Below are 57,671 nucleotides of genomic sequence, written 5' to 3'. Positions count from 1 at the left end.
GCGTCGAGGATGATGAAGATTATGGAAGAATATCGCTGCTGAGAAGGATCGTCGATATTAGCCAGATTCAGTCCAAGGAGATCGGCTTTCTCCGGCTCAGCGTCTATATGAAGGATCTGTTCGAGAGCGTTGACTATGAGAAGGTCGGAGAAGGCACGGGGCTGTTCGTTACCGATGAGACCGGGCGCGTCGTCAGAGCTTCGGGACAATCATCTCCGCCGATCGGCCAGACGTGGACGCAAGCGGAAGACGACGAGCACATCGTCATCCAGCAGGCTTTGCCCATCGAGGATTGGAAGCTGACGGCGCTCATTCCGAAAGACTTGACCGATCGCGATACGAACAAGCTCAGAAAGCTGACGCTGCTCATCTGCCTGGCCTGCTTCGCTGTGTTTTCCGTCGTCGGGTATTTCATCTCCAGATTTTTCTCCCGGCGGGTAGGGAAAATCGTATCCGTGCTCGATTCGTTCCAGGGCGGGGAGTTTCACAAGCGCATCCAGTTCAGGGGCAATGACGAGTTCACGCGCATCTCGGCCGCTCTTAACGAGATGGGGCTAAATATCGGCAATCTGATCCGGGAAGTGTACATAACGAACTTGAAGAAAAAGGAAGCGGAGCTGGAGTCGCTGCAAGCGCAGATCAATCCGCATTTCTTATATAACACGCTGTCTTCGATCAGCAGGCTGGCCAAGTTCGGGCAAGTCGACAAGCTGCACCAGATGGTGCTCGACCTGGCCAAGTTTTATCGGCTGTCGCTGAACGACGGCAAGAACGTCATTACGGTGTTCAAGGAGATCGAGCAGGCGAAGGCGTACATCGACATTCAGAAGACGAAATACGCGGACCGAATGCACGTTCATTACGACATCGATCCGGCTGTTTTTCCGTACGAGACGCTGAAGCTGATTTTACAGCCGTTTATTGAGAATGTGCTGCAGCACGGCTGGTGCGGGGATCGAATTCATATTCGTATTACGGGAACGGTGGAAAACGGAACGATCGTCTTCCAAGTCATCGATGACGGGATCGGGTTCAGGCGAGAGACGCTTAGGCAAATTTTCGAGCCGGCCGGCGACGATACGCCTGCCGGGTACGGTATCCGCAACGTCGATCAGAGAATCAAGCTGCATTACGGGCAGGAATTCGGCGTTACAATCGCCAGCAGGCCGGGCGTCGGCGCAACGGTGCGAATTGTTATTCCGGCTATTGACTAGAATCGCGTTCTCCGGCAAAATGGTGAGATTGAATTTATCTTACTCGGGGAAGGTACAGACTTCATGAAACTGCTTAAAAGCTGGTACGGCATTCTCGTGCTGGCGCTTCCGTCATTATTCGCCTTTGCCACGCAGACGTTGACAGGCACGGTTAACCTGATTCTCGTAGGCGATCTCGGTTACGTGGTCATTGCCGTAGTCGGCGTGTCCAACATTATTATGTACAACGTGTTTGCCATTTTTTCCGGTATCGGACACTCGATCAATTATCTTGTCGCGCAGAATTTCGGAGCGGGAGAGATGCGCAAGGGCATGCAGCGCATGTACCTGGCCTTGGTCGTCAGCCTAGGGGTAGCGATGCTTATCGCCCTTGCCGGCTGGCTGGCCAGCGGGGCGGTGCTGAGGATGACCGGCGGTTCGGCCGAGCTGGTCGCCACCGGGGGAGAATATTTGGAGCTGCGCTTCTACGCGATGGCGTTCGGCATTATCAGCTTCGTTTTTCATGGTTTCTTCCGGGGCGTGGGCGACACGCGCACTTCGATGATCGTGTCCATCGTGGCGAACGTGCTGATGGTCGGCTTGACTTACGGTTTGACGTACGGACATTGGGGCTTGCCGAACATGGGCATTATCGGGGCGGGCTACGCGCTCCTGATCGGCGAAGCGGTGCAACTGGCCGTCTGTCTGATTGTATTCTGGGGACCGATGCATAAGCGGTATCAGACGAGGAAGCTGCAAAATCCGGACTGGAAAGAGCTTAAGCTGATCTCTCAAGAGAGCGGCAAGCTGGGGCTGCAGGAATTTTCCATGAGCGTGTCGATGTACATCTTCACGATGTTCGTCCTGACGCTCGGGGATTTGGCGGCGGCCGCCAACGAGGTGGCGCTCAGCGTCATGTCGTTCGGCTTCATGCCCGCCTTCGCGTTCGGCTCGACGGCGACGATTCTCGTCGGCCAGGGCATCGGTCAGGGCCGGCCGGACAAGGCGAAGAAGGCCGGGACGAATACGGCCGTGCTCGGCGCGATCTTCCTGATTCTGCTCGGCACGGTCGAGCTGATCTGGGCCGTTCCGATCGCGAAGATGTACAGCAGCGATCCGGGCGTGTACGAGCTGGCCGCGCATCTGATTCAAGTGTCGGCTTATCTGCAAATTTTCGACGGCTTCTATAATTTCTACGCAGGCGGCTTGAGAGGTATCGGGGATACGACGTTCCTGATGAGAGCCTCGTTCGTCCTGAGCCTCTTCATGTTCGTACCGCTGACTTATCTGTTCGTCATCGTGTTCGAGTGGGGAAGCATGGGTGCATGGCTGGCGCTCTATTCGTTCCTTGTTGCGCTCGGCTTGGCGGTCATGATCCGATATTATCGAACGGACTTTACTTCCGTGAAGCTTAAGGAAGCGCACGGCTAAAAGTGCCAAGGGGATTGCCCCATTAAGTAAACCAAGACGTACCGAACGATTATCGATGGATGCATAGTAATGGGCATCTATCTCCTTCCGATGCGAGATACCCCACAAAGTGACGTTAAGCTTCGAAGCTTATTCCGATTACTTTGCGGGGGCCCCAAAAGCGCGATCCTGAAATTTTGAACTGATAAACCCGCGACAGGGTCATTTCAGGACCGTATGAGGCAGTCTCCAGGAGATAGATGCCCTTCTTTTCTCATCGATAATCTTGTACGTCCTTGCTTATGGGACAGTCCCTTCGCCAAACCTTCGTCCACATGCTCGAACACGGCGCACGTAAGAATTCCGCAAGATGCCTGCCGTTATCCGTTCACGACTTCGCCGCCGTTGACGTGCAGCACCTGACCGGCTACGTAGGAGGAATCCTCGCTGGCCAGGTAGACATACGCGGGAGCCAGCTCGTCCGGCTGCCCGGCGCGCTTCATCGGCGTATCGGAGCCGAATTGCGACACTTTCTGGGCGTCGAACGTCGACGGGATGAGCGGCGTCCAGATCGGGCCGGGCGCGACGGCGTTCACGCGAATACCTTGGCCGATGACGTTCTGCGAGAGCGCGCGCGTGAAGGAGACGATCGCTCCCTTGGTGGCGGAGTAGTCGAGCAGAGTCGGACTGCCGCGGTAGGCGGTGATCGAAGCGGTATTGATGATCGAAGAGCCGGACGACAGATGCGGCATTGCCGCCTGCGTCAGATAGAACATGGCGAATACGTTCGTCCGGAACGTTCGCTCCAACTGCTCCGGCGTAATCTGCTCGATCTTGTCCTGCGGGTGCTGCTCGGCGGCGTTATTGACGAGAATGTCCAGGCGGCCGAGCTCACGAGCGGTCTGTTCGACCGCTTGCTTGCAGAACGCCGCATTGCCGATATCCCCCTTGATCAGGAGACAGCGACGTCCTTCGGCCTCCACCTGGCGCTTCGTTTCCTCGGCGTCGACATCCTCATTCAAGTACAGAACGGCGACATCGGCGCCTTCCTTGGCGTAGACGATCGACACCGCCCTTCCGATGCCGCTGTCTCCCCCGGTAACCAGAGCGACTTTGCCCGTCAGCTTGCCTGCCGGCTTATAGACGGGAGATTCGGCTTCCGGCAAGGGATTCATATTCTGCTCGATCCCCGGCTGATTGTTTTGATGCTGTGGGGGAAAAGAAGTCGGACGCTGGGGCGTTTCGGTCGTTGGGGTCATGCGATCACTCCTTTTCGCTGGATTTACGTTTAGATTAAACCTTTTTTCCCATCTTTACGCATGAGACGGAATTTTCTATTTTCTTGCTTACATTTCCAGTGAACTGGATATTCAGAAAATGTCAAGTTGTGTCGATAAATGTCGTAATACTGCGCGGGAGTGTGGGAGAATGGGAAAAAAGAAAATCGGATTGTCGTTGACGACGAAGTTTATTGCTTGCCTTGCTTTATCCCTGATCGTTGTGTTCGTGTTCATGGTGCAGCTGAACTTGAACAATCTGAAAGGGATGAGCCTCAGCAGGGGAGAGGCGGAGGCTGAGCTTGCCGGGCAGCAATTCGGCAGCGAATTCGAGAAGAAGCTGGTCGGCTACAAACAGGAACTCGACATGCTGGGCCGAGTGCTGCTGCAGTCGAAGACGAGCGGCACGCTGTCCCGCGAGATGGTGCTTGAATTGCTCCGCCATACGCTTGAAGCTTATCCGGAGCTGCTCGGCACGTACACGCTGTGGGAGCCGGACGCGTTCGACGGCAAAGACGCGCAGTTCGCCGGAACGGCCATGCATGACGAAACGGGACGTTTCGTCCCCTACGTGGTGCGGAGCGGGGACAAAATCATTGTAGAGGCGCTCAGGGGGTACGAGACGGAGGGGGACGGCGATTACTATCTCCTCCCGAAGAAAACGCATAAGCCGGTGCTGCTCGAACCTTACGCTTACGACATTGACGGTCAGTCCGTGCAATTGACTTCGCTGATCGTGCCGGTGCTCGACGGCCAGGGGAATTTTCAGGGGATTGTCGGCGTCGACTTTACGCTGGAGACGCTGCAGAAGGTTGCGTCGGAATATACGCCGATGGACGGTTACGTGACGATGGTGTCGGTGAACGGAAATTATACCGTGCATCCGGTCCAGCGGGAGCTCGTGTCCCAGCCTTACGGCGACAGCGAGGAGAAGAAGGCGTTGTTCGCCAAGCTGGCGTCCGAAGGCTCAGGCGAAGCTTATACGAAAGAAACGTCCGGCGGAGAAGCGCTCCGCATGCTCTACCCGATCCGTCTGGGCGCCGACGTCATGATGTACTCCGAGGCTGTCGTCGCTAAAGACAAGATTCTGGAATCTTACAACAAGGCTCGAACGACCGTTCAGATCGTCAGCGTGGTCGGCATTCTCGTGCTTGGCGTCATTCTCGCCGTGCTGACCCGATTCATGATTATCCGTCACGTGCGGTCTCTCGCCGTCAGCGTCAATCGGATGGCCAGCGGAGATCTGACCCAGCAAGTTCCTGTGCGCAGCAGGGACGAGTTCGGGCAGTTGGCCGGCGACTTCAATCGCATGACCTCGGAGTTGCGCGGCATGTTCCATCTGGTGGCGGATCTGTCGATGTCGGTCGGCGCGACGTCCCAGCAGCTGACGGCGAGCGCGGAGCAGACGAGTCTCGCGTCGGAGACGATCGCCAAGTCGATCGAGCAAGTCGCCGCGGGTGCAGAGACGCAGAATCGGCATACTCGCGAGACAGCCGGATCAATGAACGAGATGGCGGCGGGCATTCGGAGAATTACCGATTCCTCGGAGACGGTCTCCGCCTCCGCCCAGGAAGTTCAGGCCCAGACCGAGCTGGGCAACGAGCGGATCGGCCAGGCGGGCGAACAAATGTCCCGCGTGAGAAACACGGTGTCCGAAGCCGAGCAACTGATGGGGCAGTTAAGCGAGCGCTCCAAGGAAATCGGCGGCATCGTCGGTCTGATCTCCGACATCAGCAATCAGACGAACCTGCTCGCGCTGAACGCCGCGATCGAAGCGGCCCGGGCGGGCGAGCACGGACGGGGCTTCGTCGTTGTCGCCGCGGAAGTTCGCAAGCTGGCGGATCAGACGCTGCGGGCGGCGGAGCAGATCTCTGGCCTGATCGGCTCCGTTCAGGAGGAGACGGTGCGGGCTGCGGATCGGATGAAGCAGGGAGCGTCCGAGATCGAGCTCGGCGAACGCTTCGTGCTGGAGTGCGCGGACACGTTCCGGGCCGTGGCGGAGGAGATGCAGCGGGTGAACGGGCAGATTCAAGAGGTGTCCGCGATCTCGGAGCAGATGAACGCCGGGTCGGAGCAGGTCGGAGCTTCCATCAGGGAACTGACGAGACTCGCCGGGGAAGCTGCGGACAGCTCGCAAAATGTCGCGTCGGCTTCGGAGGAGCAGCTGGCCTCGATGGAGGAGATCGCTTCGTCCTCGGCGGCGCTCAGCAGCATGGTGCAGGAGCTTCTGGAGAAGCTGTCGCGGTTCAAAATTTAATCAATCAGGAGCGAGCGTTCCCTCATAAACAGGGGGGCGCTTTTTTTTGATAGTGTCTTTTCCGCTCTTTTGCCGGTATCCCGTCCGCTCAGCTTTCCTGCACCATATTCTCGAATAGGTACGTAGTGCCTTTCCGTTCCTTTTACCGGTATCCCGTCCGCTCAGCTTTCCTGCACCATATTCTCGAATAGGTACGTAGTGCCTTTCCGTTCCTTTTACCGGTATCCCGTCCGCTCAGCTTTCCTGCACCACATTCTCGAATAGGTACGTAGTGCCTTTCCTCTCCTTTTACCGGTATCCCGTCCAGTCAGGTTGGTCGTATGCCTCCTGTGAGATCGGCCATGACATGTTCTCCATTTGTCTTTATCCCGACAGCTCAGAAATCTGGTTATAGCGTTAGAAGCTATCCCGTTTAATCAGTCGATCATCCTCACGGCGGTGAATCAGCATTCAGCAGCTTGCTGGCTATCCCAATGACTCGGTTTGAGACCATACCTTTGAAAAAGAACGAGATTGTTGAGTAAGGGAATGGTCTGATTTCGTTCGGAGAGGAGCAGGATCATCCAGGTTTAAGGGAGTGTTTCCGTGAGGCTCGAGTCAATCTGCCAGACTAGGAACGGCCGCTAGGCTTCGTAAGTTCAGGAAAGGTGATGGTGGAGGAATGGATGCAATCCACGAACAGCGAGACGTGACTCCCAACTGACTCAAAGGGATAGCGGCAAAAGGGGAGAAAGCGTAAGGCAGCGGAGCGTGAACTGACCGGAAGGGATAGCGGCAAAAAGGGGCGAAAAAGCGGTAGGACAGGTATGGCATGAACTGACCGGAAGGGATAGCGACATAAGAAGTGGGAAGTGGAGCGGGAGGAAGCAGACGGACTGACGGAAGGGGATAGCGTGAAAAGGGGAAAGAAACATCATCTGGCGCACAGGGGGACGGGTTTATCGCGAGCACCCGCACAAATTGCACACAGGTTTTACATTCCAATAATACCCGGGTAATAGAGCCGCCTTATGCTGGAAACAGAACAAGCTTCTACCGTCAAAATTGACACCGGTGACATCACACTCCTCTTTTCTACAGCTTATCGTTAAGGAGATTCGTCGGCATGGAACAGAAATACACGATCCGGGATATCGCGCGAATATCGGGCTTTTCCTTCAAGACGGTGTCGCGGGTCATCAACGAGGACAAAAACGTGAAGTCAAGCACGCGGGACAAAATCCGGCAGGTGATCGCGGACACGAACTTCAAGCCGAACATCTACGCTCGGAATCTGAATCAGAAGACGAACAAAAACATTCTCGTATCAATCCGGAAAACGCACGGTCAAAATACGACGCAATGGTTCGACTACCTGATGTCCTTCATGATTCGGGAAGCCAACGCCAAAAACTATACGATCCTCCAGGAGGTGATCTACGACGACTTCGACCTCGGCAACTCCATGCTGGAGAAGTCGGGAGGGTATATCGATGTTCTCGTTCTTTTTTACTTGCAGGAGAACGACAAGCGCATCGAGCTGGCGGAGAAGAGCCGCATTCCTTTCATCTCGTTCGAGAAGAACCCGCTGGCGCCGTTGTCCATCTCCAACAACAATCGGTCGGGCATGCGGGAGGCGGGAGAGTTCCTGTTCGGGAGAGAGCTGACTTCCATCTGCCTGCTGCTCGGAGCGGAGATCGACGTCAACGTGGAGCGCGCCGATGCGATCAAAGAGGTATACGCCCGCAGCGGCATTCCGCTCGAGCGGCTGGAGGTCGTCTATGGAATGAACAATCTGGAGACGATCAGGCGGTTCGTCGATGGCAGAATCGAGCAGGGCAATCTGCCCCAAGTGTTTTTCGTCTCCGGGGACGAGAAGGCGATCGCGGTGTACAGCTCGCTGCATACCCACGGCCTGTCCATTCCGCAGGACGTATCGGTGATCGGTTTCGATAACATTCCGATCTCGCAATATTACTGCCCTCCGCTGACGACGATGGGCCAGGATTTCGAGAGATTGGCCCGCGAGATGTTCGCGGTCATCGGCAAACTGATCGACGGGGATAAGAACGTCGCGTCCGTCCAAGTGGAGCCGCGGCTGATCGTTCGAGACAGCGTACGCTGACGGCTGGCTCTGATTATGACCTGGATCGGCTTTCCAGACTCGTGTTGACACCGGTGTCTAAAAGGGCGCCGGCCTCAATAGATAAAACCTAAAACAAGAATAGGAATGGTGATGATGACTAAAATTCAACGTTCGAAGCTGCTCGTCGTGCCTTTGCTTCTGCTTGCCCTGCTTGTCTCTGCGTGCGGCAAAGACAACAACGCCCCAAGCAGCGGCGCATCCGCCTCTCCGGAAGGCGGGGCAACTCCGCCGGCCGCATCCGCCGAAGCCGCTTCGCCCTCGCCCTCGCAGAAGCCAGTTACGCTCGAATTCTCGACCAACGCATCGGGCGGAACGCTGGAAGCGTTCAAAGAGATCGTCGCCGGTTTTAATGACAGCCATCTAGGCATTACCGTTGAGCTAGCTGATCTCGGTAAAGATTTCAACACATTGATGACGGCCAGGATGGCGAACAACGATATGCCCGATTTGTTCTCGACAGCCGGCTGGTCCGTGCGCAGATTCGGCGAATATTTGCTGCCGCTCGGAGACCGGGCGTGGGCGGGCCAGGTGGCGGATTCGATCAAGCCGGTCGTTGCCGATTACGGGGGCAAGCTGCTGGCGCTGCCGATGGACATCGACGTCAGCGGGATGATCTACAGCCAAACGATTTTGCAGCAGCTCGGCTTGTCCGTTCCCGAGACGTGGGAGCAGTTCCTGGCCGCTTGCGAAGCGATCAAGAAAGCGGGCTATACGCCGATCGCCGTAGCCGGCAAGGAGCAGTCCGACATCGCCGGCATGCTCAGCCGCGTCTCTCTGTCGCTGCTCGTGCAGAGCGGGAACAGCCATAAGAGCGCCTTCGAGCAGGGCTCGTTCGACTGGAAGGAGTTCGGCGCCGTAACCGATTTCGTCCTGAATCTGAAGGCGCAAGGCTATTTCAATGCCGACTATCTGACGGCGGACAAGGCGACGATCTACTCCGAATTCGCCAAAAACAACGTCGCCTTCGCCTTCCAATCGAACCAGACGATCGCCGAGATCAAGAAGCTGAATCCCGACGCCGACGTGTCAATGATGCGCATTCCGGTCGGGGATGCGAGCGCCAAGCCATTCCTGATCAGCGGGGAGCGGGACTCAGTCGGCGTCTGGAAGGACACGAAACATCCGGAGCAGGCGCTCGCATTCATCGATTACCTGGCCCAGCCCGACAACGTGCGCAAGATTGCGGAAGCCTACTCGCTGCCTGCCGGACTGAACGGCGTCAAAGTCGATCTCGGCACGCTGCAAGGGGTGTTCGACCAATATCAGGACGCGCCCGTCTCCAATCATTTCGATCGGCAGTATCTTCCGAACGGCATGTTCACGACGCTGGGCAACGTCGGTTCCGGCCTGCTGGCCGGCACGATGGATGCCGCCCAGGTCATCGCCGCGATGAGCGAAGATTATACGCGACTGTCGAATGCGAAGTAATGTCAACGCGTTGAATCGAAGCCGGCTGGCCGATCGGCTGCAGATTGCCGCAATGTATGCGCCGGCGTTCGTGCTCTTCGGCCTGTTCGTCTTCTATCCGCTGATCAGCGGGGTGCGGATTTCGTTCACGGATTGGAACGGTTATTCCCAGAGCTATTCCTTCATCGGATGGGATAATTACCGGAAGCTGTTCGCCGATTCGAACATCCGCACCGCCTTTGTCAACACACTGATCTACGGAGTCGGTTCCGCCGTCATCCAGAACGTATGGGGGCTGCTGTACGCGCTGCTGCTGAATCGGAAGTTCGCGGGAAGAACGCTGGCGAGAGCCGCGATCTATTTGCCGGTGATGATCTCCGGCTTGATCATGGGCTACATCTGGTATTTCATGCTGCAATACAGCGGCGGAGCGTTAAACGATCTGATGAGCGCGCTCGGGCTGGCGCGCGTCGACTGGCTGGCCGATCCCAACCGGGCGGTCGGACTGATTCTGTTCATCACGTCGCTGCAATACGTCGGACAAGCGATGGTCATCTACTTGGCAGGCTTGCAGACGATTCCTCAGACGTATTACGAAGCCGCCGAGATGGACGGAGTTCGGGTGTGGAGCCGCTTTCGGCATATTACGCTGCCGCTGCTGGCGCCGGCGATTATCACCAACGCGACGCTTAAGCTGATCGGGGGCTTGCAGCTCTTCGATCTCGTCATGGCGCTGACCCGCGGAGGACCGGGCTTCAGCACTCATTCGGTGTCGACGATGATCAACTACTTGTACTTCGCCAGTCAGAACGCCGGCTATTCCGCGACGCTGGGCATCGCTCTGTTTCTGACCATTATGACGATCACGATCGCGATCAACCGATTTTTGCGCAAGAGGGAGGTGGAGCACTGAGATGAGCCGCATTCGCAAGCTGGCGCTGCCTCCGCTCGGGCTGATTCTCGGCGTCATTCATCTGCTGCCGCTGTACATCGCGGCGTCCGTCGCCTTCAAGCGAACGACCGATCTGTCTTCCCGATGGAGACTGCCGGATTACGTTTACCTGGATCACTTCAAGAACGCTCTGCTTGACAGCAATCTGCCGCGGGCATTCGGCAACACTTTCATCCTCACCGTATCGACCGCTGTATTGCTTGTCGTCATCGGGTCCGTATCGGCTTACCCGCTGGCCAGAATTCATTCCCGGCTGAACCGGCTATGGATGAACGTCATTCTCGGCGTCATGATGGTTCCGACGCTGAGCGTCATCGTCCCCCTGTACTCGGTCATGCGCGATTTCGGCGCGATCAACGCTAACTGGGGCATCGTTCTCGTGCTGACGACGTACAATTTGCCGCTGAGCATTTTCCTGTACGCCAACTTTATCCGCACGATTCCGCGGGAGCTGGACGAGGCGGCCAAGGTGGACGGCTGCGGGCACTTCAGGCTGTTCTACAGCATCGTTCTGCCACAGCTGAAGCCGGTGACCGCCGCCGTGCTGATCCTGAAAGGGCTCAAAGTGTGGAACGATTACGAGTTCCCGCTCTACTTCTTGCAGAAGCCGCACAACCAGACGATTACGCTGGCGATCTCGCGCTTCTTCTCCGACACTTCGTCGGATTTCGGCTCGGCTGCCGCGGCCGCGTTATTGGCCGTCATCCCTGTTACCGTGGCGTTCCTGGCGCTGCAAAAGTACTTTATTTCCGGTTTAACGGACGGAGCCGTCAAGTGACGGCAATACGCAGGAGGAGTGGATTTCAGTTGGATTATCGGACATATTCGGATCGCTTGATCTCCTTGTTCGAGCGGCAGATGAACGATCTGCCGCTGCCGTGGACCGTATCGGACCGGCTGCTCCGCAAGGTGACCGCAGACGGAGAGATGATGCCGTTCTACGGGGCGACAACGGTCATTATGTTGTCGGACAAGGACCGCAACAGTTGCTTGGACGTTCGCGACCATCTTTTCGGGAAGCACGGCGACCGGTTCGTCGCGCTCGCCCCGCATACTTACCATCTGACGATTCACGCCTTGAGCAACGCGTACAACGTAGACGGCGACGACGGGATGATCCGGCACAGCATCGAGCGAACGGAGCCGCAGGTGAAGACCGAATTTCAACGAATCGCCGCGCAGTTCGGGGATCGCTCCATTCGCATGAGAGCGCTCGGCGTCAGCACCGGAGGGAAGGACATTATCGGTCTCAAGTTCGTGCCCGAAGCGAAGGAGGACTGCGAGCTGCTTATCGATCTGTTCGACAGGCTGGAAGCCGTCTATCCGCTTGGCGAGTCGTTCGTGCCGCACGTCTCGCTCGGGTATCATCGGGTCGGGCCGCACAGTCCGGAGGAAGTCATCGCCCTGTACGATACGCTCCGCCGGATCAACCGGGAGCTGGAGATGACGATCGAGCTGGACGTCTGCGAGCTTGTCTACCAGCATCACTATCATATGAACGATTTTCGGGACGTCTTTGCCGTGAAGGATTTTGCGGCTCTTCCGGAGAGGGAGGCGAACGGAGGATGAGGAGATGGGAATCCCTCGTCTCTTCCGAATAACGCTGAAGGGGCTTCCCGTAAGCAAGCGAACTCATGCGAAGTTTCGCTTACGGGTTAGCCCCTTCGACGCCTTTTGCCCGCTACACGCTGCGTCGGTTCGTCTTCTTGCCGTCACATGTGAACAGCACTTTTTTGTCGTCGCAGAACGTCTCCAGATGCACGTTCTTGCCCCACAGCGAGACGAGGTAAGGGAGCGTCCGCTCCACGTATTTGAGGTCGAGTTCGGTACCCTCGTATCGATGCGTCACGTACAGTTCTCCAGTCCGCTGGTAGTCCGCATCCGTCACCTCCAGATAGGGGAAGCCGCCGTTCACGCGGGAGAAGACAAGCTGGTCGCGCACGTTCTCCCAGCCTTTGTCGGTAATTTTCCACTCCTGCCCCTTTTTCTCGAAAATGTACAGATCCAGTTCCTCCGTCAGCTCCTTCGTCAAATAGTTGCGCAGGAAGGAAGCGTCGGAATCGAGCTCGCGCACCTCGAATATTTTCTCGCGGCCGAACCTCTTCTCGATGTCCTCGAATATTTTAAGCCCGAGATAGTACGGATTAAGCGAATGCTTGGAGGGCTGCACGACCGCCGAATTCAGCTTGGCGTATTCGACCGTCTCTTCGCTCGTCAGCGGCAGCTCGCGCATAATTCTCTGGTGCCAGTAGGAGGCCCAGCCTTCATTCATGATCTTCGTCTCGATCTGCGGCCAGAAGTACAGCATCTCCTCGCGGATGATGCTCATGATGTCGCGCTGCCAGTCTTCGAGCACGGGAGAAAATTGCTGGATAAACCAGACGATGTCCTTCTCCGGGCTGACCGGAAAACGTTTCGGATCGTCATTCTCCTCCTGATCCGCCTTGCCCTGCCCGTTCGCTTCGTAGCTCTCGAGATCCCACAGGTCGTCGTACGGGGAGGAGAGGCGGCCCGCGTTTCTCTCCTTCTTCTCCCTGCGCTGCTGCGCCTCCATGTAATGCTTGCGGTCGAGGCCGTACGGCTTGCGGATGACGGGATCGACGTGCTCCTGGATCGCCATGACCGCATCGAGGAAGCGTTCGACCTCCGCCGTGCCGTATTCGATCTCGTATCCGCTGATGCGCTCCGCGGCGGCGGACATGCTCTCCACCATATTGCGGTTGGAGATGGAGAAGCGGGCGTTGTTCTTGAAGAAGTCGCAGTGGGCGAGCACGTGGGCGACGATCAGCTTGTTCTGCACCAAGGAGTTGCCGTCCAGCAGAAAAGCGTAGCACGGATTGGAGTTGATGACGAGTTCGTAAATTTTGCTGAGACCGAGGTCGTACTGCATTTTCATCCGGTTAAACGTCTTGCCGAAGCTCCAGTGGCTGAACCGCGTCGGCATGCCGTAAGCGCCGAATGTATAGATGATGTCCGCCGGACAGATCTCGTACCGCATCGGATAGAAATCGAGCTCGAATCGTTCCGCAATTTTCGTAATGTCCGCAATCGCCGTCTCCAGCTCAAGTTGTTCCTCTTCGCGCATCATGTTAAGCCAAGCCCCCTGTCCTGAACAAAAATTTCACCACCTTATGTATATGTGGGAACCGGCGGGAGTGTGCTTGGAACATTGGGGCTTTGAGCAGGGTAAATTCTATTCTTCGGATGAAGCGCAATTATAAATATTAAAAGGCTGCCTAGTTCAGGGAACTGGGCAGCCTTTTTTCTTTGGAAGGTTTGTCGTCGCTACTCCAATGTCTTGCTCTGTCCGGGCCGCGAATACTGCCGGACGGCCTGCTTGCGGTTGGCGACGCCCAGCTTGCGGTAAATGTGCCTGCAATGCTTTTTGACCGTTTCGACGGAGATGGACAAGGCGTCGGCGATCGTCCGGTTGGACGCTCCTTTCGCAAGAAGCCGGTAGACGCGATGTTCCTGGCGGGTCAGTGAATCCGCTGCGGCGGAAGGAGCCGTCTCGGCTTCGAACAGGTCGTCTCGCGGAACGGCTTTAAGAATAACGTTTGCGAATCGCGCCAATTCCGTCTGCTTCGCCGCGCGGCAGTCTTTGCGGAACTGCTGCAGCAAATCGGTCAAAGCTTCGCAATCGTCGACGACCATCTGAACGTACCCCTGCGAGAGAGCTTCGGACAGGGAACGGCTCAGCTTTTCGAGCGCTTGTCCGGTGTCTCCTTGTTTGCGATGGATGTGCGCCAAGATCAGATGGATCTCGATCAGATCGCGAGGGTGGTTCGCGGTCAGGGCGGCGTGCAGCAGCTTCTCCGCCAATGCCAACGCTTCGGCGAGCCGGCCGAGAAACAGGTAGGCTCGCAGCAGCGCGAACGCTTCGTACATCCGTTCGTACGGGATGGGGGATACCGCTTCGATGGCCGGCGCCGCCGCCCATTTGCGCACATGCCGAACGTCTTGCTCACGGATGCGCAGCTTGACCTCGCAGGCGTCGACGACGGCCAGCCTTTCCCCCAGCTTGCGCTCCATGAGCTGGTTCCGGGCTTCCTGAAGCGCTGTCCATGCCGCTTCCTTCTCCCCTTTGCGCCATTTGAGCTGCGCCCACGCGACATAGGCCGGCACGAACAGCCCCGGATCGTTCAAGTCCAGACCGAGCGTTAAGCCCTGCCGCAATTGCTCTTCCGCCAGATCCAGCCGGCCCTGCTCGTAATAGCACTCTCCCAATCCGATCCGGATGACGGCGAAGCTCGTATCTTGGCGGCCCCAACGAGGCAGGCAGTATTCGAACGTCGCGAGAGCCGACGGCAGCACGCCGTAATGCGCGAATTTGCCTCTAAGGATGGAGGCGGTATAGGGGTGCAGGAAGACGGAGTGGCGGTGCAGCCGCCCGGGACCTTCCAGTTCTCTGGCCGTCCGCTCCATATAGGCGATCCCAAGCTCGGCTTCCCCTTTGGAAAAATGAATCATGGAACGAAGAGCGGACAAATATCCGCAGAGCGGTTCGTCGGTTGAGGGAAGCTTGACGTTCGGGTCGGCGGCTATGATTGCGGCGAGCCGGTCGGCAGCGTGCTCGGCGGCATGAATTCTGCGCGCGTGAATGAGCAACTCGGCGTACATGAAGAGCAGCCCCGGCCAGCGCTCGAACTCCGCTTCGGTGAACCGCTCCAGCAGCGGGAGTAGCTGTCCTTCGCGCAATACTTCGTGCGCATATTGGAGGAGGATGCCCGCGGCCCGTTCCCGATTCCCGCCGGCCCATTCATGCTCCGCCGCATGAACGTAACGCCCCTCCTCCTCGGCTCGACGAGCGTTCTCCCGCAGCACCGCCGCGTACGTATGCGCATCTCTCTCCTGCAGCTCCCGTCTCAGAACCGACGCGAACATCGGATGCAACGTATATTGCCCTGGCCGGTCTCCGCATGCGAAAACAAACCAGCCTTGCCGCGACAGTTCAGCGAGCGACGGCTCGGGCTCGCTGCCTCCCCCAGACATTGCGGGCAGCGTATCGTCCAACGGCCTGTCCGCCATCGCGAACCTCGTTAGCGCAGGCAGCAAGGAAGGAGGGGCTTCGGAGAGCAAACTGCGGAAACAGGCCGCTATTGCTTGATCAACCCGGCTGTGGCAGGCAGGCTCGCTGTCGACATAGCTCTGTTCCCGGATGAGCGGGAGATAGGCGTTAACGCCGACGAACCAGCCCAGCGCGCGAGCGGCCAATTCCCGCATTTCCGTCTCCCGCAAGCGGACGCCGGACTGACTGAGAACATAGAGCTGCAGCTCTTTGCCCGTGAGTGCCAAATCTTCGGCCCGGAGCACTTGGCTTCCGCCTTCTTCGGCTCTCGGAAACCCGGCTTCCGGGACTCGTCTGCCCGATAGGACGACATGCAGGTGCAGCGGTCCGAAGCGAAGGAGCAGCGTCAGAAAACGAACGATATCGGGATCGGTAATCGCCTCGAAGCCGTCGAGAACGATCATGAACTGCCGTTCGGTCCGTTCCAGCACGGCAATCCAATGGGCCGCGAAGGCTTCCAGCCCGGCGGTCAGCCGCTCGGCGTCCATTGCTTCCAGCCATGCCGAATACTTGTCCCGTTCGGCGTCGTCAGCGAGAACAGGACAGGCCTGAACGAAGTACAGGAGAAATCGCTTCAGCTCGTTGTCGGCCGCGTCCAACCGCAGCCAGCCGATCGGATGAGGCTGTTCGGCCGCCCACATCTGCAGCAGAGAGGTTTTGCCGTATCCGGACGGAGCCGCGACGACGGTCAGCTTGCATTTCCAAGCTGCGTTGAGGAGTTGATGAAGCCGCTCTCTGCGAAAGGGGTGCGCGAGAGGACCGGGCGGACTCCATTTCGATCGGAACAGCGGAGCGGCTCCAAGCTCGGGGAACGTTCTGCTATTCATAGTGTCCCTTCCTTTTTATAGGCTCTATATTGCTAAATATATCAAAGCAGGTGAAGATCGGAAAAAGGGGTATAACGCCCTTCAATTAAATACCCCCTAGAGGGAATAGAACGGATGCTTGATGCTGAATTATACTAAAAAATGTAAGGTTTTGTCCATGCTCGATAGAATTCATGGAGGGAAACAGGATTGATGAAAAAGACGTTTCGGTACGCTCTTATTATTATGTTGGTTTTTCAGACGATTTCGCTAGGGTGGCGGACGGGTGACGTGCATGCGGCGTGCAGTCCGGAAGGAGACGGTTCGAAGGAATGTCCGTTCATCGTGACGGACGCCGCCGGGCTGTCCGATATTCGTCTCAATCTGTCGGCTCATTACCGGCTGGGAGCGAATATCGATCTGGCGGGGTACGATTACGACGGGGCCGGACCGGATGTCGGCGGGTGGATGCCGATCGGCGCAGTGAGCGATACCATCGGCAATGCTTTTACAGGAACGCTGGACGGGAACGGCTATGCCATCCGCAACTTGACGATCGATCGGCCGTCGATGCACTATGTCGGACTTTTCGGATGGGTGGGCATGCCAACCGGCCCGCTCGATGAGACCGGGCTGTGGAACGTCCGGCTGATCGATGTTCGGATCAGCGGCCAAGAGACGGTTGGAAGTTTGACGGGCAATCTGCTCAAAGGCACGATCGAAAATTCGTTCGCGACCGGTTCGGTCGCCGCCTCGGGCAGCAATGCCGGAGGATTGGCCGGCGTTACGCAAGGATTGATTCTCAATTCGTACGCGGTCGTTCATGCGAGCGGACAGACTAGAGTCGGCGGCCTGGCGGGCACCAATGTCGGTATCGTTCGAAATTCGTTCGCTGCAGGCAGCGTAAGGGCGGTCGGCGATGAGGCCGGCGGTTTGACGGGATATGCTCTCTCTTCTTCCGACATTCAGGACTCGTATGCTTCGAGTACCGTAAACGGAGCTCCAGGCCTTATAGGCGGTCTTGTCGGTCGAGGCGGCGGCGGCAGCTCGGCTTCGCGATCCTTCTGGAATACGGACACGTCCGGCCTGACGGGGAGCGCGGGCGGAACCGGTCTTACGGCGGCGGAGATGAAGGAGTCCGGCCCTTTCGCCGATTGGGATCCTGCGATATGGGGGTTCCGTCCCGGCGAGCTGTATCCGTACTTGCGCGCGTTCGGGATGGGGATGGCTATCGATCCGCTGCCCGCGGCAACGTACAGCCTGCACCCTGGGCAGGATTCGCTGTCGGTGACGGGCAGCCTGTTTCACGAAACGCTCGGCGAGCCGCTCACCGTCAAATACGACATTCGGAACAGCGCGAACGTGTCCGTTATCAGCGCCGTCTACGGAACGATCTCGGACGGTGGCGGCTCGCTGCCGATCAATCGCAAGTTTTCGCTGTCCGGATTGAGCGACGGAGATTATACGATTGCGGTTACGGCCGAGGATACCCGCAATACGGCGGTCGGGGGAACTCTCGCGTTTAAGGTGGATACGACCGCTTCGCAGCCGCCATTGATCGGCTTTGGAACGAACGGAAGCGAGGCATGGGCGCAATCGGCCTCGACCTCGGTAACGGTAGGCGACAGCGGCGGAGGAATAGACGCTGCGACGCTGCAGTATGTGTGGTCGACCGACCCGGCGGCTCCCTATGCCGGATGGAGCTCATTCTCTAACGGCCAGACGTTGTCGAAGAGCGGAGTCGACGGAGACTGGTATTTGCACGTTCGGGCGAAGGACGGTACGGGCAATCCGTCGAACGCGACGTCGAACCGCTTTCGGGTGAATTCGTCGTCCGCGGTGTTAAGCGGGCTGACGCTTTCGGCGGGGGAACTGGACCCCTCGTTCTCAGGAAACACATTCACTTATGAGGCTCGCGTAGGATACGGCGTATCCAGCGTGACTGTCACTCCCGTTGCCGCGCATGAGCAGGATACGATCGAGATTAGCGTCAACGGAGGCGCTCTGCAGACGGTTGCAAGCGGCATCCCAAGCAGCCAGTTGGCGCTTCGCGAGGGAACGAACGGGATCCGCGTCAACGTCACGGCGCTAAACGGGACTCAGAACATGTACAGCATATCCGTGTACCGGACTTCGTCAAGCACCGGTTCCGGTTCATCGTCTTCGGGGCCGGCAGCCGTTCCGGATAAGGACAAGAAGCCGGTCGTCGCCATGGATTCCGATGGCGGGGTAATCGTGACGGTGAACGCGGACATGATCAAAAAAGTCGCGAGGCCGGAAGGCGATTACGCGGAACGGGTCGACCTCGATCAGGAGACGTTGGACAAGGCGCTCGATTTGCTGCGGCAAGCCTCCAAGCCGAGATTGACGATCGCGGTGGATGATTTCGAACGGGAGGTCCGGGTGCCGTTGCCGGCCGAATGGCTGGCGCGAACGGACAAGGTCGTTCCGAAGGCCGTCATCGACGTGAGGCTGAACGGCTCCAGCGTCAAACTTCTCATCGGAGCGCTGGACCTGGAAGGGCTGGCAACGCGACTCGGCTCGGAAGCGAACAATTTGAACATCAACGTAACGATGGAGCGGGTGGAGGGACTGATCGGTCGGGAACTTGGCCAAGCGGCCTCCGAGAGCGGCGGCCAAGTGATCGGGACCGCCGTCTCCTGCCGGATTGCCGTGGAGACGGCGGTCGGCAGCAGGACAAGCATCAGGGATCTCGGCGGAACGGATGCGGTTCTTGCCATTGCGCCGGGTGAAATCCGTCTGCCGGACAACTGGACGGCCGTGCGCTACGATCCCGTCGCCCGAACGATCTCTTTCGTTCCTGCAGTAGCGGCCACGCGGACGGACGGCAAGCGGGAAATTGCGATCCGCGCGCCGCAAGAAGGCATATACGCCTTGCTGGCGACCGACCGCGCCGCATTCGTCGATCTGGGCGGACATTGGGCGAAGGCGGACGTCGAGCTGCTCGCGTCCAAGCTGATCGTCCGCGGCGTAGCGGAGCGCCGTTTCGCGCCGGATGCGGCCGTGACGCGGGCGGAGTTCGCCGCGCTGCTCGTTCGCGCGCTCGGCTTGCCGGCCAGTTCGAGCGGAGGGGGCGCAGGATTCTCGGACGTGCCGACCCAAGCCTGGTATGCGAGCGCGGTGGAAGCCGCCGTCCATGCCGGATTGGCGAACGGCACGGCACAAGATCGGTTTGCGCCGAACGAGCGGATCACCCGCGAGCAGATGGCGGTCATGGTCGCCAAGGCGTTGATGCTGGCGGGCGGTCAGGGCGGCTCGGCGAATCCGGGAAGCGCAGACCTAAGCGGCTTCCCGGATCGGGACGCCATCTCTCCGTGGGCGCAAGCTTCTGTGGCGCAAGCCGCAGCCGCGGGCCTTGTCTCCGGCATGCCGGACGGCACGTTCGCTCCTTCGGCAACGGCTACCCGGGCTCAGGCGGCTGTGCTTCTGAAGCGGCTGTTGCAGCGCGTCCAGTTTATCGATTAGCGTCTTCCCGGCTTGCGGCTCATCCGCTGGCCGGGAGAATACGCCGTTTTCCAATCGTTTCAAGGGGGAGATCGTGATTGAAATCCCGACTGTCCGCAAGCATGCCGAAAGCTCGAGCCTCCCGGCATCCGCAGGCTTCGCCGCATCATGGAGAGGCCCGCCTTATGCACTTGCAACAAACGATTGGCAATTCTGCCGTATCGCAGCTGATGCAGACTTGGAAGCGCGGACCCGATTCCGGCGTAGCCGAAGGACAGACGCAGGCCAACGATACCGGAATGCCCGACTCCTTAAAGGCCGGGCTGGAAGGTCTGTCGGGCATCGATCTGTCTGACGTGAGAGTGCACTACAATTCCGATAAGCCGGCGCGCATTAACGCGATGGCGTATACGCAGGGCAGCGAAATCTATCTCGCCCCCGGACAAGAACGGCATTTGCCGCACGAAGGCTGGCACGCGGTGCAGCAGAAGCAGGGCAGAGTGCAGGCCACGGTTCAGGCAAAAGGGATGCCGGTCAACGACAGCCAGGTTCTGGAGCGGGAAGCCGATGCGATGGGAGAGAGGGCGTCGCGCCATACGTCGGCGGGCGCAGGGAGCGGCAAGAGAGATGCCGCGGTCGACTCGACCGCTCCCATAGGTTCCACGAACTCCGCCAATCAGCCGATTCAGGGCATGTTTGTGTTGACCAGAACGTACACGCCCAACGACGACAACGTCAGAGCTTTTCTCGGCGAGGATGAGATCAAGCTGGTTAGAGGCAGAAATTACGTCGTAAAGGGCTTCGATTTTAACGGCAACGTTATTCTGCATGAATCCCAATCGGGCCGCTCGTTCAGCATCAATAGAGATCTCGACCATTTGTTTTCCGTCGTACCGGACGAAGGAGAAGAGGTCGAAGCCCCCGTACTGCCGCAGCCCGAGCACGACCAACCCGACCATCAACAACTGGTGCGCCAGCAGGAGCAGCAACAGCCGCTGGCTCCAACCTTTATCGGCTTTTCCGAAGAGATTGCCGGCTCGTGGACGCCGCAGATTTTCGAAACGGGCTGTTGGCTGGCCGTAATGGCCGTCATCAGCGGGAAGACGCAACAGCAAATGCAGGAAGAGTTAGGATGGGGCGACGACGCGTTCTATACGGTAACGTCCAATCAATTGGCGGAGTTTGCCCAGCTTGTCCAATGCCCGATCACTGAAATAACTAACGATCAATTAACCGCTGAATTCGTCGCTCAGACGCTTGGCGAAGGCAATCCGATCGGGCTCGGCGTCCCCGACCACGCGATGATTCTGTTCGCCATCTCTTCGGATCTTTCGCTGGTGCGCATCTGGGATCCGGCTAATTGCCGCATTCAGCAAATTTCGTTCCAGCTTATGAAGAAACATATCGAGGACGCATTTGTAAGAAGTTAGAACGGTCGATTCAGGAATCCATGAGACGGTCTCCAGCGGAGATGCGTCTCTTTTTTTCAATTATTGTTGATTTTAACGCTGCATTTGCTGTGGCTGCTTCGCGGCGAAAGCCGGACTGTCGGAAGCAATCGTGCGGCGGACGCCGCAATCTCGTAAATTTTCCGCATATTTAACATGTATTTAACGCAAATTTGTTGATTCGTTAATCTTTGGACAGGTATAATACAGAAAACAAGGAAGTAAAACAATTAAAACCAAGGAAAAACAACAGGAGGTTTTATACTTGTCCAAAGTCATATTTGTCGTTCTGGATGGATTGCGTTACGACACCGCGGTAGCCCAGCTTGGATACGTCTATCATTTGGTGGAGAAAGGGAAAGCGGCGCTGTACAAAGTCAAGTCCGAGCTGCCCAGCCTGTCCCGGCCTCTGTACGAAGTGCTTCTGACGGGAACTCCGAGCTGGCAGAACGGCATCACCTCCAACCAAGTCGTCCGATTGTCCCATAACAAGAGCTTGTTCCATCTGGCGAGGGAGAGAGGGCTGACGACGGCCGCCGCCGCTTATCACTGGGTCAGCGAGCTGTACAACAACGCTCCGTTCGACTATTTGACGGACCGCGAGCAGCACGACTTGGACAAGCCGATTCAACACGGAAAATTTTACTTCGACGACGTCTACCCGGACTCCCACCTGTTCCTCGACGCGGAATATTTGAGAAGAACGTACGATCCGGATTTATTGTACATTCATTCGATGAACATCGACGACGCAGGACATAAGTTCACGTCGGATTCGGCGCAATACCGCGGCCGCACGCTTGGCGTCGACAATATTTTGGCGCAGCTGTTGCCAATCTGGATGTCGGAAGGCTATCATATCGTCATTACCGCGGATCACGGCATGAACGAGTTCGGCCATCACGGCGGAACGGGCGCGGCGGAACGGGACGTTCCCCTGTTCGCGATCAGCCCGTCGTTCGCTCCGGGCATCTATACCGACGACTATGTGCCTCAGCTGTTCGTTACGCCAATGGTGTGCAAGCTGCTGGGCGTAGAGCCGACTGCGGTCATGACTCCCGGTCCGATTCCGGGTTTCGCGGGCTAAAGCTCGGAACAGAGGAGCCCTCGGGGCTGCGCACAAGGAGGAAGGGCAATGAAAGTCGATTTCCATTTTCATCTGGAGGAGGGGCCTTACTCCTTTAACTGGCTGCAGAGAACGGCCAAAGCGCTGGAAGTCGTGCCGGGAGAACCGGAGCCGCGCGGGGACCGAAATACGCTGCAGTGGATGGAGCACCAGATCGAACGTCTGAAACAACGGCTCGACGAGGGCGGCTTTGCGGAAAGATGGATGGAAGCTTATTTGATCGAAGGTCGGAAAAAAGGCATCGAGCGTTTCGGCATGGTCGACCATCTGTATCGGTTCGAAGAGTTTCGCGGCTATTATGAAAAATATATTCTGATGGACGACAGCGAGTTGGGGCGGCTGCAGCGCTACTGGTTCGACAGGGTGCGGATGTGCTCGATCGAGGATTTTCTGGGCGCGGCGCGCAACATGCAGGCCCAAGGGCATCCGCTCTCCATCGGCGTGGAGGCCGATTACTTCCCGGGCGGAGAGGCGGAGCTGAAGGCGCTGCTGGATCGGTACGAGCTGGATTACGTCATCGGAAGCGTGCATTTCCTGGACGGCTGGGGGTTCGACAACCCGGAAGTGAAGGAGATTTACGAGAGCAAGGATTTGCTGGAGCTGTACAAATATTCGTTCGAGCACGTCAAGCAGGCGGCAGACTCCGGATTGTTCGATATGATCGCGCATCTCGACAACTTGAAGGTGTTCGGCTACAGGCCGGACGAGAGCCTGCTGATCGATTTGTACGACGACCTCGCCGCGGCGCTGAAGCGTGCAGGCGTGGCAACGGAGATCAATACGGGTCTCGCTTACCGTTATCCGGTCAAGGAGATGTGCCCGAGTCCAAGTCTTCTGGCCAAGCTGCACGAGCACGGCGTTCCGATCACGCTGAGCTCCGACTCCCACTACCCGGACGACATTGGCACTTTGCTGGACGAAGCGGCCGAGCTTGCCAAGCGAACGGGCTATACGGAAATCGTCTACTTCGAGAATAGAAAACGGCTGACTTTGCCGCTGTAACGCGAATCGTTGCAAGCCGCCCGCTCCCTTCGCCGGAGCTTGGGGCGGCTTCTTCGTGCGCGGGGACGCCGGCTCGTATGTGCGGGAGACGCCTGGGCAAGGGGCGAACAACTTTTGTTCCTGCGGCGCCGGCGGACAGTGTTTTCGGAAGTCCGTTGACAAATGCACGTTTTGTCTTTATGATCAATAACATACCCTATAGGGTATTATTTTATGCACTCAAACATACCGTGCGGGGTATAAAAAGGAGGGCTCGGAGAATGACGCGTTCAGTCGTCGCGAATCAAACGTTGGATTGCAAAGGGCTGGCTTGCCCGATGCCTGTCGTCAGAACGAAGCAAGCGCTGGAGACGTTAAAGCCGGGAGAAGTGATCGAGGTCCAGGCGACGGACGAAGGTTCGCTCGCAGATCTGCAGGGCTGGGCCAAGGGAACCGGACACCAGTATTTGGGCACGCTGCGCGAAGAGGGGGTGCTGAAGCATTATATCCGCAAAGCTTCGACAGAAGAGACGCGCGAGGAAGAGCCGTACTCTCCGGCAATCGGGAATGAGGCGCTCCGCGAGCTGCTCGAGTCCGCCGCAGACCGCGGGAAGCCGACGATCTTGGACGTCCGCGAGCCGGCGGAGTTCGCCTTCGGCCACATCCCCGGCGCGGACTCCATTCCGTTCGGAGAGCTGGAGAACCGGCTCGGCGAGCTGGACCGCAGCCAACGGATCTACGTCGTATGCCGCACCGGCAGAAGAAGCGCGATGGCTTGCCGGATGCTTCAGGAGCATGGATTCGGCGCAGTCAACGTCGTGCCGGGCATGTCCGAGTGGGAGGACGAAACGCGGAGCCGCCAAGCCGCCCCGATGACGCCCGGGGAAGTGGCGCGCGCCTTGATCGGACGCAAACCGCTGTTTGTTCTGGACGTTCGCAACGGCGACGCCTACGCGGATTGGAAAATCGAAGGACCCAGCATCGTAAGCGCCAACGTTCCTTACTTCGAACTGCTGGAAGGTCCCGAACCTGCTCTGCCGCTTCTGCCTGAAGAGGGAACGATACTGGTCGCCTGCGCCAAGGAAGGCTCTTCCCGTTTCGTTGCCGATCAACTTGCGGAGTCAGGTCGCAACGACGTGCGTTACTTGGAAGGCGGCATGAAAGCATGGAGCGAGCACCTGGAGCCGGTCAAGATCGGAGACCTGAACGGCGGCGAGCTGTATCAGTTCGTACGGCCGGGCAAAGGCTGCCTGTCGTATATGATCGTCTCGGAAGGCGAAGCGGCCGTCGTGGATGCGCCCCGGATGACCGGTGCGATCGCCGGATTCGCGCAAGAGAGGGGCGCGGTCATCCGCCATGCGATCGACACCCATCTGCATGCGGATCACATTTCCGGCGGGCGGAAAATCGCCGAAGAGGCCGGAGCGACCTACTGGCTGCCCGCCAAGGACGCGGATGAAGTGGTATTCCCCTACGAGCCGCTGGAGGAAGGGCGCACGATCCAGGTCGGCCGCTCGGAGATCGCCATTCAGCCGATATACTCCCCGGGGCATACGATCGGAAGCACTTCGCTTATTGTCGACGACCGGTATTTGCTGAGCGGAGACATTCTGTTCGCGGCTTCGATCGGCCGTCCGGATTTGGCTGGCCAAGCCGAAGCCTGGTCGGGCGATCTGCGCAGAACGCTGTACGAAACCTACAAAAGGCTGCCCGCTCGCCTGATCGTGCTGCCGGCCCACTACGGACAGCCCGAAGAGCTCGCCGAAGACGGGAGCGTATCCGCGAAGCTGGAAGATTTGTATGCGAACAATCCGGGGCTGAACATTGCGGACGAGGCGGTTTTCGATGAGGCCGTCACGGCGGATTTGCCCCCTCAGCCGAATGCCTACAAGCAAATTCGCCAGACCAACATGGGGCGATTGACCCCGGACGAGGAAGAGCAGCGGGAAATGGAAATCGGACCGAACCGCTGCGCCATTCACGACAAATAGGAGGAACAGAAATATGGCTAACATCGATTTGACTGTGGATACGAAAGGTTTGGCTTGCCCGATGCCGCTCGTTAAGGCGAAGAGAGCGCTCGACGGAATGCAGGCTGGGCAAGTGCTGGAGCTGCTGGCGACGGATCGGGGGGCTTTGAACGACTTCCAGGCATGGGTTAAGCAGTCCCCGAACGAATGGATTTCGCACGAGGAAACGAACGGCGTTTTCCGTTTTCTGATCCGGAAGGGCTGAGGCGTCCGCGCCCCGCACAAGGGAGGTGCTCGATGCGATGGCGTTCGACCTGGACCCGGGTTTGGCCGCGCTGCTGTTTGCGATCGGTTTTGTCGGCTCGATGATCTCGGGCATGGTTGGAATCGGCGGCTCGATCGTCAAGTACCCGATGCTGCTCTACATTCCTCCTGCGCTCGGCTTTACGGCGTTTACCGCCCAGCAGGTGTCGGCGATCAGCGCGATTCAGGTATTCTTCGCGACGCTCTCCGGAGCGCTCGTGTTCCGCCAGGGAGGCTACATCCACAAATCGCTCGTCATCGTGATGGGAACGGCGATCGTGGCGGGCGGCTTCGCCGGAGGTTACGGTTCGCAGTGGCTGCCCGACTCCGCCATTAATGCGACCTATGCCGTCTTGGCGCTCATTGCGGCCGTGATGATGTTTTTTCCGAAACGGGCAGATGAAGGCGGGGGCGATGCTGCCGCTCTGAGCTTCAACAAGAAGCTCGCGTTCGCGCTCTCCCTGGCGATCGGAATCGTGTCCGGCATTGTCGGAGCCGCGGGAGCGTTCATCACCGTGCCGGTCATGCTCGTCATCCTGCGCATTCCGACGAGAGTCGCGATCGCATCCTCGCTCGTCATCACGTTCGTCTCGTCGATCGGCTCGACGGCGGGCAAGCTGATGGGCGGCCACATGCCGCTCTGGCCTTCCGTCGTCATGATCGTCGCAAGCTTGATCGCGGCCCCGATCGGGGCGAGGATGAGCAAGAAGATCGGCACGAAGACGCTGCAATGGATGTTAATCGCGCTTATCTCGGCTACGGTCGTGAAAATATGGACGGACTTATTATTTTAACGACAGGGGGAATTCAATTCATGGAAGTTACGACGGACAAGGAGCGAACGACGATCGTACTGTTCAGCGGAGAGCTGGACAAGGCAATCGCGGCTTTCATTATTGCCAACGGGGCGGCCGCTTACGATCATGACGTGACGATTTTTTTCACCTTCTGGGGGCTTAACGCGATGCGCAAGGACGAGGTCGTCAAGACCGACAAGGGCTTGCTGGAGAAAATGTTCGGCTGGATGATGCCGCGGGGAGCGAGGAAGCTCGGACTGTCCAAGATGAACATGATGGGCATGGGGCCGGTTATGATCAAGCACGTCATGAAGAAGCACAACGCGCTCACCCTGCCGCAATTGGTCGAACTGGCGCAGGAGCAAGGGGTCAAGCTGGTCGCTTGCACGATGACGATGGATCTGCTCGGTCTGAAGCGAGAGGAACTGATTGACGGCATGGAGCTGGCGGGAGTGGGCGCTTATCTCGGAGACGCGACGAGGGCCAAGGTGAATCTGTTCATCTGACCTGGCACGGCTTTCTTTTTTGGACTATAATATACCCATCTAGGTATCATGCGCGTCGACAAAGCGAAGGGGGGCGATGGAATTGGCATACGAATACAACGACGATGTGAAAAAGAGGCTGAGAAGGCTGGAAGGACAAGTTCGCGGGGTGCTGCGGCTGATGGAGGAACGCAAGGATTGCAAAGACGTCATCACCCAGCTGTCCGCCGTCCGCAGCGCCGCCGACAAAGCGATCGCGACGATCGTGGCCGAGAACCTGGAGCAATGCATTCTTCAGGAGCAGGCTTCGGGCGGGGACACGAAGAAGATGGTCCAGCAGGCCGTCGAGCTTCTCGTGAAGAGTCGGTGACGAAGTCAGCAATAGACCGAAGATCAGAAATGGCGATGCGGGGATAAACTCCCTCAGCATCGCCATTTTTTTGTCTGAACCGCCCCCCGAAAGTTTAACATGCGCTTTACAAATGTCAGGGATTCCTGTTAATGCAGTGCTTGTACACTGGGAAAAACAGTTTGTCAGGGAACTACTATTTTTAAGGAGATGGCAAAAATGAGCATATCCAAACCGAAACGCATTTTATCGTGGGTGCTGATTGTATGCATGACATTAGGCTTGTTTACGGGAGCAGCTCCGTCCCTCCAGGCCAGCACGTCGTCAGGAACGGCTCTGGCGAGTATGGTTCACACGGCGAACAATGCCGTGGCTGAGTTTGACCGTGTGGTGATTCCGGGATCTTCTCATTTCGCCGCAACTTCCGGAGTGTTCCAGAACGATTCCAGACTGACTGCATGGAGCGAGAATCAGCAGGTTCTGATCGGATATAACGGTGACGTCAGGACGCCTGTTGTTTTCAACAATGGTTCTACAATTAACGGCTGGCAGTCTGCAGATTCTGCAACGGTGGACGCAGACGTTACCGTTGCCAACGCCTCGGCGTTCCAAATTCAATTCAAAACCGCCGGTTACGAGAACATCAAGTTCTCCAGCTCGCAGAAATCCACGGGAAGCGGCCCCGAATCTTTCGCGCTTGCCTACAGCATAGGCAACCCGACAGGTCCGTTTACGCCTATTGCGGGCTCCAAAATCAACGCTCCCAAAGAGGCCGTCACAGATGCTTATTCCGATCTTCGTCCGGCTTACAGTCATTTTAATCTTCCGGCGGAACTGAACGACAAGAACGAAGTATATCTCAGAGTCTACCTGGTAGACAGTGCGATAAGCGGCACTAAAAACGGCAACACTTCGATCAACGACATCGTCATCACCGGCGATGCGACAGCGGGCGGTGCAGTCAACGCGGAACTGATGGGTTTAAGGTATGAGGCGAATAACGCCGCAGCCGCTTTTGACTATGAGACTGTTCCGGGCACTTCCCATTTTACCGCTACCGGCGGGTTGTACCAGGACAATTTCAAACTGACCGCGTGGAGCGAGAATCAACAGGTTCTGATCGGATATGCCGGCAGCAACAGGACGCCTGTTGTCCTCAACAATGGCTCTCTGTCATCAAATGGCTGGCAGTCGGCAAACTCTGCAACGGTAGACGCAGACGCTACCGTTGCCAACGCCTCGGCGTTCCAAATCCAATTCAAAACAGCCGGGTACGAGAACATCAAGTTCTCCAGCTCGCAGAAATCCACGGGAAGCGGCCCCGACTACTTCGCGCTTGCCTACAGCATAGGCAACCCGACTGGCCCGTTTACGCCTATTGCGGGCTCCAAGATAAACACTCCCAAAGAAGCCGCCACAGATGCTTATTCCGACCTTCGTCCGGCTTACACTGATTTTTCTCTTCCGGCGGAACTGAACGACAAGGACGTAGTATATCTCAGAGTCTACCTGGTAGACAGTGCGATAAGCGGCACCAAAAACGGCAACACTTCCATCAACGACATCGTTATCACCGGCGATGCAATAGGCAGCGGCGGAACGCCGATCACGGAATCCATGATCTCGGCAATAGCGGGACAAGCCTTCAAGGGCGCTCCCATTGAACCTGTGGTGACAGTAACCGACGGAGGCACGCCTCTTATTGAAGGTGAGCACTACACTCTTTCATACAGCAACAACACCAATGTGGGGACAACTGCGCAAGTTACCGTCACTGCGAAGCCGGGCGGAGGATATTCCGGTTCAGCGAGTAAAAGCTTTGCAATCACTTCGGCGCTTCCCGCTACTTACGGCACAAAGATGATTCATCTGGGCAGTTATTCTGTCGGCGATAAGCATCCAGACGGCGGCGTAGCCGAAATCGTGGCGTATAACAAAGACAACCAAAAAATGTATGTTATTAGCGGTACAATACAGGCGTTGGACATCGTACCTCTTGCCGATATTACGGCGGGAGAGCTTAACTCCTATGCCTATGAGAAACGGGTTAACATTGCCTCGATTGGAACGGCAAATGGTTTTTCGGCCGGCGACATGACGAGCGTGTCCATCAACACGCGCCTGAAGGCAATTGCCGTCAGCGTACAGCGGGGAGACTATTTGGCGGATTCCGACAAAAACGGGTATATCGTATTTTTGGATTACGACGGCAACTATATCGCACATTACGAGGCAGGAATCCAGCCTGATATGATCGGCTTCAGCCCCGACGACCATTATGTGATGACCGCCAACGAGGGCGAGCGCAGAAATTTTGGACCGGGGTCGGTTGACCCGAAGGGTTCGGTCACGATCGTTGACCTGCGCAGCGCAAACAATCATGACGACCTTAGAAACCTTACGACTGGCAAGGTGACCACAGTTTATTTTGACAATTACGACGCTGCTGAAGCACGGGCTCAACTGGTGGCCGACCTTGTGCTTCTGAAAACAGGCACCGCACCCTCGGTGGATCTGGAGCCGGAGTACATCACGTTCTCTGCGGATAACTTAACGGCGTATGTTTCCCTGCAGGAAGCCAATGCGGTTGCGACATTTGATATTGCTGCCAAGACATTCACTTCGATTAAAGGCCTGGGATTTAAAGATCACAGTCAGCCCGGAAACGAGCTCGACTTCCGAAACGACGGAATCGTCAACATCAAGAAAGAGCCTGTGTTCGGCGTCTATATGCCAGACGGCCTCGCCACCATCAACATCGGCGGCGTCCAATACGTACTGACTCCCAACGAGGGAGAATCTCGCAGCGACTGGGCTGGATACAAAGACATCAACGAGGGCAGTTCTATTCCCGGACTCGGGAATGTAGGCAGCGCCGAGTGGTTGATCAACTCGGAGCGCGAGGTATTGAAAGACAGGCCGGATGACATCTTTACGATGGGCGGTCGTTCCTTCTCGATCTGGAAGGCTTCCGATCTGTCACTTGTCTATGACAGCGGCTCCGACTTTGAGCGGATTACGGCTGAACTTTTCCCGACTATTTTCAATGCGCACCACAGAGCTAACGGCATGGAGGCCAGAAGCCCGCGGAAAGGCCCCGAACCGGAAGATATAAAGGTTCTTCAAGTCGGTTCCAAAGCTTACGCATTTGTCGGCCTGGAACGTATTGGCGGCTTGATGATGTATGACATTACCAACCCGGCGGCTCCTGTATTTATAGATTACTTTAACAACCGCAATCCTTCAAAAACGATGGATGACAATGTAAATGATCTCGGCGCCGAAGGGATCAGCGTCATCTCCGCCGAGAACAGCCCTACCGGGTGGCCGATGGTGCTGGTAGCGAATGAAGTTTCCGGTACGGTTACCATTCTGCAGATCAACGAGGGTTATACGGGCCCTTCTGACGACACCTTCAACATTGAAATCGGTCAGGAGAGCCAAGGGGGAATCGGCTATAAGCGCGCTGTCAGCGTGAACACGGCCGATATCTCGAATCTCGCGGGTATGTATCTGCTCACCAAAGTTACGGAGACCGCAACTATCGGCGGGCAAGCTGTAACAACCGTTGCGAGCAGTATCGTTTCTTTGAGAGGCGATGGCAGGGACGATATATTCGTCACGTACGCCAAACCCAATGCCGGTGTGGAAGTGTGGCTCTTAAGCGGATCTCCTGATTTGGTCGGAACCACTATCGGCAAAATCGAGGCTTATAACGGAGCGCTTAAATAATATAGCCAAGGAGGAAAATCTGAAATGAAAAAAACAATATTGCTCCTTGCGATTATATTATCGATGTGCTTGGCCGCAGTTCCTCTTTCGTTAGCGGCCGTTAATCCGCCGACTGTAACGGCAAGCTACTCCAACAGCGTGATAACCTATAAGGGGACGGGGTTCACGCCGGGTTCCTACATCGTCAGATTGCTTGACGGCAGTTCTTTGAAAACAATGACCGACGTCACGGTGAGTTCAGACGGCAGCTTTACGGCTGCAGACAAAATCACGCTAACAGGTTCAAGCTATACGGTGTACGTCAATGACAGAGACGGCGGTCTTGCGGCAACCGGTACGCTGACTTACGTTCCTCCCGGCGGCGGAAGCGGGGGCGGAACAACTCCGCCTGCAACTATTCCCGACAGCGGCAGCGGGAGCTCCGCAGCTTTTCCTGTAACGGTGAATGATATCACCGGCGAGGTTTCAGTGGTTCTGGACGAGCAAGCTATAGAAGCTTTGATCGCCGACGCGGATTCCGCAGTCACACTCGACCTTTCCGGAACAAAAGAAGTGACGGCAGCCGTATTAAGCATGGAAGCCGTGCAAGCGTTGAGCAAGAAAGGGGTTGCCTTGGCAGTCAAATTCCCTGTCGGGTCGATCACTCTCTCGCTGGAAACATTGGCTTCCCTGGGAGCTGTGACCAAAGTCGGCGAAACCGTCAAGATAAAGGCAGCAGTCGTGGAGCAGAAGGATCTTAAGGGGATGCAGAGGGCGCAAGTCAAAGGCTATGGAACGGTGGTCAACATCGACGTGTTCGTAGGCGGCAAGAAGATCGACGTTCCGATCACGGTCAACCTTCCGTACACGCTCAAGCCCAACGAGAATCCCGCTGCCGTCCGCGCGTGGTACTTGGACGACAACGGGAATCTGACCGATTTGAACGGTGTGTATGACAGGAACACGGGCTTGATTACATTTGCCGTCAATCATCAGAGCTATTTTGTCGCAGGCTACGAACCGGCAACACTTTGGGCAAACCCATTTAAAGACATAGCCAAAGGCGCGTGGTACTATGACGCGGTGGCATATGCCAACTACTATGATCTGTTCGCCGGTTACGGCGGCGGGATGTTCGCTCCGGAGGACAGAATGACCAGAGCGATGTTCGTAACGGTGTTGTGGAAACTGGAAGGTGCCCAGGCGCCAAGCGGTTCCGGAAAATTCATCGACGTTGTTCCCGGCGCATGGTATTACGCTCCTGCGCAGTGGGCGGCTGAAAACGGCATAGTGCGCGGTGTCAGCGATGGGAAATACGCTCCCAACAGAGCGATCACTCGTCAGGAAATGGCGCTTATGCTGATGAACTATGCGAATTTCAAAAGCTATGACCTTATCGAGAACCGCTCTCTGCCAAACTTCGTCGATTACAACCAAATCGATACGTGGGCGGAAACGGCGGTGCGTAAACTGTCAGAGGCGGGTGTTCTGAACGGCAGCAACAATGGATTTATGCCGCAAAGAGACGCAAGCCGCGCCGAGGTAGCGCAGATGTTCAAAAACTTCCTGCGGTTTGTTGCGAACTGACAGGAGTCGCCAGGAACGGCAGAGGGGCGTATTCACCTGGACGGAAGCTTTACGGAATCACAGAACCGGGCAGTCCGGCATCTCAAATGCCGGGTTGTCCGGTTTTTTCGAACGATTGCGCAAGTATAAAATCCGCTATCCTTGTCTGAATCGTCTCCGACAAACCGCATTCATCGTCCTGAGGACGCCGAAAGCGGTTTTGCTTGCGTCGTAAGGACGCTTGGAGGAGGTTGCGTTCGGCATCCCTCGCATGTTACAACAAAGAATACGAAGTTTACGCGCAGGGAGTCGAGAAGCATGGAGAACAGTTCCTTATCCCCCCGGGAAGAGGAAGAAAAACGGCTGCTGGCCGTGCTGGAGCAGGTCGGCAGACGGATGCGCAAGGAGCTTGCCGTGCTCGGAGAGAGGCGGGGAGACGTCGTCGGCATCCGTCAGGAATTCTGGGAGGACGTCAGGATGAACTTCTCGGATTCGTCCGAAGTCGCCGAGACGTGGACCAGCATCGTGCAGCAGGCCGAAGTGCTGGCCGAACGGGAGCGCAGCCACCGCGTCGCCTCGGAGGCGGTGGAGCGGTTGACGAAGCAGTTCGATTCGCCGTATTTCGCGCGCATCGATTTCGCCGAGCGCGGAGGGGAGACCGAGGTCGTCTACATCGGCCGCGCTTCCTTGATCGGCGAAGATGGGGAGACGTTCTACGTCTACGATTGGCGGGCCCCGGTGTCCAGCCTGTTCTACGATCATGAGCCGGGACCGGCGGCATATCGCGTTCCGGACGGAGAGATCGAGGGCGAGCTGGAGCTGAAGCGCCAGTTCGTCATTCGCGGCGGCCTGATGAAGCATATGTTCGACACGTCGGAGACGGTCGGGGACGAGATTTTGCAGGCGGTGCTGTCCGAGGGCTCGGATACGGCGATGAAAAGCATCGTGGCGACGATCCAGAAGGAGCAGAACGGCATCATCCGCGACGAGAGGCACAAGCTGCTCGTCGTGCAGGGCGCGGCGGGAAGCGGGAAGACTTCGGCCGCCCTGCAGCGGATCGCGTATTTGCTGTACCGGTTCCGCGATTCGCTGACGCCGGATCAGATTATCCTGTTTTCTCCCAACCCGGTGTTCAAAGGCTACATCTCGCGCGTGCTGCCCGACCTGGGCGAAGCGAACATGCGCCAGATGACGTTCCGCGAGCTGATCGAAGCCCGGCTGGGGCGCCGGTTCGAGGTCGAGGATCTGTTCTCCCAGACGGAAGCGCTGGACGGGATCGACGGAACGCCGGAAGGAGAAGCCCGCGAGCGGTCGGTCAAGTACAAAGGATCGGAGCATTTTTTCATCACGGTCGAAAATTACTTGAAGCGGCTGGAGAAGGAGGGCGTCCAATTCCGCACGCTGCGGTTCCGGGATATGACGATCGCGTCCGCAGAGGAGATCGCCGGGCAGTTTTACGCCGTGCGTGCTTCGGACGGCTTCGCCACGCGCGCGGCGACGGTCAAGCGCTGGCTGCTGGAGCGGCTGAAGACGTGGGTGGAATCGCAGATGGGCGAGAAGTGGCTGGAGGAAGCGGCCGAGCTCGTCGACCAGGAGGACATCCAGCGCGCGTACGTCGACGTTCGCCGCAGCGGCGGCTTCCATGAGGAAGTGTTCGACGACGAGGAGCAGATGAGTCTCAGGCTGAAGCGCCAAGTGGCCGAGGCGGCGATCGCGCCGATCGCCAAGGCGGTGCGCTCCTATCGCTTCATCGACGCCGTCGCGACCTATGCGGTGCTGTTCGAGAGCCGTCCGGCGTTTGCCTCTTGCTCACCGGACGGCATGCTGCCTCAGGGGTGGGATTGGATGAGCTTGCGCATCGAAGAGACGATCGGACGCAAGCGAATCGATCATGAGGACGCGACGCCGCTCATGTACTTGTCGGAAGCGCTGGAAGGCTTCCGGCGCGTCGAAGGCGACATTCAGCACGTGTTCGTCGACGAAGCGCAGGACTATTCTCCGTTCCAGGCGGCGTTCCTGCGCCGCCGCTATCCGCGCGCGCGAATGACTGTGCTGGGCGATTTCAACCAGGCGATCTACGTGCAGTCGCAGGAGAGCGGAGGCTTCGGCGGCTGGACGAGGCTGATGGCGCCCGAGGTGACGTCCGTGCTGCGGCTGACGACCAGCTATCGCTCGACCGAGCAGATCGTGAACTTTACGAAAGGCATTCTGACGCCCGAGGACGCGGCGAATATTGCCCCGTTCCATCGCAGCGGAGAGCCGCCGCGCCTGATCGCCTGCGCCGACCCCGGCGAACTGGGAGACCGCGCATCGGCGGATATCGGGGAACTGCTCGCAAGGGGCCACGGGACGATCGGCGTCATCACGAAGACGGCGAACGAGGCCGCGGACGCGGCGGCGCTGCTGAAGGAGCTGCTGGCGGACGACGTTCCGCTGACGCTCGTTACGGGCGGCTCGGCCGAACTGCCGAAGGGCGTGTCGGTGCTGCCGGCTTACTTGGCCAAAGGAATCGAATTCGACGCCGTGCTCGTCTGGAACGCTTCCTCCAAGCGTTATGGACAGGAGAAGGACCGCAAGCTGCTTTATACGGTATGCACGCGAGCTTTGCACGTGCTGCACGTCTATTGGGAAGGCGAGGCTTCGCCTTGGCTTCCCGCAAAGGGGGACGAACGATGAAAGCGGCCGCGCTTGACGCGCTGAAAACGTATTACGGCTACGACAGCTTTCGCTCCGGCCAGGAGAAGCTGATCGAAGCGATTCTGGACGGCCGGGACGTGCTCGGCATTATGCCGACCGGAGCGGGCAAGTCGATCTGCTACCAGATCCCGGCCCTGCTGCTGGACGGCGTGACGATCGTCGTCTCTCCTCTCATCTCGCTGATGAAGGATCAGGTGGATTCGCTGAACGCGGCGGGCATCGAGGCGACTTATATCAACAGCTCTCTCTCCGCACGGGAGACGAGCGAGAGAATGAGAGACGTGGCGGCCGGTCATTACAAGCTGCTCTATATCGCGCCCGAGCGGCTCGAGTCGGAGCATTTTCGCGCGATGATCCGCCGCCTCGAAGTGCCGCTGATCGCGGTGGACGAAGCCCACTGCGTCTCGCAATGGGGACACGATTTTCGCCCGAGCTACATGACGATCGTCCGCGTGCTGCAGGACATCGATCCGCGTCCGGTCATGGCCGCGTTCACGGCGACCGCGACCGACGTCGTCAAGGACGACATCGTGGAGCGGCTCAAGCTGCGCGAACCGGCGCGGGTGACGACGGGCTACGCCCGCAGCAACCTCGCGATGTCGGTCGTCCGCGGCGCGGACAAGCGGGATTTCGTAGAGAGATATATTAGAGAGCATTCGGATCAAGCGGGCATCATCTATGCCTCCACGCGCCGCGAAGTGGAGAGCGTCTATTCTTTCGTGCGCGGTCTGGGAGTACCCGTCGGAAAATATCACGCGGGCTTAAGCGAGGAAGAGCGGGCCGAGACGCAGGAAGCGTTCCAGCGGGACGACCTGCAGATCATCGTCGCCACGAACGCCTTCGGCATGGGCATCGACAAGTCCAACGTTCGGTACGTCATCCACAACAACATGCCGAAAAATCTCGAAGCCTACTATCAGGAAGCCGGCCGCGCCGGAAGGGACGGCGATCCGGGGGAATGCGTGCTGCTGTTCTCGGCTCAGGACGTCGTGACGCAGAAGTTTTTCATCGAGCAGAGCGAGGCCGACGAGGAGCGCAAGCGCAACGATTACCGGCTGCTCAACGATATGGTCCAGTACGCGCATACGGGAGACTGCCTGCAGCTGGCGATCGTCCGCTACTTCGGCGAGGAGAACGGACAAGCCTGCGGCACGTGCGGCAACTGCACGGATACGCGCGAGAGCAAGGACGTGACCGAGGAAGCGAAGTTTATTTTCGCCTGCATCTCCGAGATGAAGCAGCGCTTCGGCGTCACGCTGACGGCGAAGGTGCTGCGGGGCGCCAACGACGCGAAGATCAAGCAGTTCAACTTCGATCGGCTCCGCTCCTACGGCCGCCTGAAGCATATGGCCGAGAAGCCGCTCGTGCAGCTCATTCACGCGCTCGTGGCCGACGGCTACCTGCGCATGTCGGATACGGCGTATCCCGTCGTCCAACTGATGGAGCCGGTGCTCGCGGTCATGCGCGGAGAAGCGCAAGTCTACCAGAAGGTCGAGCCGGACACCCCTCCGGCATCGCGCAGCCGCTCGCGCGGAAGCGGAAGCGGCTCGTCCGCTCCGGTCGCGAACGCGGAGCTGTTCAACGCCCTGCGCCAACTGCGCAAGAGAATCGCCGATGCCGAAGGACTGCCGCCGTTCGTCATCTTCCACGATGCAACGCTGCGGGAGATGTGCGAGGCGATGCCGGAGACGGAACGCGAGATGCGGGGCGTGAAGGGCGTCGGAGCCGCCAAGTACGAGAAATACGGCAGAGCATTTCTGGAGCTGATTCAAGAGCATCGGTAGCGCACGATCCATATTGAGTCGAAAAGACGGTGAGTCGGGGGATGCGGAAAGACCGGATGATTAGAGTTGCGGGGCTGGCCGTCTTGCTGTGCGCGTTTGCCGCCGCGATAGCTTGGCCGTTCGCGGGCTTGTCGAACGAAGAAGGCAAGCCGCGGGCGAAGAGCGGGACGATCGACTTGCGCGATTGGAATTTTTCCGAAGACGGAGCGGCGAGGCTGAACGGCGAATGGCGGTTCTATTGGAGCGAACTGATTGCGGGAGGCGAGCCGGGCGGACCGGCGGACTACGCCCGGGTGCCGGGGGAATGGGCATCGAACGGCAAGCCCGGACGCGGATACGCGACGTATCGGCTGACCGTCCTGACCGAAGGGGATACCGGTCTGCTGGCCGTGCACGTGCCGGCGATCGCGCCGGCCTACCGGCTCTACGCGGACGGACGGCTCATCGCGCAGGCGGGCAAGGTGGACGCGGATTTGAACGCCGCAGTATCCGCCTATCGGCCGCAGACGGCAGCGTTCGCGCCCGAAGCCGGCGAATTCGAGCTGACGCTGCAAGTCGCGAACGCGCTCTATCCTTCCGGCGGCGTCTGGTTCAGTCTCTCCTTGGGGACGGAAAGCGGCATGGCCGCCACGAAGACGAGAAATACGATCGTCGACATGGCGGTGTTCGGAGGCTGCGCGCTGCTCGGCTTCTATCAGATCGCGGTGTTTCTGTTGCGCCGGGCGGACCGGTCGACGCTGTACTTCGGCCTCTGCTGCTTGCTGGGCGCGACCCGGCTATGGGTCGTCGGCGGCATGTACGCGATCGACGTATTTCCCGGAACGAGCATCGGGACGATCGTTCGGCTGGAGTATTTGGCCTATTACGGCGGAGTGGCGATGGCGGCGCTGTTCGTGAAGGAACTGTTCCCGCAGGAGTACAGCTCCCGGCTCGTCCGCGCGCTTGCCGGCATCGGCGGATTGTTCGCCGCCTCGGCTCTGCTGCTTCCTGTCGGCACGTTCACGGCTTTCATCGATTATTTCAAAGTCGTCTCGCTGCTCGGCTTGGCCTATTTTATCTACGGATTCGCGCTGGCGCTGTGGAGGGGACGCAGCGGGGCCCTGCTCCAGCTGCTCGGCTGGCTGGCTTTCGTGGCCGCGGCTTTCCACGACATTTTGTACAGCAACGGCGTGATCATCTGGGTCGACCTGCAGCTCGTCCCTTACGGCTTCCTGCTGCTCGTCTTCATCGAAGCGCTGGAGCTGGCCAGACGGTTCACGAACGCCTATCGCGTCATTGGAACGCTGTCGGAGGAATTGATCGACCTGAACCGGATGAAGGACGAATTTCTGGCGAATACGTCCCACGAGCTGAAGACGCCGCTTCACGGCATTCTTAACCTGTCCTCGGCGCTGAAGGACGGCAAGTCGGGGCCCCTGAACGTCCAGCAGCGGGAGCAGCTCGAAGTCGTCGTCTCGGTCGCCCGCCGGATGTCCAATCTGATCAACGATATTTTGGACCTGTCCCGTTTGAAGCACAGGGGCATTCAACTGCAGACGAAGGCGGTCGACGTCAGGGCCGTCATCGGCTCGCAGCAGGAAATCTTCCGCAACTATATCGGGGACAAGCCCGTCGCGCTGCGGATGGAATGGCCCGAGGAGCTGCCGAACGCGGTCGCGGACGAAAGCCGCTTGCTCCAGATCGCCTACAATCTGATCGGCAATGCCATCAAGTTTACGCCAGAAGGGGAAGTCGTCGTCTCGGCGGCGTCCGCGGGCGGCAAAGTGGCCGTCTCCGTATCGGACACCGGAATCGGCATACCGGAAGACAAGCGCGAGGCGATCTTCCAGACGTTCGAGCAGATGGGCACGTCGGTCGCCCGGGAATACGGCGGAACCGGACTTGGTCTGGGCATCGCCCGCCGCTTGGTCGAGCTGCACGGAGGGGAGATCACGGTCGACTCCGAGCCGGGCCGGGGCTCCGTCTTCACGTTCACGCTTCCCGTCAGCCCGGTCAAGTCCCCGGAACGGACCGAGCTCCGTTCGCTGCCCGAAACGGACGGCGCGGAGAGATACGGAATTCGCCAGAGCCGGCTGGAGGCCGCTGCGGCTCTATCGCCCGACAGCGACGCAGCGCCGAGGGAGCTCGCGATCCTGGCCGTGGACGACGACCCTGTCAACCTCGTCGTGCTGAGGGCCGTGTTCGCGGACGAGCCATATGAGATCGTAACGGCGTCCGGGGGAGCGGAGGCGCTGGAGGCGCTGGCGAAGGACCGAAGCCGCATCGGGTTGGTCATTCTCGACGTCATGATGCCGGGCATGTCCGGGTATGAGACTTGCCGAAGAATTCGCGAGCAGCATGCGCTGTCGGATTTGCCGGTTCTGCTCACGACGGTGAGAAGCGAGCCCGAAGACGTCATGCACGGCTTCGAGGCCGGGGCGAACGATTACGTCACCAAGCCGTTCCATGCCTATGATCTAAGAGCACGCGCCCGCACTTTGCTGGAGATGAAACGCTCCGCGGAGGAGGCGGTCCGTTCGGAGATGGCTTTCCTGCAGGCGCAGATCAAGCCTCATTTTCTGTTTAACGCCCTCAACACGATCCTTTCCCTCTTGCTGGAGGAGCCGGAAGCCGCCCACGATCTGCTGCTGTATTTAAGCCGATACTTGCGCGGCAGCTTCGACTTCAGGAACAAGGAGCGGCTCGTGCCGCTTCGCAAAGAGCTGGATCTGGCCGAAGCCTATTTGAAGATCGAAAGAGCCAGATTCGGGGAACGGCTGCGCGTTCGCTTCGAGATCGATAGCAGTGCGAATTGCCTGCTCCCGCCTCTGACGATCCAGCCTTTGGTGGAGAATGCGGTGCGGCACGGCGTGACGAAGAAGGAGGACGGGGGAACCGTGACGGTGTCCGTCCGCATGCTGGACGACGCAGCGGTCATCGCCGTCTCTGACGACGGGCCGGGAATGTCCCAGCCGGCGCAGGCCGCGCTCTCGCACGAACGCGAGGAAGCGGGAGGCGTGGGGCTGCGCAACATCCATCAGCGTCTGCTTCGGCAATTCGGCGCGGGGCTGGAGATCGACAGCGCGCCCGGCAGAGGCACGCGGGTAGAGATGACGATTCCATTGGAGCGCGGCATAGAGCGATAGGAAGATAGAAAGATAGACGGAACGTCACGGTTGGTTTATCGGTTTGCGGAGATGAAGAGAGGTATTCCCTTAGGAAAAGAGGCATCTCCTTACGGAGAGCGTTTTCCCTTTGAGGGAGGCCGTCTCTTCTTTTTTTTCGCTATTTTTGGCGCAAACCTGACATGAAGCGCTTTCTTTTCAGTCTGGAGACAGACCTTGCCGTTAATCTGGAAAAGAAAAATGCCGTCCGAGACGAGGTTGGATTATGTCGCGTAAAATGACCCTTTGGATTTTGATTGTCACACAAGCGCTGTTCGTTCTGTTCATCCCCGTATGGCTGTTCCTGGCCGGTATGTCCGTCATGCTGTTCGACGATCCGGACGCGGCAGGCCATGCGACGGTATGGCTTATTTTTATCGCAATCCTGCTGTATCCGGTCGGGCTTCTGCTCGGGATCGTCTTCGGCTGGGTGAAGTTTTCCCGGAGGAGGTACAGGGCCGCGATCGTTTGGAACGCCGTTCCGTGGCTCTGGATCGCGCCACTGGGCGGTTTTCTGCTGTTCGCCAATTTCTCCTGAACCATTCTATTAATCGAGGTGGGTAAAATGAAAGTCTGTGCACGAAAAGCAATCGTTTTTCTGTTGGCCGCAATCGTCGCGTTCGGCGGTTTGCCGATACTGCCCGGATCGGGTGGCGGCCGGGCGTACGCGGCTTCCGACGGCAAGTGGGAGACGGTCGGCAACGCCGGATTTTCGGGGGGCCAGGCCAGCTATTCCGACCTGTTCATCGCGGATGACGGCACTCCATATTTGGCCTACTCGGATGGGCAGAATTCGTATAAAGCTACGGTCATGAAATTCAGCGGAGGCAGTTGGGCTCCGGTAGGCAATGTCGGCTTTTCCGCCGGATCGGTCAGCGGCATCCATCTTCAGGTGGATAATGGAATTCCCTATATCGCTTATACCGACTCCGGGCAGGCCAACAAAATCGTCGTCATGAAATACGACGGGACGAGCTGGACGACTGTCGGAGGCGGTCCGGTGTCGGCCGGCGGTTCCAACTATATGTCGATGTACGTCTACAACGGCGTTCCCTATGTCGCTTATCAGGATCAGGCCAGCTTCTTTAAAGGTACGATGAAGAAATTCAATGGCAGCGGCTGGGATACCGTAGGCGGATTTTTTACCGGAACTCAGGTCAACTCTCTGTCGCTGTACGTGGATAACGGAACTCCCTATGTCGGTTATCAACTGACGCTAAGCAATAATAAAGCGACTGTGATCCGGCTAAACGCCAGCGATGCTTGGGAAACGGTGGGAAGCGGACAGTTTTCGGCAGGTCAGACCGATTATCTGTCTCTCTACGTGGATGCCGGCACTCCTTATCTGGCCTATCGGGATTCGGGGAACGGCAACCGGGCTACGGTCATGAAATACGACGGCGGCTGGCAGGCATTAGGCGGTGCCGGCTTCTCGGCGACTTCGGCCATGTATCTGTCTCTGATCGTCTATGGCGGAGTTCCCTATGTCGCTTTCGCTGACAACAACTATGGCATTACGGTTATGAAATATGCGGGAACCGCCTGGGAATGGATTGGCGGTGCCGCAGCGGGCTCGGGCGGAACCCCTTCCTTGCAAGTCTACGGCGGAACGCCTTATGTGGGTTATCAAGATTACGGAGCATCCTCCAAGGCTACGGTTAAAAAGTGGATGCGGACGGTCGCCTACGACGGCAACGGAAGCGCGGGGGGCTCAGTTCCGGCCGCAGCGACGGGGTACGATAAAAATGCCGTCGTCACGGTGCTGGGCAATAGCGGCGGCTTGCAAAAGCCGGGCCATTCGTTCGCGGGATGGAATACGGCTGCGGACGGAAGCGGGACGGCATACGGAGCGGGAGCGACGTTTGCGATGGGCGAGAACTCCGTGACGCTGTACGCCCAGTGGACGATTAACAGCTATGCGGTCGCCTACGAAGGCAACGGCAGCACGTACGGCGCCGTTCCGGCGGGAAGCTCTCAAGCCTACGGCAGCACCGTTACGGTACAGGGCAATCCGGGCGGCTTGGCCAAAACCGGTCATACGTTCGCGGGATGGAATACGGCTCCGGACGGAAGCGGGACGGCATACGGAGAGGGAGCGACGTTCGCGATGGGCGAGGATGCCGTGACGCTGTATGCTCAATGGACGGCGAACGATTATCCGGTTTCCTACGACGGCAACGGCAGTACGGGAGGGAATGCGCCGGCAGGCGGAAATTACGTTTACGGCAGCTCGATTACCGTACAGGGCAATCCGGGCGGCTTGGTCAAAACCGGCCATACGTTTGCAGGCTGGAACACGGCGGCGGACGGGAGCGGAACGAATTACGCTCCGGCTGCATCGTTAACGATCGGGCCGGCCGGGGTGATTTTGTACGCGCGCTGGACGATCGACAGCTATGCGGTCGCTTATGACGGCAACGGCAGCACGTCCGGCAGCGCTCCTGCGGGAAACAGCTACAACTACGGCAGCATCGTTACGGTACAGGGCAATAGCGGGAGTCTGGCCAGAACGGGCCATACGTTCGCGGGGTGGAATACGGCGGCGGACGGAAGCGGGACGAATTACGCCCCCGGAGCTTCGCTGACCATCGGGACGTCGAACGTGACGCTGTACGCGCAGTGGACGGCGAACAGCTACACGGTCAGCTTCGAGAGCAACGGCGGCACGCCGGTGAACGATCAGACGATCGTATACGGCCAGACGGTTGCGTCTCCGAACGTTCCGACCAGGACGGGCTATACGTTCGCGGGCTGGCACTCCGATTCGAGCTTGCAGACGCCGTACTCTTTCGCGGCGCCCATCGGCGCGGCGAACATGACGCTATACGCGAAGTGGACGATCAACAGCTATCCCGTCGCGTATGACGGCAACGGGCATACGGGAGGCGCCGTTCCGGCCGGAAGCAGCCATGACTATGGCAGCGGCGTTACGGTTCAGGGCAACAGCGGAGGGCTGGCCAAAACAGGCCATACGTTCGCGGGGTGGAACACGAAGGCGGACGGGAGCGGGACCGTCTATGCCGCGGGCGACTCGCTGACCATCGGGACGGAAGGCGTGACGCTATACGCGCAGTGGAGCGTTAACGACTATGAGGTGTCGTACGACGACAACGGCAGCGACGGCGGAACCGTCCCGGCAGGCGGTACGTTTCCGTATGGTACTAACGTGACTGTAAACGCCAATTCAGGCGGCCTCGTCAAGACCGGCCATACGTTCGCAGGCTGGAATACGAAGGCGGACGGGAGCGGAGCGGGATATGCCGCGGCCGACGTTTTCTCGCTTGGAGCGGAAGACGTGACGCTGTTCGCGCAATGGACGGCGAACAGCTACACGGTCAGCTTCGAGAGCAACGGCGGCACGGAGGTAACGGAACAGTCCGTCGTCTTTGCTCAGCCCGTCGTCGAGCCTGCCGAACCGACGCGAACGGGTCATACGTTCGCCGGCTGGCACTCGGACGAAGATTTGCAGACGCCGTATGCGTTCGGAACGCCGATCGGCGCAAGCGATCTGACGCTGTACGCGAAATGGACGATCAACAACTACCGGGTGAGCTTCGACAGCAACGGCGGCACGGAAGTAACGGAACAGTCCGTCGTCTTTGCCCAGCCAGCCGTCGAACCCGTCGAACCGACAAGAACGGGCTATACGTTCGCGGGCTGGCACTCCGATGAGAGCTTGCAGACGCCGTATGCGTTCGGAGCGCCGATCGGCGCAAGCGATCTGACACTGTACGCGAAATGGGACATCAACAGCTATACGCTGGCCTACGACGGCAACGGCAGCACGGGCGGCTCCGTGCCGACGGCCACCGCTTACGACTACAACTCGCAAGTCGTTGTGCCGGGCAACGCCGCAGGCTTGGCTAAGACGGGTCATACGTTCGCCGGCTGGAACACGGCGGCCGACGGAAGCGGAATCGCCTACGCCGCCGGAGACACATTGACCATAGAGACGGAAGGCGTGACGCTGTACGCGCAATGGACGATCAACAGCTATTCCCTCGCCTATGACGGCAACGGCAGCGAGGCGGGGAGCGTCCCTGCCGGAGGCGTCTACGATTACGGCACCGTTATTCCCGTGCCGGACAACGCGGGCGGATTGGACAAGCCAGGCTATACGTTCGCAGGCTGGAACGCGGCGGCGGACGGAAGCGGCATCGCCTATCGGCCGGGCGACGCGTTCCCGATGGGAGACGGGGCGCTGACGCTGTACGCCCAATGGTTAAGCAACAATGCGTTGCTCTCTTTTCTGAGCGTCGATTCCTTCGCGCTGTCTCCGGCATTTTCGCCGTCTCTATTAAACTACGAAGTCGATCTGGATTATCCGGACACCGGCCTGAGTCTATCGTTCTCCCAAGCCGATCCGACGCAGATCGTGACGGTGACGGGAGCCGTCTACCAATCGGTCGCCGGGGCGGTCTATCACTATCGGGCCGACGGGCTCCCGACGGGAACGACCCCGATTCGCATCGGAGTGACCGCGCAGGACGGCACGTTTAACGCGTATACGATCAACGTGAACCGCGAGCCCGGCAACAACGCGGATTTGAGCGGACTGGAGCTGTCCGCTGGATCGCTCTCCCCGGTCTTCGCTGCCGGGACGACGGCCTATACGGTCAACGTCGCGAACGGCGTATCCCGTCTCGTCGTAACGGCGGTCTCATCCGACCCGCTCGCTTCGGTCGCCGTCGACGGGATGCCCGTCGGGAGCGGCGAACTCGGCCCCGAGGTCGATTTGAGCGTCGGCCGCAACGACATCGTTATAGAAGTGACGGCGCGGGACGGCACGAAGAAGACTTACACGGTTGCGGTCTTCCGCGCATCAAGCAGCGGAGGCGGGGGCGGAGGCCCGACGCTGCCGCAGCCTCCGGGCGAAATCTCGTCCGACAACGGCCGGATTACGATCCCCGCCAGTCAGAAGGGCGTCGTCCGCCTGGGCGACGCGATTACGGTCACAATTCCTGCCGGCGCTTCGGGTCAACAACTGAACGTAACGATGACGCAGCAACAAGGCGCGTCACTACCGTCCGGCTCCGTCGCGCTTGGTCCGGTCGTATGGATAACGAGCGATCCGGCCGAACCGCTGCTTCAGCCGGCCGCCGTCTCGCTCGCCTTCGATCCAGCCAAGCTGAAGGCAGGTCAACAGCCAGCCGTATTTGCATACGACGAAGCGGCAGGAACATGGACGAAGCTGGAGGGCGGACAAGTTGCCGGCAATCGGATCTCGGTCGCCGTTAAGCGGCTGCTCCCGGTAGTCGTCCTGGCCGTCGACCGCAGCGGCGAGCCCGGTCCGGAGACGAAACCCGCTGCGCCGCTCGGCGATATCGCCGGACATTGGGCGGAGGCGAAGATCCAAGAGGCCGTCGCCGCTGGCATTGCCACGGGGTATGCGGACGGAACGTTTAAGCCGAACCGGACGGTCACGCGCGCCGAATTCGCCGTGCTGCTGGTCAAGGCGCTGAAGCTGCAAGGAACGGAGGCGTCGCCGGAATTCGCGGATGCGGCGAAGATCGGAGCATGGGCGAAGGAGTCGGTGACGCTGGCGGCGCAAGCGGGCATTCTCAAGGGCTACAGCGATGGCACCTTCCGTCCCGGAGCCGAAATTACGCGGGCGGAGATGGCTGCCATGATCGCTAACGCGATGGGCGGATCTCCGGGGCTTGCTGCCGCGACCGGTTTCGCGGACGACAAGCTTATCCCGCAATGGGCGAAAGCCGCCGTGAACGCCGTGCAGCAGGCCGGACTGATGCAAGGGAAGAGTTCGGGCGCTTTCGACCCGCTCGGCAAGGCGACCCGCGCGGAGGCCGTCGCGGTTCTGCTGAATCTATTGGAATGGCAGCTTCCGGAATGATAGAATCGAAACGAAGATAATGCGGACGGAAGGAGGGACGGACATGCTCAGGGTAATCGCGGTCGACGACGAGCTGCCCGCGCTCAGAAGAGCGGGAAAGCTGCTGGAAACGTTCGAGGGCGTGCGCGTGGACGGGCTGTTCGACAAGGCTCAGGCGTTTCTGGAGCATGCGTTGACGGCGCCCGAGCCGATCGATCTCGTGCTGCTGGACATGGAGATGCCCGGCATTCACGGCCTGGAGCTGGCAAGAAGGCTTCGCGACATCCGTCCCGAGGTTCAGATCGCCTTCCTGACCGCCTACGAGGAATATGCCCGGGACGCTTTCCAGGTAGAGGCTCTCGATTATTTGCTGAAGCCGATCATGCCCGAGGATCTGGAGCGCGCGCTCGGTCGGGCCGCCAAGCGGGGAGAACGAACCGGCTCGGCTCGGGAGTCCGCTTCCCGCACAGGCGTATCCGTACGCAGCTTCGGTCCCTTCAGCGTCGAAGACGAGAACGGCCGGCCGATTCGGTTCCGCAACTCCAAGGGCAGGGAGCTGCTCGCGCTGCTGCACGCGTACCGGGGCCGGCCCGTCGGCAGAGCCCAACTGACGGACGGGTTATGGTTCGGCCGCGACGCGGACAAGACGCAAGCCAATCTGCATTCGACCGTCTACCAGCTGCGCAAGGATCTCGAAGCATGCGGGCTGGAGAACGCGATCGAACAGTCGAAGACGGCAGGCGGCAGCTACGCTTTGCGCTGGGATGTGGCGTTCGACGACGTAGCCGCTTACGAGGAAGAGCTTCGGCGCTTTCGCGAGACCGGTTCGCTGACGCCGCTCATGCGCGCCGTGCAGCTCTACGGGGAAGGCTATCTCGCCGGCAGCGGATACGAGTGGGCCGCCCCGCGCCAAGCGGAGCTTGAGCTCGAATTCGTCGGGCTGCTCGAAGCGATGGTCGACGCCTACGTCGGACAAGGGCGCTACGAGATCGCCTTGAACCCGCTGCAGAGATGGTCGCAGCTGCTGCCTCTGAGCGGCAGGCTCCACGCGAAGATGATCGCCCTCCTGCTCCTGATGAATCGGGATAAGGACGCTCTCGCCTACCACGAGCTCGCGCAGGAGCTGATGGACGGGGAAGACGAAGCGTCCGAATTGAACTACGCCTCCATCTCGGCGAACCCCGCCTCGATGTTCTGAACCGACGAACGCCTCCGCTTAAGCGCGGGGGCGTTTTTTTATGCTCCGCTCAACCCTGTCGCCTCTCCCCGAAAGTAAAAATATTTTCAAATCGGTCAGAATCTGCGCTTATTCGGCCCTCCCCGTCTTCGGTAAGATAAGCTCAGAACCAGATGAAGATGGGGTGCATTCGATGGCCAACACGCCAACCGTCAGAAAAAGAAGCTCGCGCGTCCTGCACGAAACCGCGGCCGGATACGCGTTCATCGGGCCGATGTTCATCGGGCTGCTCGTATTCACGATCGTCCCGACGATTCTGTCGGCGATACTGAGCTTCTCGGAATGGAGCTTTATCGCCGGCATCGACAAGATCAAATTCGTCGGCTTCTCGAACTATGCGAAGCTATTCGACGACGACGTATTCCTGCTGTCGATGAAAAACAATCTCGTGCTGCTGATCGCGGTGCCGATCCAGATCGTCGTCTCCCTGCTGATCGCGGTCGTCGTCGACCGGCTCGTCTATTTCAAGAGCCTGTTCAAAGTCGTTTTTTTCCTCCCGTACATCTCGAGCATCGTCGCCGTGGCGATCGTGTTCCAACTGCTGTTCCATCCGTCCTACGGGCCGATTAACAGCTTCCTCACGGCAATAGGCGTCGACAATCCGCCGAAATGGCTGGCCGACATCCACTACGCGCTACCGTCGGTCATGATCATCCTGATCTGGATCGGCATCGGCTTCTGCCTGATCGTCTATCTGGCGGCGCTGCAGTCGATTCCGCGGGACCTGTACGAATCGGCCGACATCGACGGAGCGGGCGCATGGACGAGATTCAGCCGGATTACGTTTCCGCTCGTGTCGCCGACGACCTTTTTCCTGCTCGTGACCGGTCTGATCAGCTCGTTCAAGTCGTTCGACATCATCAAGGTGCTGACCGAAGGGCGGCCGGCGAACTCGACGTCCGTCATCACCTATTACCTGTACACGACGGCGTTCGAGAACTTGAAGACGGGCTACGCGTCCTCCATCGCCTGGCTGCTGTTCGGATGCGTCCTCCTCATTACGCTCGTGCAGCTCTACGGGCAGAAAAAATGGGTCAATTACTAGGAGCGGGGTGACTTATGCGCTACAAATATATAGCCGGCAGAGCGGTCGCGACACTCTTGATGCTGATTGCCGGAGTCGCGTTCGTGCTGCCGTTCGCCTGGATGATCTCGGCGTCCGTCAAACCGGAAATCGACGTGTTCAAATATCCGATCGAATGGATTCCGAAGCAATGGATGGCGTACGACAATTATCGCGAAGTTTGGTTTGGCGAATATCCTTTCGTCACTTATTATTGGAATACGATCAAAGTTACCGCGTTGACGACCGTCGTGTCCGTCGTCGTATCGTGCATGGCGGCTTACGGCTTCTCGCACGTCGAGTTCAAAGGACGAAACGCGCTGTTCGTCGTCGTGCTGATGACCTTCATGATTCCGAGCGCGTCCATTCTCGTGCCGCAGTTCATGATCTTCCGCTGGCTGAACCTGTTCGACACGCACCTGGGACTCATCTTGCTGGGCTCGTTCAGCGCGCTCGGGACGTTCATGATGCGGCAGTTTTTCCTCGGCATTCACAAGGATTATCTGGACGCGGGCAGAATGGACGGGGCCGGACACGCCCGCCTCTTCGTCGGCATCGCGATGCCGCTCGTGCGGCCGGCGATCGCGACCTATGCGATCCTGCGGTTCATCTGGACGTGGAACGACTACGCCAATCCGCTCATTTTCCTGCGCAGCGACGCGCTGTCGACGATCCAGCTCGGCATCCAGAAGTTCGCATCCGAGAGCGGCGTCTATTATTCTCTCATTATGGCGGGCACGGTGTCGGCCATCCTGCCGCTGATTGCGATCTTCGTCGTCGGCCAGAAGCAGGTTATCGAAGGCATCTCGCTCGGCGGGGTAAAAGGGTAAAAATTTTTCGCAACAAGTCAAATATGTGACTCTGACACCTCTGTATTACATGATAAGTTAAAAATGTAAGTTTAAGTGCTTTCATATACGAGGAGGGCGTACACATGACAAGAAAATGGCTATCGGCGGCCGCGGCAGCCGCACTGGCGACCGGCGTGCTGGCCGGCTGCGGCGGCAACGAGAACAACGGAGCATCGCCGAGCGAAAGCGCGAAAGCAAGCCCGAGCGCGGCGAGCAGCCCGTCCGCGAGCAGTTCGGAACCGGCCAAAGAGCCGGTCAAGATCAAGTTTCTCGGCTGGGAGAAGCCGTCGGTGTTCCAGCCGGCGATCGACGACTTTCAGCAGAAAAATCCGGATATCAAGGTCGAGTACGTGCCGCTCGTCGAGAACGACTCCGTCGAATCGATGAAACGGATGGACGTCATGTACGCATCGGGCGAAGCGTTCGACGTGTTCACGCTCAGCTCGGCGACCGCGTTCGCGCAGCGCGCCGTCAGCGGCATGCTGGAGCCGCTCGACGATTACCTGGCGAAGGAAGGCGTCAGCTACGAGGACGAGTACAAGGCGGAGCAGCAGAAGATCGACGGCAAGCGGTACTCGCTGCCGGGGAAATTCGGTCCGTGGTTCATCCTGCTGAACAAAGACAAGCTGGACGCGGCCAATCTGGCCGTGCCGACAAGCTGGACTTGGGACGAATTCCGCGACTACGCCAAGAAGCTGACCGAGGGAGAAGGGCCGAGCAAAGTGTACGGCGCGCACTTCCACGAGTGGAAGGATTACTTCCTGCTGAACATGTACAGCCAGCCCAAGGATCAAGGCATCATGAAGGATGACGGCCTGACGCTCAACGCGGACAATCCGTTCATGAAGAAATCGCTCGAGCTGCGCTACGAGATGGAGTACACGGACAAATCCGCGACGCCTTACCAGGACGTCATCACGCAGAAAATTCCGTACCGCGACCAGTTTTTCCAACAGAAAGCGGCGATGATGCCGACGGGACCGTGGATGGTCGCCGAAGCGGGCGGCACGGACAAAATCCCGGCCACCTTCGTCTCCGCATTCGCGCCGTGGCCGACGAACGCCCCGGGCGACGAGAGCTACTCCTTCGGAGGAGCGGACCCGCTCGTCATGTCGTCGAATTCCAAGCACAAAGAGGAAGCCTACCGGTTTCTCCGCTATCTGTCGACGGAAGGCATCGCGTTCACGAAGCAGTTCTCGGCCTGGAAGAAATCCGACATCTCCAAGGAAGTCGACCAGATCGTCGCCGCCACGCCGTCTCCGGATAAGATCGACAAAGCTTCGCTGATCAACGTCCTGAACGTGACGAAGCTGCCTACTCCGCCGATTACGGTATCCTACGCCGGCGACCTGGAGAAGGCATACATCGCGGAAGCGGACAAATACATGCTGGGGCAGGCCGACATCGATTCGACGATCGCGGGCGTTCAGGCCAGCTTGCAGAAAATTATTGATGCAAACAAGTAAGCGGAATTTTATAATGACGAGGAGGATGCCCGAGGGCATCCCCTTTGCCGTCTTATCGCGGCGCGCAGGAGGACCGGGACATGCGATATCCGTTGCTGAGCTGGAGACAGAAATTGATCCTTACATCGCTGCTCTGCCTGGTCGTGCCGTCCGTCATTACGCTTGTGATGCTCGGCCTGTACGCCAAAAACGAATTAAAGGTCAAAGCGGTCGAAAAGGCGGAACAAGCGCTTGAGGTCGCCGAGCTGTATACGTCAAACATCATGCAGGACATGGTTAACGCGTTCAACTCGATCCAATACGACAGCGAGACGATTACCGATCTGCGGGTCGCCTGGAACAAGTACAAGCAGGACGGCACGGGCAAGGTCGATTTTTTCTCGTTTAAGCGAATCGCCGAGAAGCTGGACCGCATCACTTTTTTCGGGGGCCATACGTACGTGACGATTTTGCTGCCGGACGGCCTCTACTTCACGAACTACTCGACGTACAACAACGATCTGAGCTTTATGTACGAGGAGCCTTGGATGGCGGAGCTGTCCACGGAGCCGACGAACCTGACGAAATGGCTTGGCACGCAGCCGAACTACGTCAAATCGGATACGGAGAAATATCCGAACCTCGTGACGATTATCCGCAAGTTTCAACTGTACAACAATCGCGACAACGCTTACATCATTCTGAGCAAGCCGGAAAACCAGTTCCGGCAAATTTTCTCCAAGTACGACGGAGATCCGGTGCTTATGCTGCTGGACGCGAACGGAACCGTCGTCTCGCACAGCGACGCCGCGCAGATCGGGCTGGCCGCCCCGCCGCGAACGTCGTTCGACGCTTCCTACGAGTTCGTCGATTGGAACGGCTCCGAATATTTGTCGATCGGGCATGCGCTTCCGTTCGCCGGATGGAGCTTGCGCAGCTTAACCCCTTACGAGAACGTGATCAGCAACATTGGCAGTCTGTTTAACCGCTTTTTCGTCGTGCAGATCGCTTTTTTCCTTCTTTTCGCGTTGCTTCTGTTCTACTTTCTGAATCAATGGACGAAGCCGGTGATGAAGCTGGCGCGCACGGCGACGAAGGTGGAAAAAGGCTTTCTCGACGAACGATCCGGAGTGGACGGGGGTCACGAAGTCGGCTATTTGGGACTGGCCTTCGACCGCATGCTCGACCGGATTCAGGAGATGATCGTCCGCGTCGAAGAGGAGCAGACCCGCAAGCGCATGGCCGAGCTGGAGCTGCTGCAGGCGCAGATCAATCCGCATTTTCTGTTCAACACGCTGAACTCGATTCGGATGCAGGTGATTCTGAAGGGCGAGGAAGAGATCGGAGGCATTATCGGCTCGTTGTCCACGCTGCTCAGAATGACGATCAACCGCAACAACGAATTCATCCCTCTTCACGAAGAGGTCGCCACGATCGAGCATTACATGCAGTTGATGAATTTCCGCCATCACGAGAAAGTGGAGCTGAAGATCAATCTGGCCTCGGACACGCTGCTGATCGCCATCCCGCGCTTTACGCTGCAGCCTCTTGTCGAGAATGCCTATATTCACGGGCTTCGTCAGAAACGGGGAGTGATTCGGATTACGGCTTGGAGACAGCCGCCCTATCTGCTCGTGGAGATCCAGGACGACGGAACGGGCTTGGACGAGGAGAAAATGGCGAGCCTCCGCAGCGGAGCTCCGGTGTCCGGCATCGGGTTGAAGAACGTCAAGGAGAGGCTGCAGATTTTGTACGGAAGCTTGTTCGAGATGGAGATGACCAGCGCGCCAGGAATTGGAACGACAATCACGCTGAGAATTCCGCTGAAGCAGAAGGAGGAGACCGACTATGTACAAAGCGATACTGGTGGATGACGACGTGGCGGTGCTCGAATTTCTGAAGAAGCTTATCCCGTGGGAACGGCTCGGCTTCGAGCTGGCGGGCGAATATACCGACGCCCTGGACGCGGTTCGGGCCTGGGAAGGACGATATCCGGAGCTGATCGTGACCGATATCGGCATGCCGGGGTTGGATGGGCTGAGCTTCATTCGACGTGTCCAAGCGGAGGAGGCGAAAAGCCGCTTCGTCATTCTGAGCTGCCACGACGAGTTTCATTACGCGCAGCAGGCCGTACAGCTCGGCGTCCAGGACTATCTATTGAAGGAGACGCTGACTCCGGAGAGCATCGCCGACATAGCGGCACGGGTAAAGGCAAGACTGGACGAGGATCGCCGGTTGAAAACCGAGGTCGACCGGCTGCAGAGCCAAGCGAACAGAAGCCAATCCGCCGCCAAGGAGAAGTGGCTTCGCGATCTGCTCGCCTCGCCGTACGCGGACGACCAGACGGTGCTTGGCCGGCTTGCGGAGTACGGCTTAAACGCGGAGTTCGGCCAATTCCTTCCCGTTCTGTTCCGCGCGTATCGCTATCGGGAAGCGATCGGCCGCTACCGCCAGGAAGAGGCCGTCAAGTTCATCGCGGAGAACGCTGCCGAGGAGCTGCTGCGCGAGGAGAAGAACGCGTTGTTTCTCGGATTTTCCGGGCAATCGTTTTTTCTGCTGCATGCGTTCAAGAAAGATCTCGCTCGCAATCCTTACGACGAAGCGGCCGCCGTCGCGGCCAAAGTACGGCAGGCATTCGCCCAGGTGCTGAAGCTGGACTATTCGGTTGTCGTCGGAGAGACGGCCTGCGGGGGAGCGGAGCTCAAGCGGCGGATCGCGGATTTGCTGGAAGCGGGAGATCGGCTGTTCTACTCGGACGGTCCCATCGTCGCGAAGGCGGCAGAGCTGCGCCGGGAGTTCAATGCGGAAGATCCGTTCTCTTATCATTTCGAATACGCGGAGCGGTTCAACCGGCTGCTGCTGGAAGCGGGAGGAGACGTCGGACCGACGGCGGACGCATTCGCGGGTTTTCTGGCCGAGAAGAGGTTCCAGCCCTCGAACGTCAAGCAGATGGTATGGAAGCTGGCGCTCGATCTGCTGCTTAAGCTGAAGCTCGGCATGGCCTACGACAAGGAGAAGCTGCAGCAGGACATCGGGCAGATCACGCATATCGGGGAGCTGCGGGATTGGCTGGTTGGGTTTCTTCGGGAGGCGGTCGCCGAGGCCGAACGGATCGCCAAGAAGAGCAAGAAGACCGAGATCGTCGACGCTCAGAACTATGTGCGGCTGCATCTCGGCAAGAAAATTACGCTGGAGGAAGCGGCGGACCACCTTCACTTGAATCCGAGCTATTTCAGCCGGCTGTTCAAGAAGGAGACGGGAGAAAACTTCATCGAATTCGTCAATCGCTCGAAAATGGAAAAGGCGAAGGAACTGCTGGGGGGAGGAGCGGGCAAAACGGTAGAAGAAGCGGCTCTGGCTCTCGGATACGACAACAAGAGCTATTTCATCAAGCTGTTCAAGCAGCATTTCGGGCTTCCGCCCGGACGGTTCCTGTAAGCCGGAGCCTCCGGGCGCTTGTCTTTCACTCGGGGCGTCAAGCGTACTTGATCTGGACAGGCACCAGATTGGCCTGCTTCGGGCTCCACTTGGGTACGCCGTACTTCGTCATATAGCCGAGCGTATTCAGATACGGCTTCACGCTGTTCTCCTCGTTCATCTTCTCCAGCAGCTTCCAGCACGCGATAATATCGTTGAGCGATCGGTGCGCGCCTTCCAGGGCGATGCCGTAGCGGTCGCACATGTCTTTCAGGTTATGAGGGTATGTATGCCGGTCGCGGGCAATCGTCAGCGTATCGAGAAAATCGTTGCTGAACGACCGCTTCGCGAATCTCATCAGCGCATGATGCAGAAACCCGAGGTCGAACAGGGCGTTGTGGGCGACGATAACGCTGTCTCCTATAATCCGGTTCAGGATGCGGAAGGAAGTCTCCTCATCCATCCCGTGAACGAGATCGGCGGACGTGAGGCCGGTGATCTCCGTAATTTTCGGCGCCAGCGTTCCTTCGAACCGGACCAGCGTCTGGAATTGGCTGACGATCTCCCCGCCGTAGCAGCGGATGGCCGCCACCTCGATGACGCGGTCGCGCGCCGGATCCAATCCGCTCGTCTCGAAATCAAGCACGGTTATATTGTCCAGTCTCACTGCAATTTCCTCCCCGCAAATGCGAATAAGCTCATATAATGCCGAATAACGGATGATACTGTCATCCCTACATTACCATAATTCGCCTTCGAATATCTAACCCGAAATAATAACGCCACTTCCCTTAACGCCAGCTCCTAATGAGCCCTCCTACACAAGCCTCTACACTTGCCAAGCCTCACGCTGCCAAGCTTCATGACCGCCAAGCCTCATGCCTGCCAAGCCTCAACCCACCAAGCCTCAAGCCCGCCAAGCCTCAAGCCCGCCAAGCCTCATGACCGCCAAGTCCCCACCCGTCAAGCTCCACGCTGCCAAGCTTCATGACCGCCAAGCCTCATGCCCTGCCAAGCCTCAATTCGTCAAGCTTCATTGCCTGCCAAACCTCGTGCCCACCAAGCCTCAACCCACCAAGCCCTCGAGCCCGCCAAGCCCCCTCACCCGCAAGCCGACCGACACGAAAAAACCGCCAAAGGGCACATTGCCCTCCGACGGTTCGATCCTTCTAACTTTAACATGACTAGTGTTTCGTCGTGTCTACCGCGTCGTCGCTTTCGTTGGACATTCTTGTCAACTCGAACAGCTTAAACAACAGGCTGAAGACGATGGCGACGACCGTAGCCAGTGCCATACCGGTCAACTCGAAGTCTCCCGACTTGATCTTGAGTCCGCTCAAGCCAGTGACGAGTACGATCGTGGTCAGGAACAGGTTGGTCGGTTTGCTGTAATCGATCTTGGATTCAACGAGCATCCGCAAACCGGACGCTGCGATGATCCCGAACAGCAGCAGCGAGATGCCGCCCATGACCGCGACCGGGATATTGGCGACGAGCGCCGAAAACTTGCCGAGGAAGCTGAGTATGATGGCAATGACTGCCGCTCCGCCGATGACGAATGTGGAGTAGACACGCGTCATCGCCAGTACGCCGATGTTTTCCCCGTACGTCGTGTTCGGAGTCGCCCCGACGAAACCGGACAGCATCGTCGATAGTCCGTTTCCGAGCATCGAACGGTGCAGGCCTGGATCTTTGGATAAGTCCTTCTCCACGATGTTGCCGGTCACGATGAGATGGCCGATGTGCTCGGCGACGACAACCAGCGCAGCCGGTACGATCGTCAAGATAGCCGCCCAGTGGAATACCGGAGCCGTGAACGTCGGAGAGTCGAACCAGTTCGTCTCGTCCAGGAAACCGAATTTGATTTCTCCCATCAAGTACGCAAGCACGTAGCCGAAGACGATACCGATCAAAATCGGAATAATACGCATGAAGCCGCGGAACAGCACGTTGCCCAGAATCGTCACCAGCATCGTCGCGACGGAAATAATGACCGTATTCGCGTCCATTGTCCATTCGGCGTCGCCTGGGGGAGCGATCCATCCTGCCATCTGCGCGGCGACCGGAATCAGCTCCAGGCCGATGACCGCGACGATCGCGCCCATGGCCGCCGGAGGGAATACGACATTGATCCATCCGGTTCCGGCATATTGGATCAAAATCGCGATCAAGGTGAACACCAACCCAGCCGCGATAAATCCGCCCAGTGCCGCCGCATAACCGTCGCCTTCGGAGGCGTACATGCCGATAACGGCGCCCGCCGGCGAGATAAAGGCGAAGCTGGAGCCGAGGTAGGCGGGAATTTTGCCTTGGCAGATCCACAGGTACAGCAGCGTGCCGATGCCGTTCATCAGCAGGCAGACCGCCGGGTCCACGCCGAGGAGGTTCGGGACAAGCACCGTGGAGCCGAACATCGCGAACAGATGCTGCAGGCTCAACGTCAAGCTTTGCCCGATGGGGGGTCTCTCATGAACCCCGATTGCGCGTCTCATAGTCTGTTTTCCTCCAAATAATCGTCTGATCTTTCGAGATTTTCCTTGTTGATTCTACATACAAGTCCGTTCGTTTGACAAGCGTTTTCTTTAGGACCAGTCAAGTTTCGTTCTAGCCCTCTCAATGAGCTGCCAACGGCATCATGGCATCTATTATTCGCAGCGCCTTCATTTTCGTTATTTGCCATGGATCATCGGATTTTTCAATGTCACGAATCGTCGCTGCTTCTCTGCGGATAGAAGCTCTTTTCCCCGCTTTTTACGGTATCCCGTTGGGTCAGGGAACTCTTGCGCCTTAAGTATGATCCTTTCCGAGTTCGCGCCTTTTTATCGGTATCCCGTCTAGTCAGTTCGCGTTGCCTCGACCTATCGCTTTTTTCTCCCTTTTGTCGCTATCCCCTTCCGTCAGTTCGTTCTATTTCCACCGTTCTCATCGTTCGTTTTCTCCCCTTTTGCCGGTATCCCGTTGGTTCAGTATGGACTATTTCTCATCCGAGATCGATATATCGCTTAGTCTCCTTTTGCCGGTATCCCGTTAGCTCAGAAACCTGATCGACTAACATTAGCGAAGAGACTATCCCGTTCGGTCAGTTGATGTATTTCGTGCTATTTATGAATTTCACACTGATTCGCCCTTGAGAGTATCCCCGTCGCTCAGTACAAATCCAAATTGTTGGAAAACTGGGCTTTTTGAAATTTATGGGAAGCTGTTTGCAAACGCACAGAAGAGAAGGGAAGATTACCCAAGTTTAAGTGATTGTTGCCGTGAGGCTCGAGTTAATCGGTTAGAGCGGGAACCGCCGGCAGTCTTAGTGAGCTCCGGGTAGGTGATTCTAGAAGAATGGATGCAATCGGCGAGTAATTGAACGTAGAGGGTGGATCGGCCGCGATTGTAATAATAGCAAAATTGATCAAGATACGCCTGCAGGTGCTTAGGACCGATGCCCAGGAACGTTCGGCCAATCCACCAAGTCACATCGTACCCCATCCACGCGAGCTTTTTATTCATATCCCGT

At 58.3% G+C, this 57,671-nt stretch carries 35 protein-coding genes and 2 pseudogenes (1 of these 37 running past the window's edge); 31 read left to right on the top strand and 6 right to left on the bottom strand.

What is annotated here, in order from left to right:
• Nucleotides 1-1,214, top strand: partial view of a cache domain-containing sensor histidine kinase gene (locus B0G52_RS28470; protein ID WP_233163157.1) — the 3' portion only. It extends 529 nt beyond the left edge of the window; the window shows 1,214 of its 1,743 coding nt (coding positions 530-1,743); its start codon lies beyond the left edge, outside the window; it ends in the stop codon at nt 1,212-1,214.
• Nucleotides 1,215-1,277: 63 nt separating this feature from the next.
• On the top strand, nt 1,278-2,624 hold the full coding sequence (locus tag B0G52_RS28465; RefSeq protein ID WP_198960749.1) for an MATE family efflux transporter: 1,347 nt from the start codon (nt 1,278-1,280) through the stop codon (nt 2,622-2,624).
• A 359-nt stretch (nt 2,625-2,983) separates the two neighbouring features.
• On the opposite strand, the gene B0G52_RS28460 is transcribed toward B0G52_RS28465, so the two are convergent.
• Complete coding sequence (locus B0G52_RS28460) at nt 2,984-3,862, bottom strand: SDR family oxidoreductase (RefSeq protein ID WP_094049676.1); 879 nt, start codon at nt 3,860-3,862, stop codon at nt 2,984-2,986.
• Between the two features lie 169 nt (nt 3,863-4,031).
• Here B0G52_RS28460 and B0G52_RS28455 point away from each other — a divergent pair, with 169 nt between their 5' ends.
• The 6 genes from B0G52_RS28455 to B0G52_RS28430 all read left to right on the top strand — a co-directional run bounded on the left by B0G52_RS28455 (nt 4,032) and on the right by B0G52_RS28430 (nt 12,190).
• Nucleotides 4,032-6,137: a methyl-accepting chemotaxis protein gene (locus tag B0G52_RS28455; RefSeq protein WP_158223913.1), complete on the top strand. Its 2,106-nt coding sequence runs from the start codon at nt 4,032-4,034 to the stop codon at nt 6,135-6,137.
• A gap of 1,105 nt (nt 6,138-7,242) precedes the next feature.
• On the top strand, nt 7,243-8,241 hold the full coding sequence (locus tag B0G52_RS28450; RefSeq protein ID WP_094049672.1) for a LacI family DNA-binding transcriptional regulator: 999 nt from the start codon (nt 7,243-7,245) through the stop codon (nt 8,239-8,241).
• A 114-nt stretch (nt 8,242-8,355) separates the two neighbouring features.
• Nucleotides 8,356-9,690, top strand: a complete 1,335-nt coding sequence (locus B0G52_RS28445; protein WP_158223912.1) for an ABC transporter substrate-binding protein — start codon at nt 8,356-8,358, stop codon at nt 9,688-9,690.
• Entirely contained in the window at nt 9,680-10,582 is a 903-nt protein-coding gene (locus tag B0G52_RS28440) for a carbohydrate ABC transporter permease (RefSeq protein WP_233163155.1), read from the top strand. Before B0G52_RS28445 ends, B0G52_RS28440 begins: the two co-directional genes overlap by 11 nt.
• A gap of 1 nt (nt 10,583) precedes the next feature.
• The gene (locus B0G52_RS28435; RefSeq protein WP_094049668.1) at nt 10,584-11,399 is read left to right on the top strand and encodes a carbohydrate ABC transporter permease; all 816 of its coding nucleotides are present in this window, start codon (nt 10,584-10,586) and stop codon (nt 11,397-11,399) included.
• Between the two features lie 29 nt (nt 11,400-11,428).
• Entirely contained in the window at nt 11,429-12,190 is a 762-nt protein-coding gene (locus tag B0G52_RS28430) for a 2'-5' RNA ligase family protein (protein ID WP_094049666.1), read from the top strand.
• Nucleotides 12,191-12,302: 112 nt separating this feature from the next.
• Here the strand turns inward: B0G52_RS28430 and B0G52_RS28425 are convergent, their stop codons facing one another.
• Both B0G52_RS28425 and B0G52_RS28420 read right to left on the bottom strand, forming a co-directional pair.
• Nucleotides 12,303-13,706 carry a SpoVR family protein gene (locus B0G52_RS28425; RefSeq protein WP_094049816.1) on the bottom strand — a complete coding sequence of 468 codons (1,404 nt, stop codon included), beginning with the start codon at nt 13,704-13,706 and terminating at the stop codon, nt 12,303-12,305.
• 200 nt (nt 13,707-13,906) lie between these two features.
• Nucleotides 13,907-16,516 carry a LuxR C-terminal-related transcriptional regulator gene (locus tag B0G52_RS28420; protein WP_094049664.1) on the bottom strand — a complete coding sequence of 870 codons (2,610 nt, stop codon included), beginning with the start codon at nt 16,514-16,516 and terminating at the stop codon, nt 13,907-13,909.
• A 192-nt stretch (nt 16,517-16,708) separates the two neighbouring features.
• On the opposite strand from B0G52_RS28420, the gene B0G52_RS28415 reads away from it, so the two are divergent.
• The 23 genes and pseudogenes from B0G52_RS28415 (at nt 16,709) to B0G52_RS28310 (ending at nt 54,184) form a co-directional block, all read left to right on the top strand.
• Nucleotides 16,709-19,981: an S-layer homology domain-containing protein gene (locus B0G52_RS28415; RefSeq protein WP_094049662.1), complete on the top strand. Its 3,273-nt coding sequence runs from the start codon at nt 16,709-16,711 to the stop codon at nt 19,979-19,981.
• A gap of 164 nt (nt 19,982-20,145) precedes the next feature.
• Nucleotides 20,146-21,390, top strand: a complete 1,245-nt coding sequence (locus tag B0G52_RS28410) for an eCIS core domain-containing protein (protein WP_198960748.1) — start codon at nt 20,146-20,148, stop codon at nt 21,388-21,390.
• A 283-nt stretch (nt 21,391-21,673) separates the two neighbouring features.
• Nucleotides 21,674-22,495, top strand: a complete 822-nt coding sequence (locus B0G52_RS28405; protein ID WP_094049660.1) for an alkaline phosphatase family protein — start codon at nt 21,674-21,676, stop codon at nt 22,493-22,495.
• A gap of 48 nt (nt 22,496-22,543) precedes the next feature.
• Nucleotides 22,544-23,536 carry a histidinol-phosphatase HisJ family protein gene (locus tag B0G52_RS28400; protein WP_094049658.1) on the top strand — a complete coding sequence of 331 codons (993 nt, stop codon included), beginning with the start codon at nt 22,544-22,546 and terminating at the stop codon, nt 23,534-23,536.
• A gap of 77 nt (nt 23,537-23,613) precedes the next feature.
• Nucleotides 23,614-24,348: pseudogene (locus tag B0G52_RS36365) on the top strand (sulfurtransferase TusA family protein); the annotation flags it as partial.
• Nucleotides 24,349-24,387: 39 nt separating this feature from the next.
• Nucleotides 24,388-25,506 (top strand): MBL fold metallo-hydrolase, encoded by a 1,119-nt coding sequence (locus B0G52_RS28395; protein WP_233163159.1) that lies wholly within the window; start codon nt 24,388-24,390, stop codon nt 25,504-25,506.
• A 13-nt stretch (nt 25,507-25,519) separates the two neighbouring features.
• Nucleotides 25,520-25,750 carry a sulfurtransferase TusA family protein gene (locus B0G52_RS28390; protein ID WP_094049654.1) on the top strand — a complete coding sequence of 77 codons (231 nt, stop codon included), beginning with the start codon at nt 25,520-25,522 and terminating at the stop codon, nt 25,748-25,750.
• Nucleotides 25,751-25,787: 37 nt separating this feature from the next.
• Complete coding sequence (locus B0G52_RS28385; protein WP_094049652.1) at nt 25,788-26,582, top strand: sulfite exporter TauE/SafE family protein; 795 nt, start codon at nt 25,788-25,790, stop codon at nt 26,580-26,582.
• 20 nt (nt 26,583-26,602) lie between these two features.
• The gene (locus B0G52_RS28380; RefSeq protein ID WP_094049650.1) at nt 26,603-27,091 is read left to right on the top strand and encodes a DsrE/DsrF/DrsH-like family protein; all 489 of its coding nucleotides are present in this window, start codon (nt 26,603-26,605) and stop codon (nt 27,089-27,091) included.
• A gap of 82 nt (nt 27,092-27,173) precedes the next feature.
• Complete coding sequence (locus B0G52_RS28375; protein WP_094049812.1) at nt 27,174-27,440, top strand: metal-sensitive transcriptional regulator; 267 nt, start codon at nt 27,174-27,176, stop codon at nt 27,438-27,440.
• 198 nt (nt 27,441-27,638) lie between these two features.
• A complete protein-coding gene (locus B0G52_RS28370) occupies nt 27,639-31,151 on the top strand; it encodes a choice-of-anchor I family protein (RefSeq protein ID WP_094049648.1) in 3,513 nt (1,170 codons plus the stop codon).
• Nucleotides 31,152-31,175: 24 nt separating this feature from the next.
• The gene (locus B0G52_RS28365) at nt 31,176-32,717 is read left to right on the top strand and encodes an S-layer homology domain-containing protein (RefSeq protein WP_094049646.1); all 1,542 of its coding nucleotides are present in this window, start codon (nt 31,176-31,178) and stop codon (nt 32,715-32,717) included.
• Between the two features lie 297 nt (nt 32,718-33,014).
• On the top strand, nt 33,015-35,372 hold the full coding sequence (gene helD, locus B0G52_RS28360; RefSeq protein ID WP_094049644.1) for an RNA polymerase recycling motor HelD: 2,358 nt from the start codon (nt 33,015-33,017) through the stop codon (nt 35,370-35,372).
• Complete coding sequence (recQ, locus tag B0G52_RS28355) at nt 35,369-37,177, top strand: DNA helicase RecQ (protein ID WP_094049642.1); 1,809 nt, start codon at nt 35,369-35,371, stop codon at nt 37,175-37,177. The genes helD and recQ overlap by 4 nt, the downstream gene beginning before the upstream one ends.
• A gap of 56 nt (nt 37,178-37,233) precedes the next feature.
• On the top strand, nt 37,234-40,302 hold the full coding sequence (locus tag B0G52_RS28350; protein ID WP_158223910.1) for an ATP-binding protein: 3,069 nt from the start codon (nt 37,234-37,236) through the stop codon (nt 40,300-40,302).
• Nucleotides 40,303-40,546: 244 nt separating this feature from the next.
• A complete protein-coding gene (locus tag B0G52_RS28345) occupies nt 40,547-40,858 on the top strand; it encodes a hypothetical protein (protein ID WP_094049637.1) in 312 nt (103 codons plus the stop codon).
• A 27-nt stretch (nt 40,859-40,885) separates the two neighbouring features.
• Entirely contained in the window at nt 40,886-46,171 is a 5,286-nt protein-coding gene (locus B0G52_RS28340; RefSeq protein WP_094049635.1) for an InlB B-repeat-containing protein, read from the top strand.
• 43 nt (nt 46,172-46,214) lie between these two features.
• A complete protein-coding gene (locus tag B0G52_RS28335) occupies nt 46,215-47,348 on the top strand; it encodes a response regulator (protein ID WP_158223909.1) in 1,134 nt (377 codons plus the stop codon).
• A 172-nt stretch (nt 47,349-47,520) separates the two neighbouring features.
• Nucleotides 47,521-48,432, top strand: coding sequence for a carbohydrate ABC transporter permease (locus B0G52_RS28330; RefSeq protein ID WP_094049620.1), 912 nt, complete (start codon nt 47,521-47,523; stop codon nt 48,430-48,432).
• A gap of 14 nt (nt 48,433-48,446) precedes the next feature.
• Nucleotides 48,447-49,280, top strand: a complete 834-nt coding sequence (locus B0G52_RS28325; RefSeq protein WP_094049618.1) for a carbohydrate ABC transporter permease — start codon at nt 48,447-48,449, stop codon at nt 49,278-49,280.
• A 104-nt stretch (nt 49,281-49,384) separates the two neighbouring features.
• On the top strand, nt 49,385-50,767 hold the full coding sequence (locus tag B0G52_RS28320; RefSeq protein WP_094049616.1) for an ABC transporter substrate-binding protein: 1,383 nt from the start codon (nt 49,385-49,387) through the stop codon (nt 50,765-50,767).
• 80 nt (nt 50,768-50,847) lie between these two features.
• A complete protein-coding gene (locus B0G52_RS28315) occupies nt 50,848-52,620 on the top strand; it encodes a cache domain-containing sensor histidine kinase (protein WP_094049614.1) in 1,773 nt (590 codons plus the stop codon).
• The gene (locus B0G52_RS28310; RefSeq protein WP_094049612.1) at nt 52,595-54,184 is read left to right on the top strand and encodes a helix-turn-helix domain-containing protein; all 1,590 of its coding nucleotides are present in this window, start codon (nt 52,595-52,597) and stop codon (nt 54,182-54,184) included. Before B0G52_RS28315 ends, B0G52_RS28310 begins: the two co-directional genes overlap by 26 nt.
• A 37-nt stretch (nt 54,185-54,221) precedes the next feature.
• On the opposite strand, the gene B0G52_RS28305 is transcribed toward B0G52_RS28310, so the two are convergent.
• From B0G52_RS28305 to B0G52_RS36360, 3 genes and pseudogenes are all read right to left on the bottom strand, one after another.
• Complete coding sequence (locus B0G52_RS28305) at nt 54,222-54,830, bottom strand: 3'-5' exonuclease (RefSeq protein WP_094049610.1); 609 nt, start codon at nt 54,828-54,830, stop codon at nt 54,222-54,224.
• Nucleotides 54,831-55,347: 517 nt separating this feature from the next.
• On the bottom strand, nt 55,348-56,655 hold the full coding sequence (gene uraA, locus B0G52_RS28300; RefSeq protein WP_094049608.1) for a uracil permease: 1,308 nt from the start codon (nt 56,653-56,655) through the stop codon (nt 55,348-55,350).
• A 739-nt stretch (nt 56,656-57,394) separates the two neighbouring features.
• A pseudogene (locus B0G52_RS36360) lies at nt 57,395-57,671 on the bottom strand (hypothetical protein); the annotation flags it as partial.

Origin of the sequence: Cohnella sp. SGD-V74, from assembly GCF_003001675.1 — a bacterium.
Lineage (GTDB): Bacteria > Bacillota > Bacilli > Paenibacillales > Paenibacillaceae > Cohnella.
The sequence above is the reverse complement of the archived record's forward strand: the minus strand, read 5'-3'. Positions and strand labels throughout refer to the sequence as shown.

Coding starts and splice junctions, on each gene's coding strand:
- B0G52_RS28450 (WP_094049672.1), top strand. CDS start 7,243: ATGGAACAGAAATACACGATCCGGGATATCGCGCGAATATCGGGCTTT.
- B0G52_RS28385 (WP_094049652.1), top strand. CDS start 25,788: ATGGCGTTCGACCTGGACCCGGGTTTGGCCGCGCTGCTGTTTGCGATC.
- B0G52_RS28420 (WP_094049664.1), bottom strand. CDS start 16,516: ATGAATAGCAGAACGTTCCCCGAGCTTGGAGCCGCTCCGCTGTTCCGA.
- B0G52_RS28330 (WP_094049620.1), top strand. CDS start 47,521: ATGGCCAACACGCCAACCGTCAGAAAAAGAAGCTCGCGCGTCCTGCAC.
- B0G52_RS28350 (WP_158223910.1), top strand. CDS start 37,234: ATGATTAGAGTTGCGGGGCTGGCCGTCTTGCTGTGCGCGTTTGCCGCC.
- B0G52_RS28345 (WP_094049637.1), top strand. CDS start 40,547: ATGTCGCGTAAAATGACCCTTTGGATTTTGATTGTCACACAAGCGCTG.
- B0G52_RS28395 (WP_233163159.1), top strand. CDS start 24,388: ATGACGCCCGGGGAAGTGGCGCGCGCCTTGATCGGACGCAAACCGCTG.
- B0G52_RS28365 (WP_094049646.1), top strand. CDS start 31,176: ATGAAAAAAACAATATTGCTCCTTGCGATTATATTATCGATGTGCTTG.
- B0G52_RS28340 (WP_094049635.1), top strand. CDS start 40,886: ATGAAAGTCTGTGCACGAAAAGCAATCGTTTTTCTGTTGGCCGCAATC.
- B0G52_RS28460 (WP_094049676.1), bottom strand. CDS start 3,862: ATGACCCCAACGACCGAAACGCCCCAGCGTCCGACTTCTTTTCCCCCA.
- B0G52_RS28465 (WP_198960749.1), top strand. CDS start 1,278: ATGAAACTGCTTAAAAGCTGGTACGGCATTCTCGTGCTGGCGCTTCCG.
- B0G52_RS28445 (WP_158223912.1), top strand. CDS start 8,356: ATGACTAAAATTCAACGTTCGAAGCTGCTCGTCGTGCCTTTGCTTCTG.
- B0G52_RS28370 (WP_094049648.1), top strand. CDS start 27,639: ATGAGCATATCCAAACCGAAACGCATTTTATCGTGGGTGCTGATTGTA.
- helD (WP_094049644.1), top strand. CDS start 33,015: ATGGAGAACAGTTCCTTATCCCCCCGGGAAGAGGAAGAAAAACGGCTG.
- B0G52_RS28455 (WP_158223913.1), top strand. CDS start 4,032: ATGGGAAAAAAGAAAATCGGATTGTCGTTGACGACGAAGTTTATTGCT.
- B0G52_RS28315 (WP_094049614.1), top strand. CDS start 50,848: ATGCGATATCCGTTGCTGAGCTGGAGACAGAAATTGATCCTTACATCG.
- uraA (WP_094049608.1), bottom strand. CDS start 56,655: ATGAGACGCGCAATCGGGGTTCATGAGAGACCCCCCATCGGGCAAAGC.
- B0G52_RS28410 (WP_198960748.1), top strand. CDS start 20,146: ATGCACTTGCAACAAACGATTGGCAATTCTGCCGTATCGCAGCTGATG.
- B0G52_RS28380 (WP_094049650.1), top strand. CDS start 26,603: ATGGAAGTTACGACGGACAAGGAGCGAACGACGATCGTACTGTTCAGC.
- B0G52_RS28310 (WP_094049612.1), top strand. CDS start 52,595: ATGTACAAAGCGATACTGGTGGATGACGACGTGGCGGTGCTCGAATTT.
- B0G52_RS28440 (WP_233163155.1), top strand. CDS start 9,680: ATGCGAAGTAATGTCAACGCGTTGAATCGAAGCCGGCTGGCCGATCGG.
- B0G52_RS28325 (WP_094049618.1), top strand. CDS start 48,447: ATGCGCTACAAATATATAGCCGGCAGAGCGGTCGCGACACTCTTGATG.
- B0G52_RS28425 (WP_094049816.1), bottom strand. CDS start 13,706: ATGCGCGAAGAGGAACAACTTGAGCTGGAGACGGCGATTGCGGACATT.
- B0G52_RS28435 (WP_094049668.1), top strand. CDS start 10,584: ATGAGCCGCATTCGCAAGCTGGCGCTGCCTCCGCTCGGGCTGATTCTC.
- B0G52_RS28415 (WP_094049662.1), top strand. CDS start 16,709: ATGAAAAAGACGTTTCGGTACGCTCTTATTATTATGTTGGTTTTTCAG.
- B0G52_RS28320 (WP_094049616.1), top strand. CDS start 49,385: ATGACAAGAAAATGGCTATCGGCGGCCGCGGCAGCCGCACTGGCGACC.
- B0G52_RS28335 (WP_158223909.1), top strand. CDS start 46,215: ATGCTCAGGGTAATCGCGGTCGACGACGAGCTGCCCGCGCTCAGAAGA.
- recQ (WP_094049642.1), top strand. CDS start 35,369: ATGAAAGCGGCCGCGCTTGACGCGCTGAAAACGTATTACGGCTACGAC.
- B0G52_RS28390 (WP_094049654.1), top strand. CDS start 25,520: ATGGCTAACATCGATTTGACTGTGGATACGAAAGGTTTGGCTTGCCCG.
- B0G52_RS28400 (WP_094049658.1), top strand. CDS start 22,544: ATGAAAGTCGATTTCCATTTTCATCTGGAGGAGGGGCCTTACTCCTTT.